Annotated in this window: 43 protein-coding genes and 2 pseudogenes; 23 read left to right on the top strand and 22 right to left on the bottom strand. The window is 60.1% G+C overall.

All coding sequences use genetic code 11. The features are described 5' to 3' along the window. Positions 1-100 precede the first annotated feature (100 nt). Entirely contained in the window at positions 101-1,771 is a 1,671-nt protein-coding gene (gene ettA, locus ACKTSJ_RS01685; RefSeq protein ID WP_407896757.1) for an energy-dependent translational throttle protein EttA, read from the top strand. A 337-nt stretch (positions 1,772-2,108) separates the two neighbouring features. Here ettA and ACKTSJ_RS01680 read toward each other — a convergent pair whose 3' ends face one another. The 8 genes from ACKTSJ_RS01680 to ACKTSJ_RS01645 form a co-directional block, all read right to left on the bottom strand. After that, positions 2,109-3,422, bottom strand: a complete 1,314-nt coding sequence (locus tag ACKTSJ_RS01680) for an adenylosuccinate synthase (RefSeq protein WP_407896755.1) — start codon at positions 3,420-3,422, stop codon at positions 2,109-2,111. A gap of 17 nt (positions 3,423-3,439) precedes the next feature. Then, positions 3,440-4,600, bottom strand: a complete 1,161-nt coding sequence (locus ACKTSJ_RS01675; RefSeq protein WP_407896753.1) for an ATP phosphoribosyltransferase regulatory subunit — start codon at positions 4,598-4,600, stop codon at positions 3,440-3,442. Then, positions 4,597-4,782, bottom strand: a complete 186-nt coding sequence (locus tag ACKTSJ_RS01670) for a DUF2065 domain-containing protein (protein ID WP_407896751.1) — start codon at positions 4,780-4,782, stop codon at positions 4,597-4,599. The genes ACKTSJ_RS01675 and ACKTSJ_RS01670 overlap by 4 nt, the downstream gene beginning before the upstream one ends. 6 nt (positions 4,783-4,788) lie before the next feature. Next, positions 4,789-5,667, bottom strand: coding sequence for a protease modulator HflC (gene hflC, locus ACKTSJ_RS01665; RefSeq protein ID WP_407896749.1), 879 nt, complete (start codon positions 5,665-5,667; stop codon positions 4,789-4,791). Next, positions 5,668-6,855 (bottom strand): FtsH protease activity modulator HflK, encoded by a 1,188-nt coding sequence (gene hflK, locus ACKTSJ_RS01660; protein WP_407896747.1) that lies wholly within the window; start codon positions 6,853-6,855, stop codon positions 5,668-5,670. A gap of 18 nt (positions 6,856-6,873) precedes the next feature. After that, entirely contained in the window at positions 6,874-8,013 is a 1,140-nt protein-coding gene (gene hflX / locus ACKTSJ_RS01655; RefSeq protein ID WP_407896745.1) for a GTPase HflX, read from the bottom strand. Further along, positions 8,013-8,243, bottom strand: a complete 231-nt coding sequence (hfq, locus tag ACKTSJ_RS01650; RefSeq protein ID WP_407896743.1) for an RNA chaperone Hfq — start codon at positions 8,241-8,243, stop codon at positions 8,013-8,015. Before hfq ends, hflX begins: the two co-directional genes overlap by 1 nt. Positions 8,244-8,566: 323 nt before the next feature. After that, positions 8,567-8,911: a DUF4372 domain-containing protein gene (locus ACKTSJ_RS01645; protein WP_407896741.1), complete on the bottom strand. Its 345-nt coding sequence runs from the start codon at positions 8,909-8,911 to the stop codon at positions 8,567-8,569. Positions 8,912-9,085: 174 nt separating this feature from the next. On the opposite strand from ACKTSJ_RS01645, the gene ACKTSJ_RS01640 reads away from it, so the two are divergent. Beyond that, the gene (locus tag ACKTSJ_RS01640; protein ID WP_407896739.1) at positions 9,086-12,121 is read left to right on the top strand and encodes an AsmA family protein; all 3,036 of its coding nucleotides are present in this window, start codon (positions 9,086-9,088) and stop codon (positions 12,119-12,121) included. 6 nt (positions 12,122-12,127) lie between these two features. Here the strand turns inward: ACKTSJ_RS01640 and ACKTSJ_RS01635 are convergent, their stop codons facing one another. The 3 genes from ACKTSJ_RS01635 to ACKTSJ_RS01625 all read right to left on the bottom strand — a co-directional run bounded on the left by ACKTSJ_RS01635 (position 12,128) and on the right by ACKTSJ_RS01625 (position 16,677). Further along, entirely contained in the window at positions 12,128-13,084 is a 957-nt protein-coding gene (locus tag ACKTSJ_RS01635; protein WP_407896737.1) for an HDOD domain-containing protein, read from the bottom strand. A 4-nt stretch (positions 13,085-13,088) separates the two neighbouring features. Next, the gene (locus ACKTSJ_RS01630) at positions 13,089-14,282 is read right to left on the bottom strand and encodes a pyridoxal phosphate-dependent aminotransferase (RefSeq protein ID WP_407896735.1); all 1,194 of its coding nucleotides are present in this window, start codon (positions 14,280-14,282) and stop codon (positions 13,089-13,091) included. Positions 14,283-14,346: 64 nt separating this feature from the next. After that, positions 14,347-16,677, bottom strand: a complete 2,331-nt coding sequence (locus tag ACKTSJ_RS01625; RefSeq protein WP_407896734.1) for a DNA internalization-related competence protein ComEC/Rec2 — start codon at positions 16,675-16,677, stop codon at positions 14,347-14,349. A gap of 33 nt (positions 16,678-16,710) precedes the next feature. On the opposite strand from ACKTSJ_RS01625, the gene ACKTSJ_RS01620 reads away from it, so the two are divergent. Continuing rightward, positions 16,711-17,244 carry a DUF2062 domain-containing protein gene (locus ACKTSJ_RS01620; protein WP_407896733.1) on the top strand — a complete coding sequence of 178 codons (534 nt, stop codon included), beginning with the start codon at positions 16,711-16,713 and terminating at the stop codon, positions 17,242-17,244. A 17-nt stretch (positions 17,245-17,261) separates the two neighbouring features. On the opposite strand, the gene lolD is transcribed toward ACKTSJ_RS01620, so the two are convergent. Both lolD and ACKTSJ_RS01610 read right to left on the bottom strand, forming a co-directional pair. Next, complete coding sequence (gene lolD, locus ACKTSJ_RS01615) at positions 17,262-17,942, bottom strand: lipoprotein-releasing ABC transporter ATP-binding protein LolD (protein ID WP_407896731.1); 681 nt, start codon at positions 17,940-17,942, stop codon at positions 17,262-17,264. Beyond that, the gene (locus tag ACKTSJ_RS01610; RefSeq protein ID WP_407896729.1) at positions 17,935-19,185 is read right to left on the bottom strand and encodes a lipoprotein-releasing ABC transporter permease subunit; all 1,251 of its coding nucleotides are present in this window, start codon (positions 19,183-19,185) and stop codon (positions 17,935-17,937) included. The genes lolD and ACKTSJ_RS01610 overlap by 8 nt, the downstream gene beginning before the upstream one ends. Positions 19,186-19,233: 48 nt before the next feature. On the opposite strand from ACKTSJ_RS01610, the gene ACKTSJ_RS01605 reads away from it, so the two are divergent. The 8 genes from ACKTSJ_RS01605 (at position 19,234) to uvrB (ending at position 29,335) form a co-directional block, all read left to right on the top strand. Next, on the top strand, positions 19,234-20,247 hold the full coding sequence (locus ACKTSJ_RS01605; RefSeq protein WP_407896727.1) for a hypothetical protein: 1,014 nt from the start codon (positions 19,234-19,236) through the stop codon (positions 20,245-20,247). Between the two features lie 29 nt (positions 20,248-20,276). After that, positions 20,277-21,815: a cyclic nucleotide-binding domain-containing protein gene (locus tag ACKTSJ_RS01600; protein ID WP_407896725.1), complete on the top strand. Its 1,539-nt coding sequence runs from the start codon at positions 20,277-20,279 to the stop codon at positions 21,813-21,815. A gap of 107 nt (positions 21,816-21,922) precedes the next feature. Continuing rightward, positions 21,923-22,891 (top strand): acetyl-CoA carboxylase carboxyltransferase subunit alpha, encoded by a 969-nt coding sequence (locus tag ACKTSJ_RS01595; protein ID WP_407896723.1) that lies wholly within the window; start codon positions 21,923-21,925, stop codon positions 22,889-22,891. Between the two features lie 34 nt (positions 22,892-22,925). Further along, complete coding sequence (gene tilS, locus ACKTSJ_RS01590) at positions 22,926-24,248, top strand: tRNA lysidine(34) synthetase TilS (RefSeq protein ID WP_407896721.1); 1,323 nt, start codon at positions 22,926-22,928, stop codon at positions 24,246-24,248. 71 nt (positions 24,249-24,319) lie between these two features. After that, positions 24,320-25,348: a TRAP transporter substrate-binding protein gene (locus ACKTSJ_RS01585; RefSeq protein ID WP_407896719.1), complete on the top strand. Its 1,029-nt coding sequence runs from the start codon at positions 24,320-24,322 to the stop codon at positions 25,346-25,348. A 57-nt stretch (positions 25,349-25,405) separates the two neighbouring features. Further along, on the top strand, positions 25,406-25,933 hold the full coding sequence (locus ACKTSJ_RS01580) for a TRAP transporter small permease (protein ID WP_407896717.1): 528 nt from the start codon (positions 25,406-25,408) through the stop codon (positions 25,931-25,933). Next, positions 25,930-27,210 (top strand): TRAP transporter large permease, encoded by a 1,281-nt coding sequence (locus tag ACKTSJ_RS01575; RefSeq protein ID WP_407896715.1) that lies wholly within the window; start codon positions 25,930-25,932, stop codon positions 27,208-27,210. Before ACKTSJ_RS01580 ends, ACKTSJ_RS01575 begins: the two co-directional genes overlap by 4 nt. Positions 27,211-27,307: 97 nt before the next feature. Next, a complete protein-coding gene (uvrB, locus tag ACKTSJ_RS01570) occupies positions 27,308-29,335 on the top strand; it encodes an excinuclease ABC subunit UvrB (RefSeq protein WP_407896713.1) in 2,028 nt (675 codons plus the stop codon). A 69-nt stretch (positions 29,336-29,404) separates the two neighbouring features. Here uvrB and ACKTSJ_RS01565 read toward each other — a convergent pair whose 3' ends face one another. The 3 genes from ACKTSJ_RS01565 to ACKTSJ_RS01555 are packed head-to-tail and all read right to left on the bottom strand — an operon-like array spanning position 29,405 to position 34,159. Continuing rightward, positions 29,405-30,229 (bottom strand): hypothetical protein, encoded by an 825-nt coding sequence (locus ACKTSJ_RS01565; protein WP_407896711.1) that lies wholly within the window; start codon positions 30,227-30,229, stop codon positions 29,405-29,407. Positions 30,230-30,231: 2 nt separating this feature from the next. After that, entirely contained in the window at positions 30,232-32,382 is a 2,151-nt protein-coding gene (locus ACKTSJ_RS01560) for a tetratricopeptide repeat-containing sulfotransferase family protein (RefSeq protein WP_407896709.1), read from the bottom strand. A gap of 7 nt (positions 32,383-32,389) precedes the next feature. After that, positions 32,390-34,159, bottom strand: a complete 1,770-nt coding sequence (locus tag ACKTSJ_RS01555) for a tetratricopeptide repeat-containing sulfotransferase family protein (protein ID WP_407896707.1) — start codon at positions 34,157-34,159, stop codon at positions 32,390-32,392. A gap of 276 nt (positions 34,160-34,435) precedes the next feature. Here ACKTSJ_RS01555 and ACKTSJ_RS01550 point away from each other — a divergent pair, with 276 nt between their 5' ends. From ACKTSJ_RS01550 to ACKTSJ_RS01530, 5 genes and pseudogenes are all read left to right on the top strand, one after another. Beyond that, on the top strand, positions 34,436-37,213 hold the full coding sequence (locus ACKTSJ_RS01550) for an autotransporter domain-containing protein (RefSeq protein WP_407896705.1): 2,778 nt from the start codon (positions 34,436-34,438) through the stop codon (positions 37,211-37,213). Positions 37,214-37,267: 54 nt separating this feature from the next. Next, positions 37,268-37,888, top strand: a pseudogene (cysC, locus tag ACKTSJ_RS01545) (adenylyl-sulfate kinase). Between the two features lie 139 nt (positions 37,889-38,027). Beyond that, positions 38,028-38,369 (top strand): annotated as a pseudogene (locus tag ACKTSJ_RS01540) (transposase); the annotation flags it as partial. Positions 38,370-38,412: 43 nt separating this feature from the next. Beyond that, the gene (locus tag ACKTSJ_RS01535) at positions 38,413-38,904 is read left to right on the top strand and encodes a low molecular weight protein-tyrosine-phosphatase (protein ID WP_407896703.1); all 492 of its coding nucleotides are present in this window, start codon (positions 38,413-38,415) and stop codon (positions 38,902-38,904) included. 121 nt (positions 38,905-39,025) lie between these two features. Beyond that, positions 39,026-40,369: an adenylate/guanylate cyclase domain-containing protein gene (locus tag ACKTSJ_RS01530; protein WP_407896701.1), complete on the top strand. Its 1,344-nt coding sequence runs from the start codon at positions 39,026-39,028 to the stop codon at positions 40,367-40,369. A 1-nt stretch (position 40,370) separates the two neighbouring features. Here ACKTSJ_RS01530 and glnE read toward each other — a convergent pair whose 3' ends face one another. Continuing rightward, a complete protein-coding gene (gene glnE, locus ACKTSJ_RS01525; RefSeq protein ID WP_407896699.1) occupies positions 40,371-43,091 on the bottom strand; it encodes a bifunctional [glutamate--ammonia ligase]-adenylyl-L-tyrosine phosphorylase/[glutamate--ammonia-ligase] adenylyltransferase in 2,721 nt (906 codons plus the stop codon). Between the two features lie 76 nt (positions 43,092-43,167). Between glnE and ACKTSJ_RS01520 the strand changes: the two genes are divergently transcribed. The 5 genes from ACKTSJ_RS01520 to ACKTSJ_RS01500 are packed head-to-tail and all read left to right on the top strand — an operon-like array spanning position 43,168 to position 50,064. Further along, entirely contained in the window at positions 43,168-47,004 is a 3,837-nt protein-coding gene (locus ACKTSJ_RS01520) for a YhdP family protein (protein WP_407896697.1), read from the top strand. 36 nt (positions 47,005-47,040) lie between these two features. After that, the gene (locus tag ACKTSJ_RS01515) at positions 47,041-47,913 is read left to right on the top strand and encodes a carbon-nitrogen hydrolase family protein (protein WP_407896695.1); all 873 of its coding nucleotides are present in this window, start codon (positions 47,041-47,043) and stop codon (positions 47,911-47,913) included. Beyond that, entirely contained in the window at positions 47,910-49,352 is a 1,443-nt protein-coding gene (gene tldD / locus ACKTSJ_RS01510; RefSeq protein ID WP_407896693.1) for a metalloprotease TldD, read from the top strand. Before ACKTSJ_RS01515 ends, tldD begins: the two co-directional genes overlap by 4 nt. 9 nt (positions 49,353-49,361) lie before the next feature. Further along, positions 49,362-49,751 (top strand): fluoride efflux transporter CrcB, encoded by a 390-nt coding sequence (crcB, locus tag ACKTSJ_RS01505; protein ID WP_407896691.1) that lies wholly within the window; start codon positions 49,362-49,364, stop codon positions 49,749-49,751. 1 nt (position 49,752) lies between these two features. Then, positions 49,753-50,064 (top strand): DUF190 domain-containing protein, encoded by a 312-nt coding sequence (locus ACKTSJ_RS01500; RefSeq protein WP_407896689.1) that lies wholly within the window; start codon positions 49,753-49,755, stop codon positions 50,062-50,064. 25 nt (positions 50,065-50,089) lie between these two features. On the opposite strand, the gene ACKTSJ_RS01495 is transcribed toward ACKTSJ_RS01500, so the two are convergent. The 4 genes from ACKTSJ_RS01495 to ACKTSJ_RS01480 form a co-directional block, all read right to left on the bottom strand. Continuing rightward, positions 50,090-50,422 (bottom strand): DUF2934 domain-containing protein, encoded by a 333-nt coding sequence (locus ACKTSJ_RS01495; RefSeq protein ID WP_407896687.1) that lies wholly within the window; start codon positions 50,420-50,422, stop codon positions 50,090-50,092. 119 nt (positions 50,423-50,541) lie between these two features. After that, the gene (locus ACKTSJ_RS01490) at positions 50,542-51,297 is read right to left on the bottom strand and encodes a fused MFS/spermidine synthase (RefSeq protein WP_407896685.1); all 756 of its coding nucleotides are present in this window, start codon (positions 51,295-51,297) and stop codon (positions 50,542-50,544) included. After that, positions 51,294-51,875 carry a DUF2937 family protein gene (locus ACKTSJ_RS01485; protein WP_407896683.1) on the bottom strand — a complete coding sequence of 194 codons (582 nt, stop codon included), beginning with the start codon at positions 51,873-51,875 and terminating at the stop codon, positions 51,294-51,296. The genes ACKTSJ_RS01490 and ACKTSJ_RS01485 overlap by 4 nt, the downstream gene beginning before the upstream one ends. Further along, entirely contained in the window at positions 51,836-52,744 is a 909-nt protein-coding gene (locus ACKTSJ_RS01480; protein WP_407896681.1) for an NAD(P)H-hydrate dehydratase, read from the bottom strand. The genes ACKTSJ_RS01485 and ACKTSJ_RS01480 overlap by 40 nt, the downstream gene beginning before the upstream one ends. 76 nt (positions 52,745-52,820) lie before the next feature. On the opposite strand from ACKTSJ_RS01480, the gene purL reads away from it, so the two are divergent. Further along, positions 52,821-56,702, top strand: a complete 3,882-nt coding sequence (purL, locus tag ACKTSJ_RS01475; protein ID WP_407896679.1) for a phosphoribosylformylglycinamidine synthase — start codon at positions 52,821-52,823, stop codon at positions 56,700-56,702. A 2-nt stretch (positions 56,703-56,704) separates the two neighbouring features. Beyond that, on the top strand, positions 56,705-57,361 hold the full coding sequence (locus tag ACKTSJ_RS01470; RefSeq protein WP_407896677.1) for a thiopurine S-methyltransferase: 657 nt from the start codon (positions 56,705-56,707) through the stop codon (positions 57,359-57,361). Between the two features lie 34 nt (positions 57,362-57,395). On the opposite strand, the gene ACKTSJ_RS01465 is transcribed toward ACKTSJ_RS01470, so the two are convergent. After that, entirely contained in the window at positions 57,396-57,554 is a 159-nt protein-coding gene (locus ACKTSJ_RS01465) for a hypothetical protein (RefSeq protein WP_407896675.1), read from the bottom strand. Positions 57,555-57,671 lie beyond the last annotated feature (117 nt).

Below are 57,671 nucleotides of genomic sequence, written 5' to 3'. Positions count from 1 at the left end.
TAAAGCCAGGAAAAACGCAGCGGGTTGCAATGGAGTGGGCGATGGGCACGCCATGCGGTAAGCTACGCGCCTTTCCAAAGCAACCCAGAGAAATCTCAAAATGGTACAAGGCCAATACGTAATGTCCATGCTCCGCGTGAGCAAGATCGTCCCCCCCAAGCGTCAGATCATCAAGGACATCTCCTTGAGCTTCTTCCCCGGCGCGAAGATCGGCCTTCTAGGTCTGAACGGCTCGGGCAAATCCACCGTGCTGCGCATCATGGCCAAGCAGGACACCGAATACGACGGCGAGGTGCAATGGCTGCCCAACATGAAGATCGGCTACCTGCCGCAGGAGCCGGTGCTCGACCCGGCCAAGACCGTACGCCAGGAAGTCGAGTCGTCGCTGGGCGAAGTCATGCAGGCACAACAGAAACTGGAAGAGGTGTATGCCGCCTATGCCGAGCCGGATGCCGACTTCGACGCGCTCGCCGCCGAGCAGGCGCGGCTGGAGAACATCATCGCGGCCAGCGGCAGCGATGCCGCACACCAGATGGAGATTGCCGCCGATGCGCTGCGCCTGCCCGAGTGGGATGCGGTCATCAAGAACCTTTCCGGCGGCGAGAAGCGCCGCGTGGCGCTGTGCAAGCTGCTGCTGGAAAAGCCCGACATGCTGCTGCTGGACGAACCGACCAACCACCTGGATGCCGAATCGGTGGAATGGCTGGAACAGTTCCTGGTGCGCTTTCCTGGCACCGTGGTTGCGGTCACCCATGACCGCTACTTCCTCGACAACGCCGCCGAATGGATCCTCGAACTCGACCGCGGCCATGGCATCCCCTGGAAAGGTAATTATTCCAGCTGGCTCGACCAGAAGGGTGAGCGTCTGGCGCAGGAGCAGAAGCAACTCGACGCGCATTCAAAAGCGATGAAGCAAGAATTGGAATGGGTACGCCAGAATCCGAAAGCGCGTCAGGCTAAATCCAAGGCGCGTATCGCCCGTTTCGAAGAACTGAACTCGCAAGAGCACCAAGCACGTAACGAGACACAGGAGATATTCATCCCCGTGGGCGAACGTCTGGGTAATGAAGTGATTGAGTTCGACGGCGTGAGCAAAGCCTATGGCGACCGCCTGCTGATCGACAACCTCAGCTTCAAGATCCCGCCCGGCGCCATCGTCGGCATCATCGGCCCCAACGGTGCGGGTAAATCCACGCTGTTCCGCATGATCACCGGTAAGGAACAACCGGACAGCGGCGAAGTGAAGATCGGCCAGACCGTCAAGATCGCCTTCGTCGATCAATCGCGCGAAGGGCTGGAGAACGACAAGACCGTGTTCGACGCCATCTCCGGCGGCAACGACATTTTGACCGTGGGCAAATACGAAACTTCGGCGCGCGCCTACATCGGTCGCTTCAACTTCAAGGGCGCAGACCAGGCCAAGATCGTCGGCCAACTCTCCGGCGGCGAGCGCGGACGCCTGCATCTGGCGCAGACCCTTATCTCCGGCGGCAACGTGCTGCTGCTCGACGAACCGACCAACGACCTCGATGTGGAAACCTTGCGCGCGCTGGAAGATGCGCTGCTCGAATTCGCCGGCTGCGTCGCCGTCATCTCCCACGACCGCTGGTTCCTCGACCGCATCGCCACCCACATCCTCGCCTGCGAAGGCGATTCCAAGTGGACGTTCTTTGATGGCAACTATCAGGAATATGAAGCGGACAAGCGGAAGCGTTTAGGTGAGGAAGGCGCGAAGCCTAAGAGGATTCGGTATAAGCCGATTAGTCGGTAGGCCGTCATTCCGGCGAAAGCCGAAATCCAGTACTCCCCTCGCCCGCAAGCGGGAGAGGGGCTGGGGGAGCGGTTGGTGAGACAGGGCAAGCGTAGCTAATTTCGAAGCGCATGAACGGTCGCACGCCGCAAGGCCTTCAAAGACAAATTTTCGGTCTTGGCCGAGCGGTGTGTCGAGAGCAAGGAACTGGGCCGCGACCTGCTTTGGCAGGGGTTCCGGAATAAGCCGGTGAACATTCAAAATGGCTTACGAATGCAGGCCGTTTTTTTGGCTTCCCAGCATGAAAAACGCACCGCTGCCGCGCTGCGTGTTCTCTTTTTCAATCCGCCTCACCCGTTCAGGCCTCGAACGGGTGGCGCAACACGATGGTTTCGTCGCGGTCCGGGCCGGTTGAAACCATGTCCACCGGCACTTCGCAGATCTCGGCAATGCGTTGCAGATAGTTGCGCGCCGCCTGCGGCAGGTCTTCGTAGCGCTTCACGCCGACCGTGCTGCCGCTCCAGCCCGGCATGTCCTCGTACACCGGTTCGCACCCGACCAACGAGTCCGCCCCGACCGGCAGAATGTCGCTGAACTGGCCATCAATTTTGTAGCCGATGCCGATGCGCACGGTTTCCATGCCATCCATCACGTCCAGCTTGGTCACGCACAGTCCCGATACGCCGTTGATCTGGATCGAACGCTTGAGCGCCGCCGCGTCGAACCAGCCGCAACGCCGGGCGCGGCCGGTGGTGGAACCGAACTCGTGCCCTTTCTCGGCCAGCATCTTGCCGATCGGATCCTGCTTCGATTCGGCGTCGTACAGCTCGGTCGGGAACGGTCCGGAGCCGACGCGCGTGGTGTACGCCTTGGTGATGCCCAGCACATAGTGCAGCGCCTGCGGGCCGATCCCCGCGCCCGCGCAGACCGCGCCGGAAATGCAGTTGCTCGAGGTGACGAATGGATAGGTGCCGTGGTCGATGTCGAGCAGGGCGCCCTGTGCGCCTTCGAACAACAGGTTCTGTCCGGCCTTGTTTGCCTCATACAAGGCGCGCGGCACGTCAAGCACCAAAGGCCGGATGCGCTCCGCCAGGAGCAGTGCGGCGTCCATGGTCTGGTTGAAATCGACCGTCTCGGCCTTGAAATAATTTTTCAGCACGAAGTTGTGGTAGTCGAGAACCTCGCCCAGCTTGGCGGCAAAACGTTTGCGGTGAAACAGGTCCTGCAGCCGGATGGCGCGGCGCGCCACCTTGTCTTCGTAGGCGGGGCCGATGCCGCGCCCGGTGGTGCCGATCTTGCCCGCGCCTTTGGCCGCTTCGCGCGCGCGGTCAAGCGCCTCGTGGTAGGGCAGAATCAGGGGACAGGCTTCCGAAATGCGCAGGCGCTCGTACACCCTGACGCCGGCCGCTTCCAGCGTGTCCATTTCCTTGAGCAGCGCCGAAGGCGACAGCACCACGCCGTTGCCGATGAAGCACTTCACCTGCTCGCGCAGAATGCCCGAAGGGATCAGGTGCAACACGGTCTTCTCGCCGTTGATCACGAGCGTATGGCCGGCATTGTGGCCGCCCTGGAAACGTACCACCCCCTGGGCATGATCGGTCAGCCAATCGACCACCTTGCCTTTGCCTTCATCGCCCCACTGGGTTCCGATCACGACCACGTTCTTGGACATTTTCGTTCCTGCCTCTGTTAGTTTTTGACTGCAACGACAATCCACTTGCCGTCACGCAATACCAGCTCACGGTCACAATTCAATTCGGACCGGTATTCGGTTTTCCCCAGCAGATCGACCAGCACGATCTCGCCTTGCCCGCGCAGTTCGGCCACGGCCCGATCCAGCGCGGGATCAGCACAATACGGGGCCAGAATCGCGCGGGCGGGTTGCGCCGGCGGCAGCAGGGAAGAAATCTGGCGCAGGTCCATGCTGAAACCGGTGGCCGGACGCGCCCGGCCGAAACGCTTGCCGACATTGTCATAGCGGCCGCCGAGGGCGATGGCATCATGGCTGCGCGGGTGATACACGGCAAACACCATCCCGCTGTGGTAGTGATAGCCGCGCAGTTCCGCCAGATCGATCCCGATACTGCCGACCAGCGGCTGCAATTCCTGCACGGCCTGTTCCAGTTGCCACAGTGCCGCGCTGATGCGAGTTCCCTGCGGCAACAGGCTGCGTGCCCGCGCCAGCACTTCCACCCCGCCGTGCAGTTGCGGCAACGCCAGCAACGACGCTTGCAGGGCAGCCGGGAGTCCGCGCACCAGATCGCGCAAAACCGGCACATCCTTGTGTTGCAGGGCGATGAACAGCGCCCGCTCCAGTTCGCTCGCCACCGCCGTATCCCCAAGCAGGGCCTGGAACACATCCACATGCCCAAGATCGAGATGAATATCGCGGATACCAAGCAGGGACAGGGAATGCAGCATCAGGCGCTGTATCTCGAGGTCGCTTTCGATCCCGGTATGGCCGTAAAGCTCGGCGCCGATCTGCAACGGCTCGCGCGTGCTCATCAATCCGGCCGGATGGGTATGCACCACGCTGCCCGCGTAACATAGCCGCGCGACCCCCTGGCGGTTGAGCAGATGCGCATCGATCCGCGCCACCTGCGGCGTGATGTCGGCACGCAAGGCCAGCGTGCGGCCGCTCAACTGATCCACCAGTTTGAACGTGCGCAGGTCCATATCCGCACTATCCCGGATCAGCAGCGACTCGGCGTATTCGATCAGCGGCGGGGACACCAGCTGATACCCGGACAGGTGCAACAGTTGCAACACATCGCGCCGCATCCCCTCGATGCGCCACGCCTCTTCCGGCAGTATGTCCTGGATATATTCAGGCAATAACCAATTCATCATCGAATCCAGTAAATCAGCAACAAGCCACTCAACATCAGGGTCAGGCCCAGAAAGCGCACCTGCCCGTCCTGAAACTGCGCAATGTTTTTCAGGGTTTGGCGCCAGAGCCCGGGAAACATGAAAGGCATCAGTCCTTCCAGCACCAGCATCAGTCCCAGCGCCGCCAGCCAGAAATCAAGCATCGCAACTCAATGGCCGCCCCTGATGGGGGTTTTCAGGTATTTGAAGAAGGACGAGCTCGGATCCAGCACCATCACATCGCTCTTGTCCTTGAAGGTCTGTTTGTAGGCTTCCAGACTGCGGTAAAAGGCAAAGAATTCCGGATTGCGCCCGAAGGCGGAGGCATAGAGGGCGGTTGCCCTGGCATCGCCCTCGCCCTTGATTTTTTGCGCGTCGCGGTAGGCCTGCGACAGGATCACCTGGCGTTGCCGGTCCGCATCGGCGCGAATTTTTTCGCTCTCCGCATTACCGGTGGCGCGCAGTTCGTTCGCCACGCGCTTGCGCTCCGCTTCCATGCGGCGATACACCGAATCGCTGATCTCGACCGGGAAATCGACGCGCTTCAAGCGCACATCCAGCACTTCGACCCCGATCCTGCGCGCATCACTGTCGGTCTTTTCCTGCACCACGCGCATCAGTTCGTCACGCTTGCCGGAGACCACGTCGTGGATGGTCAGCTTGCCGAATTCCTCGCGCAGGGCGGAATTGACCGTTTGCAGCAGGCGCGTCTGCGCCCGCGCCTCGTCGCCGCCCACGCTGACGTAGTACTGCTTGACGTCGAAGATGCGCCACTTGACGTAGGAGTCGACCAGGACATTCTTCTTCTCGGCCGTGATGAAGCGCTCCGGATCAACGGTGTCGAGGGTCAGGATACGCGAATCAAAAAAGCGCACGTTCTGCACCAGCGGCAATTTGAAATTGAGCCCCGGTGCGGTTTCCACGCGCATCACCTCGCCCAGCTGGAAGACAATCGCGGACTGGCGCTGATCGACCACAAAGGTGCTCATGCTGAATAAAATCAGGGCAACAATTGCACCGACCAACACGTTTCTGATACTGGTTTTCATTTAACGAGCCTCCCGTTCACGGCCAAGGATCAGTTCGCGCGCGCGCGTTGCCGGCGCGAACTCGCTGGCGGGCAAACCGGCCTGCTCGGCGGGTTTCACGGCCTGTGCGGTCGGGGCGGAATCCACACCTCCCTGTTGCAACAATTTATCCAGCGGCAGATAAAGCAGGCTGCCATTCGAGCTCTTCTGATCGATCATCACCTTGCTGCTGCTGCTCATGACCTGCTGCATCATGTCGATATACATGCGTTCGCGCGTAACTTGTGGCGCTTTTTCGTATTCAGCCAGGATTTGCTTGAAGCGGCTGGCATCCCCTTCCGCATTGGCGATCACGCTCTGCTTGTAACCGGCTGCCTCTTCCATCAGGCGCGCTGCCGCGCCCTTGGCTTTCGGCACCACATCGTTGGCATAAGACTGTCCTTCATTCTTCTGCCGCTCGCGATCCTGTCCCGCCTTGACCGCGTCGTCGAATGCGGCCTGCACCTGCTCCGGCGGCTGCGCATTCTGCATGGTGAGCTTGCTCACCAGAATGCCGGATTGGTAACGGTCGAGAATATCCTGCATCAACTTGGTCGTTTCCGCCGCGACCTGCTCGCGCCCTTCGTACAGCACGAAGTCCATCTTGCTGCGGCCGACCACTTCGCGGATCGCGGTTTCCGCCGACTGGCGCACGTTCTCGTCCGGGGCGCGGTTGTTGAACAGGTAAGCACCCGGATCCTTGAGGAAGTACTGCACCGCGAACTGGATATCGATGATGTTCTCATCGTCGGTCAGCATCAGCGATTCCTTCAGCATCTTGTTCTTGACGTTGTCGCGGTACCCCACCTCGACCGTGCGCACCTGGCTGAGATTGACGATCTCCACGGTTTCGATCGGGTACGGCAGGTGCCAGCGCGGACCGGCCTCGGTCGTTTCAATCTGCTTGCCGAAGCGCAACACCACCCCGCGTTGACTGGCATCGACGATATAGAAGCCGCTCGCCAGCCAGATCAAGGCCACCACCAGGATCACCAGGCCAAGGCTGATCCCGAAACCGCCGCCACTGCCACCACCCGGCTGTTTGCCCGAACCGCCGCCAAAACGGCCGAACAGGGACTCTATCCTGCGGTTAAGATTGCGCACCACCTCTTCCAGGTCCGGCGGGCCGCTACTGTTGTTCTTACCCCATTGCGGGTCATTCAATCCCATGTCTTTTCAGCCTTTTAGTTAACGGTCGTTCAGTGGATGCCATGCTGCCGATGCCGCCTGCTGCTGCGGTGCATCACGCACCTCGACCAGCGTCGCCCGCAACAGATCGATACCTGCACCCGTTTTGGCACTCAAATGAATGGCGGCGATATTACCATACTCATCCCGCCGCACGCCCGGCGCGACCCCCTGCAGATCAATCTTGTTATAGACCACGATCTGCGGAATCGGCCGGGCGCCGACCTCGGCCAGCACCTTGTTCACTTCAGCCACCTGATCGTTGCGTTCCGGGCTGTTCACATCCACCACATGCAGCAACAGATCCGCCTGTGCGGTCTCTTCCAGCGTACTGCGAAAAGCCGCCACCAGCCCGTGCGGCAGATGGCGGATGAAACCCACGGTGTCGGACAGCACCACCTGGCGGCTGTCGCCGGGCAAAAACAGCTTGCGCGCGGTGGTATCCAGCGTGGCAAACAACTGGTTGGCGACATAGGTGTCGGCATGGGTCAGGCGGTTGAACAAGGTGGACTTGCCGGCGTTGGTGTAGCCCACGATGGACACCGACAAGACGTCGGAACGGTTGCGGGCGCGGCGCTGCAGCGCGCGCTGGCGCTTGATTTGTTTTAACCGGTCATTGAGCAGTTGCACGCGCCGGTCCAGCTTGCGCCGGTCCAGCTCCAGCTGGGTCTCGCCCGGTCCGCGCGCGCCCACCGCGAATTTCTGCTGTCCCATATCCATGTTCATGCCCGCCAGCCGGCTGGAAAGATATTTCAACTGGGCCAGTTCGACCTGCACCTTGCCCTCGTGGCTTTGCGCACGCAGGGCAAAAATATCCAGAATGAGCATGGTGCGGTCGATCACGCGCGCCCGGATTTTGGCAGTGAGGTTGCGCATCTGCGCGGGGGACAGGTCATGATTGAAAATGACCAGTGGCACTTCCAGTTCTTCGACCCGCGCGGCGATCTCGTCCACTTTGCCGCTCCCCGCAAACAAGGCGGGATCGGGTCGCTGGCGCCGCCCCTCGATCAGGGCAACCGTCTGCACACCGGCACTCTCCGCCAGCAAGCGCAGTTCTTCCAGACTTTCCGCGTAATCCGGCGCGCCAAAATCAAGACTGACCAATACTGCCGTATTGGGGGCAGTCGTTGCTTCAGGCATCACTCTGCATCAACAGGGATAGTAACCGCGCGCGCCGGAACGATGGTCGAGATGGCGTGCTTGTACACCATCTGGGTAACGGTATTCTTCAGCAGCACCACATACTGATCGAAAGAGTCGATCTGGCCTTGCAGCTTGATGCCGTTGACCAGATAGATGGCGACCTGGACATGCTCCTTGCGCAGTGTGTTCAGGAACGGGTCTTGTAGTTGTTGCCCTTTGTTAGTCATTTTGTCGGCTCGCGAGGTGGTTTGAACGCCGCCACTGTAATGGAAAACGGCGTATTGCGATAGTCCTTGCCGGCGCTCTGTCTTGCCATTTCATCTGGATAACAGAGCCTTGACTGACTGCCAAAGTGTACATTCTGGAACACTGCTGTCCAAGGCAGCGTAAATCAGTTGGGTGATGCCTTGATCTGATACGCGTTCTGGACGGGTAGCCGTTGTGATCGAGAATCAGATGCGGCGTGACCGCCCCCTTGGCGCGGCGGAATTTCGTCCAGGCATACATCGACAGGCACAGGTCGATCAACGTCGAGTCGAGTCGGACCCGCTTATTCTTGAAGCGGAACTTCTTTTTTTGCCGACGGCTTTTGCTGCGACAGTGCCGTAAAGGCCGTAGAAGACTTTCTCGAACAGCTCCCAAGGGCGGTGACTGTTGGCGTAGGACAGGGCGGAACGGGCGGGGGCTTCGATGCCGAGGTGAGTGAACTTGCCCTCGCAGCTTTTGAGTCCGCCTTCGATTCCGCGCAAGGAATGCGCCCGACCGGGCTGGCAGAACACATGGCGACGAACTGGCTCCAGCTCGATAGCCTTTTGCTGCGGTGCGCAGCCTTGGTCTCTTTGACGAAACGCCCGGAGTCGGTACGCGGAATTAGCTTGAGTATCTGGCTGAACATGCTGCATGATGCTTTTACGTTGAGTCTCCTGTGCTCAAGGTATGGCGGGTTTGGTGATTCACCTATACCCTACGCCCTTGGATGACCCGGCGTCAGAATCTGTTTTGGACAAGAGTGATTCTGGAATGTATTTATCCAAATCGATTGACTAACTATCCGCTTACAATAAACAGCATGGATAAAAAAACAATCTTCATCAAGACCAGCAAGGGCGAGAGCGAGGTCTCCAGCATGTCGGGAGATATGAAGCGCGTGCTGTTGCTGATTGACGGCAATTCATCCCTGGACAATGTAATCAAGCGTGCACCGCCAAGTTTGCGCGGCGATATTCCGGAAATCATACAGCGCTTGCTGGATGGAGAGTTGATCGTTGACAAAGCGAAAGCGAATGCCGGATTAAAGATCGTCAGTCCCAAAATTATCGCGCCGAAAACAGAGCAAGCGGGTGAAGAGCTGGATTTCACCAGTATGTTCAGAGCGCCCAGCCAGGCTGCCATGGCAGCAGAAGCGGCAAAGCAAAGCGCCGGTGCGGATGCGCAGGAAGCAATCAAACGAAAAGAGGCGGAGGCTGCACGCCTGAAAGCGGAAGCAGAAGTCCGGGCCATCGCCGAGGCAAAACGACAGGCGGAGGAAGCTGCACGGGCCAAGGCCGAAGCCGATGCATTAGCCAAACGCGAGGCAGCCGTGAGGCAGGCTGCGGAAGACAGGGCCAGGGCTGAAGCCGAATTGCGCCAAAAAGCGGAACAAGAGGCCGCACGCATCAAAGCGGAAATGCAGGCGGCAGCCAAGGCACAACATGAAGCCGAAGAACGGGCAAAGCGTGAGGCAGAAGCGGCTCGAATCAAGGCCGAACAGGAGGCCGCCCGTATCAAGGCCGAGCTTGAGGCAGCGGCCAGAGCCCGCCGCGAAGCCGAAGAAAAGGCACAGCGCGAAGCTGAAGCTGCCGCCAGGGCAAGAGCTGAAGCGGAAGCGGCTCGCCTTAAAGCAGAGCAGGAAGCCGCACGGATAAAAGCAGAACTTGAAGCAGCCAAGGCGCGCGCGGAAGCTGAAGCTCGCGCGCTGGCTGAAGAGCGTGCCCGAATAGAGGCCGAGGAACGCCGGCGCCACGAAGAGGCGGAGGCAGCCCGGATCAAGGCGGAAGAAGAAGCGGCCGCACGTGCCAAGGCGGAGGCCGAGGAACGTCAGCGTCGGGAAGAGGCGGAAGCGGCCCGGATCAAGGCGGAAGAAGAAGCGGCCGCACGTGCCAAGGCGGAGGCCGAGGAACGCCAGCGTCGGGAAGAGGCGGAAGCGGCCCGGATCAAGGCGGAAGAAGAAGCGGCCGCACGTGCCAAGGCGGAGGCCGAGGAACGCCAGCGTCGGGAAGAGGCGGAAGCAGCCCGGATCAAGGCGGAAGAAGAAGCGGCCGCACGCGCCAAGGCAGAGGCCGAGGAATGCCAGCGTCGGGAAGAGGCGGAAGCGGCCCGGATCAAGGCCGAAGAAGAAGCGGCCGCACGCGCCAAGGCGGAGGCCGAGGAACGCCAGAGTCGGGAAGAGGCGGAGGCAGCCCGGATCAAGGCGGAAGAAGAACAGAAGCGGCAGGAAGCGGCAACAAGTTCTGCTGCCGCTTCGCCGTTCAAGATCGATCTTGATGCCCTGAAGGAAGTGGAATCTGCTCCGGTCATGGTGCAGCAGGCAGAGCGTATATCTTCTGCAGTACCAGATCGCACAGCCGAACCCGTACCTGAAATCAAAATCGAGGCAAAAAAGGAAGAAACCAGACAAGCTGACATTGCTGCCGAGATGGCGCGCCAGAAAGCCGAGCAGGAAGCGAAGCAGAAAGCAGAACAACTGCAAATGGAGCGCGAAGCCCAAGAGCGCGTGGAGTCGCAGCGACTGGCTGCCGAGCAGGCGGCGGCGTGGGCTGAAGCGGAGCGACGTGCTACCCAGCAGAGCAAGCTGGAATCTGAACAGGCGGCATTGCAAACCTTATTGGCGCAGGCAAAAGAAAATCAGATGTCATCCGCTCCCCGGAGGCGAAAACCAGTGTCACTGGGGAAACTCATGGCTGCCATCATCGGTTTTGCAGTTGTTCTAGTCTGGACACTTCCTATGTTCTGGCCGATGGAAGAATACATCGGCCCGGTTGAACAACAGCTATCCACGCGTCTTGGACAGCCGGTGAAGATTGGGGACCTCAAGGGTTCCCTGTTGCCTTGGCCCAAAGTGGAAATCACTCAAATGACAATCGGCGCCCAACAGGAATTGTCCGTGGCGAGCGCGATTTTGAGCGTAAATCCCTTCAGTTTGTTCTCGAACGACTGGATCATCGACAAGGCCGAACTGGACGGCATCACGGTTGAAGGGGATCAGCTTGAGCCCCTGTTTGGGTGGCTTCGCGGTTTAAATGGCCAATCGGGATTTTCCATGCGGTCATTCAATTTGCGCGATGTGCAGATCAAGACGGCGCCGAATAATCTACCGTTGCTTCAAGGAGTCGCCTCGTTTGATGAGGGTGAATTTGCACGTCTGGCGTTGCACGACGCCACAGACAAGCTGCATCTTGATTTCAGGCCATTGCCCGGACGGTTGCACGTCGAATTCAGGATCAAGGAAAGCGCACTGCCATTTTTACCGCAAGTCGTATTTGGCGATTTCAAAGCCAATGGTGAGATTGGGGCAGAGGGGATGGTTTTATCCGAGCTGGATGTCTACGCTTACGGGGGTATCGGGTCGGGTAGCGGAAAACTGGACTGGCACAAGGGATGGCGATTGGAAGTGACGTGGGATGCGAAAACGATGGAGTTGGCGCAAATCTTCCCGCAATACGGATTAGCTGGCGAACTGTTTGCAAATGGTGTTGCCACTGCACGTAGTCAGACTTTGTCCGGCTTGGCCGACGCGGTGCGCCTTGATGCTAATTTTGAAATCAAGCGGGGGGTGATCAATGGCATCGATATCGTAGAGACGGCACGGCTGTTGAGCCGGGAACATTTGCCCGGCGGCCGCACCCACTTTGACCAGTTGACCGGATCGGCCCTGCTGGAAAACCATGTCCTGCGTTTGCGCCAGCTCAAAATCTCTTCCGGGATGTTGAATGCTTCCGGCGCCATCGATGTGGCGGAGGGGGGGCAACTGTCCGGCAGTCTGAACTCCGAGATCAAGATGCGCGCGGGCAATAATCCCCTGGTCTTGTCCGGAACCTTGCAGGAACCCAGATTGCAGGCGCGCTGATAAACCTTACCGGAAAAGATTGAAGAATCCGCCCAGCATTCCGGGTTTTTGCCGGGATACAGTCTGTTGTGTGTCTTGCGGCTGTTGTGGCGGCATCTGTTGTTCGCGGTGTTCTGTTGCTTGAGGTTGAGATTTGGGCAGGCCGAGCATTTCACGCGCGATATCCAGTTGTTCCGCATGATCCTCGATGAAGCGGGTGCATTGTCCCGGTTCGCACCCTATTCTGGTGATGGCGCTGACGTTTTGCCAGGCAACGAATTTTGCTTTGCCCGGTATTTGCAGGTTGGCGATCGTCACCACATCGGTGTAATCGGCTGTCCCGGATGCATTGCTCCGCTGCAGGTTTTCATAACCGGCCACGACATTGATGATTTCCTGCGGGAAATGCCAGTTGTTCAGCAATGCAACGCCCACGCGGGTTGAAAAGCGGCGTATCAATTCTTCCAGAGCGTCCTGTTCAAGCCGTGGATGAAAGCGGTCGGCATAGAGGCATAAGGGTAATGCGCCGAGGTTGTGCACCATGCCCGCCAGCATCGCCTGCTCCGGCTTCAAATGTCTTTGCTTGAGCGCCAGCACGAAACTGGTGGCGGCAACCATCCGGCTGTGCTCCCACATTCTTTTCAGGTATTGGTCGATGACCGGGCTACTGGCCTTGAACAAATTGTTCACGGTCACGCTGATCACCAGATTGCGCAGCATGCGATAGCCCAGACGCGCGATGGCGGCGCGCAGGGTGTCCACACGCATGCCGCCGGCAGCGCTGTTGGCAGCCTTGATGATGTGGGCGGAAATGACCGGGTCGGCCGAAAGCAGATTCACCAATTGATCGGCCGAAACGTTCGGATCATCGATCAGTTCCCTGATCTTGAGTGCGACGTCCGGTAAGGTCGGCAACTCGAGTTTGCCGGATTCAATAGCGGACAGGACTTCATCCGCGATCGCCTGCTGTTGCGTATCGCTCATGATTTCAGGCCAAGGCTTGGGCGATACGCGCCAGTGCCTTTTGCAGATTTTCCATCGAAGTGGCGAAGGATAAACGAATGTAGCCCTCGCTGCCAAAGGCGGAGCCGGGCACCACGGCCACGCCGGCTTGTACCAGCAGATATTCGGAGAAGGCGAGATCGGTCGCTTCCTTGAGGGTGCCCTTTGCGTGCAGTTTGGCGATGGCCTGCCGCGCATCAGGGAAGGCATAAAACGCACCGCCGGCCTTGAGGCAGCTTAATCCGGGGATTTTATTCAACTCGTTGACCACGAATTCATGGCGTTCACGGAAAGCCTTTACCATCGGCGTGATGCAGCCCTGGTCGCCGTTCAAGGCGGCTTCCGCCGCCACTTGCGAGATCGAAGTCGGGTTGGAGGTGCTCTGCGATTGCACGTTTTCCATCGCGGTGATGATGTTTTCCGGTCCCGCGGCATAGCCAATGCGCCAGCCGGTCATGGCATATGCCTTCGACACGCCGTTCAGCACCATGGTGCGCGGTTTCAGGTCGGGACACGCATCCAGGATGTTGACGAATTTGCCATCGACCAGTGAGATGTGTTCATACATGTCATCGGTGGCGATGAGGATGTTGGGATGTTTGCGCAGCACCTCTCCCAGTGCTTTCAAGTCTGCCAGCGAATAGACCGCACCGGACGGATTGCTCGGGCTGTTGATCACCACCATTCTGGTTTTTGCCGTGATCGCTGCGGCCAGTTGCGCCGGCGTCATCTTGAAACCCTGCTCGATACCGGCCTGCACGATCACCGGCTTGCCTTCGGCGATAAGCACGATGTCCGGATACGACACCCAGTACGGCGCGGGAATGATCACCTCATCACCGGGGTTGACAACGGCGAGAGCAAGGTTGAAGAAACTTTGTTTGCCGCCGCAGGAAACCAGAATCTGTTTTGCGCTGTAATCGAGCCCGTTGTCGCGCTTGAATTTGGCGATGATCGCCGCTTTCAGCGAGGGTGTTCCGCCGACGGCGGTGTATTTGGTGAAACCCTTGTTGATTGCCACGATGGCGGCATCCTTGATGTGCTGCGGCGTATCGAAATCCGGCTCGCCCGCCCCCAGTCCGATGATGTCCTTGCCTTCGGATTTCAGTTTGGCGGCACGGGCGGTGACGGCGAGAGTGGGGGACGGTTTGATGGCTTGCACACGACGGGAGAGTGACACGATTTTTCCTCTGTGGTTGATGGTTGGCGCGGATTATACGCGCCCCTTCTGGCGCGGTGAAACGCTATTCGGGGTCATGCGTCCAGTAGCGGCGGTGGGTTCTGCGGTAGGGTTCGAGACGGAGTTCACCCGCATTCATTTCAACCAGGATGGCGCCATCCCGGTCCGAGCGCAAAAGTTCGGTGCCGCTTTGGGCGTATCGCCTGACCACGGTCGGATGGGGATGATGAAAACGGTTGCGATAACCCGAGGTGAACACGACCTGGTGGGGTGCAACTGCGGCCACAAAATCCGGCGAGGAAGACGACTTGCTGCCGTGATGGGGGGCGACCAGCAGGGTGGCGGGCAACCGGTCCGGATGCCGTGCGAGCAAGCTCGCCTCGGCTGGACTTTCGATGTCGCCCGTGAGCAGCACATGCTGGGTGCCAATACTGATGCGAAGCACGCAGCTTTCGTTGTTGTCGTGTTTTTTGCGTTTTTTGGAGAGCGGGCCGGGATGCAAGATCTCAAAGTTGACGCCGTCCCAGTTCCAGGCATCGCCGTCGCGGCAGGGCAGCACGCTGGAGGTTCCCGCCAGCAAGGGATGAGCGGCGGGCATCGACGTCCTGATCCAGCCCGGTGCCAATACTTCGCGCACCGAAGTCGTGCCGCCGACATGGTCGAGATCGCTGTGACTCAGGATCAGGCCGTCCAGCCGAGCGATTCCGAGTGCGCGCAGGGAAGGCACGAGGATGCGATTGCCGCTGTCCGCCTCCCCGGAAAAATCCGGCCCGGTATCGAACAGCAGGGTGTGCTGCGCGGTTTGCACCGCCACGGCCAGTCCCTGCCCGACGTCGAAAATCAGGATGCGCGCTGTATTCGGCTCGGGCGCGTTCGGTGCAACCAGGAACATGGGCAGGATCAGAATGATTCCCAATGCGCGCAACGGGAATCCGCGCGGGGCGAGGATCCAGGCCGCGCCCAGTACCCCCAGCGCGATGCTCCAGGGCGGCGGCGCATGTTGAACCCACACGGCAACGGGCAGCCGGTCCAGCCATTGCAAATAGGCCATGCACCCGGCGAGCACCTGATGGGCCAGCGGGAGCAGCCAATCCAGCAGCGGCAGGGCGCCGAGCAGCGTCAGCGGCACCACCACGAAACTGACCAGAGGGATGGCGAGCGCATTGGCGAGGGGAGACACGAGGGAAAGTTGCTGGAACAGGGCGAGCAGCGGCGGAATCAGCCCCACCATCATCGCCCATTGCACCACGCCGTAAGCCTTGAACCCGTGCGGTTGCCGCAGCCGGTTCGCGGTCACGTAAAAGATCAGCGTCACCGCGCCGAACGACAGCCAAAAGCCGGGTGCCAGCACCGCCCAAGGATCGGCGAGCAGCACAATCATGAGCGCAGCCGCCAGCATCTGGCCGGGGGCGACGTTGCGCGACAGCAATAGCATGGCGGCAAAGGCGGATAGCATGTACAGCGTGCGCTGTGCCGGAATCTCGAAGCCGGAGATCAGCGCATAGCCCAGGGCGGCGATGATGCCGACTACTGCCGCCGCCTTGCGTGCCGGGAAATACAGGGTCAGGCGCGCACTGCGCCGCCACAGCCAATAGGTCAGGGCGAAGAACAGCCCGGACAGCATGGTGATGTGCAGACCGGAGATACTCATCAGATGGTTGATGCCGGTGCGCGTGAACAACTGCCATTGCGCGGACGAGATGCTGGCCTGATCGCCGACCGCGAGCGCCACCAGAATGCCGGTATAAGGTGCATCCTGCAGCGTGTGCAGAAAATGGTCGCGCACGTTTTCGCGCAGTTGCTCGATCCGGTATCCCCCGGCGGTTTCCGCCAGGCGCTCTCGGTTGCCCTTGGGGTGCACATAGCCGGAGGCACCCAGCCTGCGCTCCAGCATCCACGCCTCGAAATCGTGGCCGTACGGGTTGCTCGTGCCATGCGGCTGTTTCAGGCGCACGGTGAAACGCCAGCGTTCTGCCGCATGCACGTTGAGGGTCTCCTGCCGTTTTGCCGCATAAGTGGCAAGGAGAATCCTGTTCGGGACCTGCGCGCCGGGCGTTTCCACTGTTTCGACATCGAACATGAAACGCTGCCCGCGCTCGTGCGGGCGCGGCATCTCCGCCACGACTCCGGTCAGCGTGATGTCACGGCCCTGCCACGCGTTCGGCAACGTATCGGACAAGCGCGCTTCGGCGACCCATGCCGCATAGGCAAAGCCGAGCAGGGCGGCGGCAAACAACATCACGGCGCGGCGTGCCAGTCGCCATGCCGAGTGTTTCCCCCTTGGCAGGAACAGGCAGCCCGCTGCCAGCGGCCAGTAAAACGGCAGGGTCGGCAGGAAGGCCAGCTGCTGCAGGCACCACACACCGAGGGTAAAAAAGAGGGCGAAAGAAACCATGTCCCTAGCCTAACCGACCATTACAATTCCGTCATGCGCAAACTTCTTCGACGATATCTGCCCAGCCGCGAAAGCATCCAGCAGAATCGCTGGCTACAACCCGTGCGGCAGTGGTTGCACCATCCGAACCTGTGGCACCTGAATCGCCGCTCGACTGCGGGCGGTGTGGCGCTTGGCCTGCTTTGCGGGCTGGTGCCTGGGCCCTTGCAGATGCTTTCCGCCGCATTGCTGGCAATCTGGTTGCGGGTCAACTTGCCGGTGGCGGTTTTCGCTACGCTGTACACCAACCCGTTCACCATCGTCCCGCTGTATCTGTTGGCCCATCAAATCGGAGTAGGGGTGAGCGGGGCACCGAACGGCACTTCCGTTCCCATTTTCCCGGAAGTGCATTGGCACGACGGGTTTTCTGCCGTGTGGGGATGGCTGCTGGCGCTGGGCAAGCCTTTGCTCGTCGGGCTGCCGCTCCTGGCCATCGGCTTGGCGGTGCTGGGATATGGTGTCGTGCGACTGGGCTGGCGGCTGATGGTGATCTGGCGCTGGCGCAGTCGTGCTGCCCGCCGCCCGTGATTTCATCGTGCGCAGTGTCAGGCTGTCTGCAACAGACCATCCACCAGACGCAACTGACGCTGCATCTTGCCCGCCAGATCGAGGTCATGGGTGACCACGATGAAGCTGGTAGCCCATTGCGCGTTGAGCGACTGCATCAGGTCGAACAGGGCCGACGCGCTGCTGCGGTCGAGATTGCCGGTCGGCTCGTCGGCCAGCACGCAGGCGGGCCGGGTAACCAGCGCCCGCGCCACGGCCACGCGCTGGCGCTCGCCGCCCGAGAGTTCGGCCGGCAAATGGCGCACGCGCTGTGCCAGGCCGACCTGTTCCAGCATGGCTGCAGCTTGCGGGTGTGCCTCGGCGGGTTTCATGCCGCGAATCAGCAGCGGCATGGCGACGTTCTCCAGTGCGGTGAATTCCGGCAGCAAATGGTGGAACTGATAGACGAATCCAAGTGATCGGTTTCTCAACGCGCCGCGCTGCGTCTCGTCCATCTTCGTGACGTCCTGTCCGAGAATGTTCACGCTGCCGCTGGTGAGCGTGTCCAGTCCGCCCAGCAGATGGAGTAGCGTGCTCTTGCCGGAACCGGAGGCGCCGACGATGGCGATGCGTTCACCTTGGGCCACCTCAAGGTTGACGCCTTTTAACACCGCCACGCTCAAATCGCCCTGCGCGTAGGTTTTCGTCAGCTTGCGGCAGGAAATGACGGGTTCATTCATATCGCAATGCCTCTGCCGGTTGCACCCTGGAGGCTCGCCAGCTCGGATAGAGCGTGGCGAGCAGGCTGATGAGGAACGACATGCCCGCGACCACGAGCACATCCGATTGGTGCAGATCGGAGGGCAGTTCGCTGATGTAGTAAAACTCCTTGGACAGGAACTGCACACCGAACAGGTGTTCGATGAAGGGCACGAGGGTGCCGATGTTGAGCGCGAGCAATACCCCGCCAAGCACGCCCAGGCCCATGCCGATCAGGCCGATCAGCGTGCCCTGTACCATGAAAATCTGCATGATGCTTTTCGGTGATGCGCCCAGCGTGCGCAGGATGGCGATGTCGGCCTGCTTGTCCGTCACGGCCATCACCAGAGTGGAGACGATGTTGAACGCGGCGACCAGCACGATCAGCGAGAGAATGATGAACATCATTTTCTTCTCCATCGCCACCACCGCGAAATAATTGGCGTTCTGGCGGGTCCAGTCGGTGACCCAGGTGCCGGCGGGAAGCATGCCTTCCAATTCTGCCGCGACCTGCGGGGCGCGGTCGAGATCGTGCAGGCTGCCGCTGATGCCGCTGACCGATTCGCCCATGCGGAAAAGTTTTTGCGCGTCGTTGAGATGAATCAGCGCCAGGGCATTATCGTACGGCGCCATGCCGATTTCAAAGATGCCCGCGACGCGAAACTGTTTCAGACGCGGCAGCATTCCGGCCGGGGTGATTTGCCCTTGCGGGGTGATGAGCAGCACGCTGTCGCCGACCCGTGCACCCAGTGCGCGCGCCAGGTCGGAGCCCAGCACGATGTTGAAACGGCCCGCCTGCAAATCGTGCAGGGTGCCGTGCTGCATTTTGTCGCCGAGCCCGATCAGGCGCTGCTCCGCCTCGGGCAGGAAGCCGCGCACCATCACGCCTTCCACACGGCCGTCGAAAGACAGCATGCCCTGGCCGCTGACGAAGGGGGCGGCGGCGCGCACGGCCGGATGGGCGGCAACCGTCTCCAGCGTGCGCTGCCATTCGCTCAATCCGTCGGCGCCCCCCATCACCTGCAAATGCGGGGTGATGCCGAGGATGCGTCCACGGATTTCTTTCTGGAAGCCATTCATCACCGACAGCACCACGATCAGCGCCATTACGCCCAGGCCGATGCCCAGCATGGAAATCAGCGAGATGAACGAGATGAAATGGTTGCGGCGCTTGGCGCGGGTATAACGCAGGCCGACAAATAATTCGTAAGGTTGCAAGGACATGTGGCTCGATGGGTTGACGGGCGCTAGTGTGCCACAAGGCGCGCGGATTTGAATGCTAAACTGCCGCGCATGAATCATCTCCATCTCATCGTTCCCGTCCTGTTTCTGCCGGCCCAAGCCTCTTCTGCGGCGTTGGCCGGATTACGCCTGCCCCACTGGGAGCAATTGCTGGCGCGCAGCGCGCATTCGATCTTGCCGCCGGCTGCGCTCGAAGCGCGTTTGTCCGATGTTTTCGGGGTGAAGGGCTTGGCGCCGTTGCGCGCGCGTGCGGACGGTCTGGCGGTGTGCGAAGGATACTGGCTGTGTGCCGATCCGGTCGAACTGCAAATGCAACCTTCACAGGTCATGCTGCAACCAGAGGTGGCAGGTACGGAGGCCGAAGCGCAGGCGCTGTGCGCGACGCTGAATGCGCATTTTGTTCAGGAAGGACTTCGTTTTTTCGCCCCGCATCCGCAGCGCTGGTATGTGCAGGCGCAAACGCCGGGTGAGGCCGTTATGACGCCTTTGCGTGCTGCCGCCTGGCGTGATGTGAAAGCGCTGATGCCGCAAGGCAATGATGCACGGCGCTGGTGGCGCCTGGGCAACGAGATACAAATGCTGTTGCACCAGCATCCGGTCAATGTGGCGCGCCAGCAAGACGGGAAACCCGTGATCAACAGCCTCTGGCTCTGGGGCGGAGGTAGCGCAAGCGTGCCCCAGCCGGCGTGCGATGCGGTGGGCGGACTTGACGCGCTCACGCTGCGCTGCGCCCAGGCAAGCGGGGTGGCGTTGCCGGGGGATCTTCACGCCCTGCTGTCGAGCGCGCGCGAACGCGGGTTGTGGGTGGATGCGGGATTGCAGGACGCGTGGCAGCGCGGCGATCTTTTTGCCCATCGAACGGGGCTGGAGCAACTTGAAAATGAAATCGCGGCGCCGGTGTGGCAGTCCCTGCGGAAGGGTCGGCTGAACACCCTCACCCTGGAGGTGCCGACTGAAACGGCGCTCCATCGTTTCGAGCTGACGCGCGCGGACTGCTGGAAAATCTGGCGCCGGCGTCGGCCGTTGACGGTTTATCCCGAGTAGAATCAGGGCAGTCTTAAAGGGGGTGCAAGATGACTTTCTGGAGCAGGGCGGTGGACTTTTTCTGGGGGACGGAATCGCTATCGCTGTTGCTGATGGTGTTGGTGATTTTCGTCCTGCTGCATTTTTTCCTGTGCGAAGATCGGCAGAGCCTGTTCAACACCATCGGTTTCTATCTGGTTTGCCTGTTTGGACAATTTATGGCGGGGGTGCTGCATGCCTCCGAGCTGTTGCGTGCGGCCGAAATCACGCGCGAAGTATTCGTGATCGGCGCAGGCATCGCGGTGATCCGCCTGTGGGGGCTGCTGATATTCAGGAAAGTTCTGCCTGCGGTCAAACTGACTTTGCCGCGCATCACCGAAGACATCTTCGTCATCATTGCCTATATCGCCTGGTTCATGGTGCGCCTGCGCTATGCGGGCCTGGATTTGAGCAGCATCCTCGCCACGTCGGCAGTGATCACGGCGGTGATTGCCTTCGCCATGCAGGACACCCTGGGAAACATCCTCGGCGGCCTTGCCCTGCAACTGGACAATTCCATCGAGGTGGGCGACTGGATCAAGGTGGATGACGTTGCCGGCAAAGTGGTGGACATCCGCTGGCGCTCCACGCTGGTGGAGACGCGCAACTGGGAAACCGTGGTGTTTCCCAATTCGCAACTGATGAAGAACAAATTCGTCGTGCTGGGACGGCGCACCGACCAGCCGGTGCAGTGGCGGCGCTGGGTGTGGTTCAACGTCGGGCTGGACACGCCGCCGCCCAAGGTGATCAGCGTGGTGGAAGCGGCCCTCCAGCAAACGAATATCCTTAATGTGGCCAAGTCGCCATTGCCGAATTGCGTGCTGATGGACATCAACGACAAGGGCTACGGCCGCTATGCCCTGCGTTACTGGCTGACCGATCTGATGCCGGACGACCCCACCGACAGCGCAATCCGCTGGCACATCATGGCCGCCCTGCAGCGGGCGGGATTGAAGTTGGCGCTGGAAGAGCACAGCATCCATCTGACCAAGGAAAACGAAAAATACGAAGAGGCGCAGCATCAACGCAAAATCCGGTTGCGCCTGAAGACGCTGCGTCGGGTAGAGCTGTTCTCGAGCATGACCGAAGATGAATTGGAGGCGTTGGCAGAGCGCCTGCATTTCACGCCATTTGCGCGTGGCAACCCGATTACCCGCCAGGGTGATCTGCAATCGCACGGCCTGTACATCCTCATCCGGGGCGAGGCGGAAGTCTTCCTTACTTCAAGCAGCGGCGAGCAGCGCACGGTCAATGTGTTGCACAAGGGAGATTTTTTCGGCGAAATGGCGCTGTTGACCGGGGCGCCGCGTCGCGCCTCGGTGATCGCCCGCACTGATGTCGAATGTTACCGTCTGGACAAGGAGGCTTTCGAGGAGGTGTTGCAGGCGCGCCCCGCCATCGCGGAGGAGTTGTCGCACATCCTCGCCGTGCGTACGGCGCAACTGGATAGCGCGATGCAGGATATCGATGCCAGCGCCAACCGCCGCGACATTGCGAAAAGTCGCAGCGAGATATTGGAGACCATCCGCCGTTTCTTCTCGCTCAAGTAGGAGACCGTCCAATGGAATTGCGTTCCAGCCTATCCCGTCTGGTTGCGCCCGGCATGTTGTATCATGCCGGCCTGTGATTGACCCTTTGAAATATTGAGACAGCAACCATGAAACTTACTTTTCTGGATTTTGAACAGCAGGTCGCCGAACTCGAGAACAAGATCGAGCAACTGCGTTATGTGCAGGACGATTCCGCACTGGACATCTCGGACGAGATCAGCCGCCTGCAAAAGAAGAGCCAGTCCCTGACCAAGGACATCTATGCCAAACTGACCTCCTGGCAGATCTCGCAAGTGTCGCGCCACCCGCAGCGCCCCTACACCCTGGATTACATCGAGCATCTGTTCACCGATTTCGAGGAGCTGCACGGCGACCGCGCCTATGCGGATGACGCGGCGATTGTGGGGGGGCTGGCACGCTTCAACGGACAGAGCGTGATGGTGATCGGCCATCAAAAAGGGCGCGACACCAAGGAGCGCCAGTACCGCAATTTTGGCATGCCGCGTCCGGAAGGCTACCGCAAGGCGTTGCGCCTGATGCGGCTGGCCGAGAAATTCGGCATCCCGATCATGACTTTCATCGACACGCCGGGCGCCTATCCCGGTGTCGGCGCGGAAGAACGCGGCCAGTCGGAAGCGATTGGCAAGAATCTGTATGTGATGGCCGAGCTGCGCGTTCCCATGATTTGCACCATCATCGGCGAGGGCGGATCCGGCGGTGCGCTGGCGATCGCGATCGGTGATGCCTTGCTCATGCTGCAATACGCCACTTACGCGGTGATCTCGCCCGAAGGTTGCGCTTCCATCCTGTGGAAGAGCGCCAGCAAAGCGGAGGAGGCGGCGGAGACGCTGGCCATCACCGCCACGCGCCTGAAGGCGCTCGGTTTGATCGACAAGATCGTGACTGAACCGCTGGGCGGGGCGCACCGCGATTACGCGGCAACCATGCAGAACGTCAAGAAAGCCCTGGCCGAAGCATTGAAGCAGGCGCAGGCGAAATCCCAGAGCGAGCTGCTGCAGACACGCTTCAATCGCATCATGGCCTATGGCAAGTTCAAGGAAATCGAACTCCAGTAAGTCCAGACGGTCAGATTCCCGCGGTTTTGCGCGCGTGGCCGACCATCCTGTGTTTTTCGAATCCCTGAAGCAGCGGACAGCGGCGCGCCTTGCGCCACTGTTGCCGCCGCAGGCCCGGGTGCTGCTGGGTTTGAGCGGTGGCGTGGATTCGGTCGTGCTGTTGCACCTGCTGCACTCCCTTGCGCCCCACCTGAATTTCCGCTTTTCCGTATTGCATGTGCATCACGGCATCAGTCCGCACGCCGATGCATGGGCACAGTTTTGCACGGAATTATGCCGGGAATACCGTATTCCACTGCACCTCGAACAGGTTGATATTACCGCTTTGCGCGCGGTGCATGGGGTCGAGGCGGCGGCGCGCAAACTGCGCCACGCCGCGTTGGCGCGGCAGGATTGCGATGTCATTGCGCTGGCGCATCATGCCGACGACCAGGCGGAGACCCTGGTGTTGCAGTTGTTGCGCGGCGCGGGCGTGCGCGGCGCGGCAGCGATGCCGTTCGCGCGAGCGCAGGAAGGACGGGTCTGGCTGCGCCCGCTGCTGGACTGCAGCCGCGCAGAGTTGCTCGAATATGCGCGTGCGCAGGGACTGCACTGGATCGAGGATGAAAGCAACGCGGATGAACGCTATCCGCGCAACTTTTTGCGCCATCGTCTGCTGCCGCTGCTGGAACAGCGTTTTCCCGCCTGGCGCCGGACCTTGGGCCGCAGTGCACAGCATTTCGCCGAAGCGAGCGAACTGCTGGACGAAATCGCGCGCGCGGATGCGCCGGCATCGGGCCGGCTGGATGTGGCGACTTTGCAGACATTGACGTCGCCGCGCGCCAAAAACCTGTTGCGCCATTTTCTGCACGAGCAGGGTGCGCCGATGCCGCAAGCGACCCAATTGGACGATCTGTTGCACCAGCTGTGCAACGCGCGCGAGGGTGCCGCAGTGTGCGTGAATTTCGGCGATTGGCAGGTGCGCCGCTATCGTGGGGATGTCTATGCCGGCCCCGCATTGCCGGCCTGTGACCCGGCACTGCAAAGGGTGTGGCAGGGCGAGTCCAGCCTGTACTGGCCACCGCAAGGCCGGGATGTCACCTTTACCCCGAGCGTCGGGCAGGGCATCAGCCGCGCCCGCCTGGAACGGGGCGAGGTCGGCCTGCGCCTGCGCAGAGGCGGGGAGACCTTGCGGCCTCAGCCGCGGGCGGCGCGGCGCAGTCTGAAAAATCTGTTGCAGGAACATCGGGTACCGCCGTGGCAGCGCGAAAGCCTGCCCCTGCTGTATTGCGGCGAAGCGTTGGTCTGTGTGGTGGGCGTGGCGGTCGCCGCAGAATTCCAGGCGGAACAGGACGAACCGTCTGTAATGGTGGCGTAAGCTGAATGGGCCTATTATGCGAACCGTAGTCGTTGTTCGAAATTCCTTCATCAACCATCAGGGAGAAGAATATGAAAATCTTGAGTGTGTTGTTCAGTGCCGTGTTGTTCAGTCTGTCCCTTTCCGCGCAAGCGGGTCCCCTCATTATCAAATACAGCCACGTGGTGGCCGATTCCACCCCTAAAGGGCAAGCTGCGCTGAAGTTCAAGGAAGTGGCCGAACGACTGTTGCCGGGCAAGGTGGAAGTGCAGGTGTTTCCCAACAGTCAGTTGTTCGGCGATGGCAAGGAAATGGAAGCGCTGTTGCTGGGCGACGTGCAGATTCTGGCGCCTTCGCTCGCCAAGTTTGGCAAGTACACCAAGAAAGTACAGATCTTCGATCTGCCTTTCCTGTTCGACGACATCGATGCGGTCGGTCGCTTCCAGAACAGCGACAAAGGTCGCGAACTGCTGACCTCGATGGCGGACAAGGGCATTATCGGCTTCGGCTATATTCACAACGGCATGAAGCAGTTTTCTGCCAACAAGCCGTTGCGCACGCCGGCAGACGCCAAAGGGTTGAAATTCCGCATCCAGGCTTCCGATGTGCTGGAAGCGCAATTCAAGGCGGTTGATGCCAATCCGCAAAAAATCGCGTTTGCCGAAGTCTATCAAGCGCTGCAGTCCGGCGTGGTGGATGGCGCGGAAAATCCCTGGGCCAACATCTACACCAAGAAATTCCACGAAGTGCAGAAATACATCACCGAGAGTGGTCATGGCGTGCTCGACTACATGGTGATCGCCAACGACCAATGGTGGAACGGCTTGCCGGATGATGTGAAAAAAGGTCTATCCGAGGCCATGACAGAATCGATCGCTTACGGCAACAAGGTCGCGCAGGATGAAGACATGGCTTTCCGGCAGAAGGTGATTGACGACAAGAAAGCCAAGCTCATCAAGCTGACCAAAAAAGAACGCGCGCAATGGCGTGATGCCATGAAGCCGGTGTGGACCAAGTTTGAAGCCGATATCGGCAAAGATCTGATCGACGCGGCGGTGGCAGCCAATGACAAACCCGCGAAGCACAAGAAATCAGAACACAAACATTCGGAAAAGAAGTAAGTCGAGTCTCGGGTGTTGCGCCCCCGATCATGCGCGGGGGCGTTTTCGGGAGGATGGATGAAATATCTGAAATGCTTGGATGAATGGCTGATCGCCATTCTGCTGGCGGCGATGACGTTGCTCACTTTTTCGCAAGTGGTCATGCGCTACGTCTTTAACTCGGGCTTTACCTGGGCGGTCGAGCTGACCACCATCCTGTTTGCGTTCATGATCTTCGTCGGCATTTCCTACGGGGTGCGGGTCGGGGCGCATATCGGAGTGGATGCACTGGTCAAGCTGTTCCCGCCCGGCATCCGCCGTGTCGTCTCCTCTGTCGCCGTATTGTTGTGCCTCCTCTATGCCGGGATGGTGATTTACGGTTCGATGGAATATGTGCTGAAAATGAAGAAAGTGGGTATCGAGCTCGAGGATATGGCAATCCCGATGTGGGTCGTGCGCGCGATCCTGCCGATTGGCTTTGCCTTGCTGGTGCTGCGTTTTTTGCCGATTTTGTACAACCTGGTGACCGGAAAATCGGATCGGCTACATCTGGCGGATGAAGTGGAAGAGGCGCTCAAACTGAAGGCGATGGAGAGCAAACAATGAATACGCTGTTCCTGTTCTCTTGTCTGTTTTTCTTCATGGCGATCGGCATGCCGGTCGCCATTTGTTTGGGCTTGTCCAGTTTGCTGACTATCGCTTTTTTTGCCCAGGATTCGCTGGCCTCGCTATCGATCAAGCTGTACGAGACCAGCGAGCATTACACCTTGCTGGCGATCCCGTTCTTTATTCTGGCCGGCGCGCTGATGTCCACCGGCGGCGTGGCGCGGCGCATGGTCGATTTTGCCATTGCGGCGGTCGGCCATCTGCGCGGCGGCCTGGCCATCGCGTCCATTCTCGCCTGTATGTTATTTGCGGCAGTATCCGGTTCCAGCCCTGCGACCGTGGTGGCCGTCGGTTCCATCGTCATTGCCGGCATGGTGCGCAGCGGTTACCCGCAACCCTTCGCCGCCGGCGTGATTTGCAATTCCGGTACGCTGGGTATTCTGATCCCGCCCTCCATCGTAATGGTGGTGTATGCCGCCGTGACCGAGGTGTCGGTCGGGCGCATGTTCATGGCGGGAGTCATTCCCGGGCTGTTGTTGGGACTGATGCTGATGGTCGCGGTGCATTGGCGAGTACGCAAGTTGAACATCGAGCCTACCTCGCGCGCGCCCATCGGCGAGGTGTTGCGCAAGTTTCGCGAATCGATGTGGGGGCTGGCGCTGCTCGTCATCATCATGGGCGGCATCTACGGCGGCGTATTTACCCCCACCGAAGCCGCAGCCGTGTCGGCTGTTTATGCGCTATTCGTAGCCATGTTCATCTACCGCGATCTGAAGTTCAAGGAGCTGCCAAAGGTGTTCGTGGATGCCAGCCGCACCACGGTGATGCTGATGTTCATTGTCGCCAATGCCATGCTGTTCGCCCACGTGCTCACCACCGAACGCATCCCGCAGACCATCGCCGAGCATATTGTGGCCTTTGGCATGGCGCCGTGGATGTTCCTGCTGGTAGTCAATATCATCCTGCTGGTGGCGGGCAACTTCATGGAGCCGACCGGCATCATACTGATCCTGGCGCCGATCTTCTTTCCCATCGCCACTCAATTGGGCATCGACCCCATCCACCTCGGCATCATCATGGTGGTGAACATGGAGATCGGCATGGTCACGCCGCCGGTGGGGCTGAACCTGTTCGTCACCAGTGGCATCACCCACATGAGCATCATGGAAGTCACCCACGCCGCCTTGCCCTGGCTGCTGGTGTTGCTCGCCTTTCTGGGCTTGGTGACCTACATCCCCGAGATCAGCCTGTTCCTGCCGGATCTGTTGTTCAATTGATGTGTCGTCAATAGAAAACAGGCGCGCCCTCGGGCAACGTCGGCCGGGGTGACGGGTTGGGTATTTCTTCTCCTGCCCGTACAATGCGCAGTTGACCATGAACACCATCACCTTCCCCGACAGCCCCTACAAACTGTATCTGCCGTTCGACCCTGCAGGCGATCAGCCCACGGCCATCGCGCAGCTGGTGGAGGGCATCGAGGACGGCCTCGCCTATCAGACCCTGCTGGGCGTGACCGGCTCCGGCAAGACCTTCACCATCGCCAACGTGATCGCGCGCACCGGGCGGCCGGCCATCGTGATGGCGCCGAACAAGACGCTGGCGGCACAGTTGTATTCCGAGTTGCGCGATTTCTTTCCCGACAACGCCGTCGAGTATTTCGTTTCCTATTACGACTACTACCAGCCCGAGGCCTATGTGCCGTCGCGCGACGTGTACATCGAGAAGGATTCCAGCATCAACGAGCAGATCGAACAGATGCGATTGTCGGCCACCAAGTCCATGCTGGAACGGCAGGACTGCATCATCGTCGCCACGGTGTCGGCCATCTACGGTATCGGCGACCCGGTGGATTACCACGGCATGATCCTGCACCTGCGCGAGCACGAGAAGATGGCGCAGCGCGACATCATTCAGCGCCTGGTGGCGATGCAGTACGAGCGCAACGATGTGGAATTCAGCCGCGGCCATTTCCGGGTGCGCGGCGATGTGATCGACATTTTCCCGGCGGAAAGCAGCGAGAACGCGTTGCGCGTGACGTTGTTCGACGACGAGGTGGAAGCGCTGGCGCTGTTCGATCCGCTCACCGGCCACATCCAGACGCGCGTGCCGCGCTACACCGTGTATCCCTCCAGCCACTACGTGACGCCGCGCGAGACGACGCTGGCCGCCATCGAGACCATCAAGGTGGAACTGGCCGAGCGCATCGCGTTCTTTCAGAAGGAGAACAAGCTGGTGGAGGCGCAGCGCATCGAACAGCGCACGCGCCACGATCTGGAAATGCTGGCCGAGATCGGCTTCACCAAGGGCATCGAGAACTATTCGCGCCACCTTTCCGGGCGCGCCGCGGGTGAAGCACCGCCGACGCTGATGGACTATCTGCCGCCCAACGCGCTGATGGTTATCGACGAGAGCCACGTCACCATCCCGCAGATCGGCGGCATGTACAAGGGTGACCGCGCGAGAAAAGAAAATCTGGTCAATTACGGTTTCCGCCTGCCGTCCGCGCTGGACAATCGTCCGCTGCGTTTTGACGAGTTCGAACAGATCATGCGCCAGACCCTCTTCGTCTCCGCCACGCCATCCACTTACGAGGCCGAGCATCAAGGACAAGTCGTGGAGCAGGTGGTGCGCCCGACCGGCTTGATCGACCCGATGATCGAGGTGCGTCCGGCCACCCATCAGGTGGACGACCTGATGTCGGAAGTGACTTTGCGCACCAACGCGGGGGAACGCGTGCTGGTCACCACGCTGACCAAGCGCATGGCGGAAGACCTCACCGAATATTTTTCCGAGCACGGCATCAAGGTGCGCTACCTGCACTCGGACATCGAAACCGTGGAGCGCGTGGAAATCATCCGCGATTTGCGCCTGGGCATGTTCGACGTGCTGGTCGGCATCAACCTGCTGCGCGAGGGACTGGACATACCCGAGGTGTCATTGGTCGCCATTCTGGATGCGGACAAGGAAGGCTTCCTGCGTTCCGAGCGTTCGCTGATTCAGACCATTGGCCGCGCCGCACGCCACCTGCACGGCACCGCGATTCTGTATGCCGACCGCATCACCGATTCGATGAAGAAGGCGATCGGCGAGACCGACCGCCGCCGCGCAAAACAGATTGCCTATAACGAGGCGAACGGCATCACGCCGCAGTCCGTGGTCAAGCGCATCAAGGACATCATCGATACCGAATACGACATGGATGCCGAGCGCAAGTCGTTGCAGGCGGCGCAGACCCAGGCCAAATATCTGGCGATGAGCGAAAAGGAAGTCTCGAAAGAGATCGCGCGACTGGAAAAAGAAATGCTGCAGGCGGCGAAAAACCTGGAGTTCGAGAAAGCCGCGCAACTGCGCGACCAGTTGAAAAGACTGCGCGAGAGCGTTTTCCTGTCACCCTGCGGCTGAAAATACTCACGTCCATGCTCCCGAGACGCTAAAAAACATGAAATTTACCCACACTCTTTCACGATGGCCCTATTTTTTAGCACTTGACCAGAGCGTATTCCACTGCGCTACCCAACAACAAACATGGTCGAATTTGGGCACTGTAATAACGCTGGGTTTCTGCGCCGCAGGGAAGCGTGCGCTATAGGCATCGGCAACAGAACGACTGACAACCTCATCGTGTTCACCGACGAAATGGCGTTGTGATATCTCTGCCAACGATTGCCATTCGTCTGCGGGATTCAAAGAGCCTTGAAGTGCTGGAACTTGATGGTTTCGAGTCCATTCACGATGATCCAAATTCCCTGCCACGGTCACCAGCTCGATAACATCGTTGCGCCGAGCTGCCACCAATGCGGCAACTGCCCCACCTCCCGAATAACCGACCAATACGAGCTTGTTGGCACCTACGCGTTGTTTCAGAAAACTGACAGCCTGACTGCTGGACTCTATGACCGAAGGTGCGAAACGCCCACCCGTCCAATAAGTTGCAGAACAATTTTTTGTATCGTTTGATTCGACGTACTGACAAGGTCTCGCCAAATAAGCGGCAACCCCTTGTGGCTGACGCAAGGCCAATTGCAATCCGATCGGATTGAGGGGAGTCGGATCATCGGATGCTTGAGAGCGACTTAACCATGCCAGCCCATCGCCTTCGATGTACACGGTTAAAGTATCGGTCGGCACGGCGTTTTGAGGGACGTAGGCAGACAGCACAAACGCATCCGTGGGAATACGTATTTTTTGCCAACCAGACTGAGCGGCAAGCGCAGCCGCATGTTGCCAGCGGACTTTGGGTGATATATCTGTGCAAGCTGATAGCAACAACAGAACCAGCAGTGTAAGGAATCTCAATCTCAACTCCGCGCAGATGCGGCGATACCGAGTGCCTCCAGTAACGGCCCCAGATGCTTCTCGTAACAACGCCAGCGTTCCACTGACGAGCTGTAAATCGGCTGGCGCACCTGCGTCACGCTGGCGGTGCGGATCGAGCGTTTGTGCTTGTGGAAATCGAGACAGGCATCGTTCCATTCCAATCCGCAATACTCGATCATGCGGCGCGCTTGTGCTTCCTGGTTGGCCACGATTTCTTCGTATTGCACATCGAGGAATGACCCGGCGGGTAGCACTTTGCGCCAGTGTTCCATCAGCCGCGCATAATCAACGTAGTAGCGCCCCAGTTCCGCCAGATCATAGGTCTGCTCCTGCTTGCGGTTGAACAGCCGGGTGAAACAGGACAGGCAGGTGTCCACCGGATTGCGGTTGACGTGGATGATCTTCGCGTTGGGCAGCATCAGGTGGATCAGCCCGACCGCGAAGAAGTTCGCCGGCATCTTGTCGGTGATATGTCTCGCCGCTGGTGCGCGCTGGCGCAGGCTGGCGACATAATCAGCCCCCCATGCGGCAAGTTGGGTGCGCTCGATGCTGCGGATGTTGTCGGGATAGCCTGCGCCATTCAACGGACGCTGTGCGATGGCAAGCAGGTCGGGCAACTCGCCCGCACCATGCACCTCGGGGTGGCTGGCGATGATCTGTTCGGTCAGCGTTGTGCCCGAGCGCGGCATACCCAGCACAAAGATCGGCACGGTAGAAGGATCGCCCGCACCACGCAGACGTTCCAGTGTTTGCTGGTTGAATACCCGCATGGTGGCATCGAAGTGCCGCGCCACCTCGTCGGCATCATAGCGGTAGGTGGCACGCTTCAGGCGACAACCTTCGAGGAAATGCGGGAAGGCCTTGTCGTATTGCTTGCTGTCGTCGTAGCACTTGCCCAGCGCGAAATGCAGCGATATTGCCTTCTTGGGCGGCAACGGTTTATCCGATTCACGTGCCAGCCTCTCCAGCACCTCCAGTGCCGCCAGATTCTCGTCGCCAGCCTTCACTTTCTTCACCTGCGCCAGATGAAAACGGGCGGGCAGATTATCTGCCTTGAGTGCCAGTGCTTGACGGAACAGTGCTTCAGCTTGCTCCATATCGCCGCCCTCCATCTCCAGATGACCGAGACCGAGCAGCGCCGTATTGTTCTCGGCATCAATCTCCAGCGCGCGCTGAAACATTTTTTTTGCTTCGTCGCTGCGCGCCAGCTCGGTATAAATGCCCGCCAGCTCGCTGCACATCTCGGCCTTTTCTGGTGCCAGATCAACTGCGCGTTGGGCGCAGCGTTCCGCTTCCTCCAGGTTTTCTTTTTCATGGAACACCTGCGCCAGTCCAACGAACGCTTCCGCGTAGTTTGGCCTAAGCTGGAGCGCGCGTTGCAACAGCGGCAATGCCGCATCGTGCTGTTCCAGCGCGTTACGCGCCATGCCCAAATTGCACAAGGCCTCGGCGTAATTCGGATTGATTTGCAACGCCTGCTCCAGCGGCGCAATCGCCTCGTCCGCGAACTCTTCCTCAGTCAGCACCGCGCCGAGATTACTCAACGATTCCAGATAATCTGGATGAGCGGCAATCGCCTTGCGATACCAATCGAGTGCGGCCGATTTATCCTTGCGAGCGCGGCAGATGCTGCCCATATTGTTCAGCGCGGGCGCGAAATTCGCATCCAGTGCCAGCGCGCGGCACTGGCATGCTGCGGCGCGCTCGTAATCCTTCTTGTCGAAATAAGCGATGCCCAGATTGCTGTGCGCCGCAGGCAACGACGCATCCAGTACGACGGCGCGTTCGCCGTGCGCCACCGCCTCATTGAGCTTGCCCAGTTGTCGATACATCTCGCCCGCATTGGCATGAAACAAGGCCACATCGCCATTGCTTGAGATTGCCTGTTCAATCAATTCCAGAGCCAATTCTGGCTTGCCCGCCTGGTGCGCGATGATGCCCAGCAGGTGCAGGGCGTAAGCGTGTTGCGGCTGCACCTGCAATATCTGGCGCAGCAACAGTTCGGCCTGTGGCAAATTGCCTTGTGATTGAGATTGCGTTGCCAGCAGCATCGCCTGTTCGATAGACAGTTGCGGGGGCCGAGGTGTCTCCACGATGGGTATCGTCAGCAGATCTAAAGGGGATTTATTCATCTTCATCTCAAAGGTTTCGATAAGGCTGCACAATCCGCAGCAGCGGTTGCAACTGTTTTTCAAAGTGCTGCCAGCGCGCCACCGAAGTTTTATAAATGGGTTTGCGCACCTGCGCCACACTGGCAGTTTTTACATGCCGCTTGTTCTGGTGGAAAGCGAGGCAGTTGTCGTCCCACGGCAAATCCACGTAATCGAGGATGCGCCGCGCCTGGCCTTCGGTGTCAGCTACCATATCTTCGTAACGCAAGTCGAGAATGCTGCCCTGTGGCAGCACCGCACGCCAGTGCTGCATCAACGTGATGTAGCGTGCGTAGTAACGTCCCAGCGTGCCGAGGTCATAAGTGAACTCCATGGTGTCGTTGAACAGGCGCGCATAGTTCGAGAAACACGAATCCATCGGGTCGCGCATCGCGTGGATGATCTTCGCGTTGGGCAGCGCCAGACGGATCATGCCGATGTAGAAGAAATTGGCCGGCATCTTGTCGGTGATGCGCAGCGCATCGGGGGCCAGTTTCCATAGCCGTTCCGCATAGGTCTTACCCAGTTGCGCGAAATCCTCCGCCGCCAGGCCGGGCACGAAGTCGGGGAATCGTTCTCCCGAGCCGCCGGGTAAGTCCATGATGGCTTCGTTCAGATACGTCAACTCGCCTGCGCCATACACCGCCGGATGGCTGGATAAAATCTGCTCCAGCAGCGTGGTGCCGGAGCGCGGCATGCCAACGATAAAGATCGGCGCTTTACTCTCCTCGCCCGCAAGCGGGAGAGGGGCTGGGGGAGAGGGCATGCGTGCCTCAAAAAACGCGCGGTCGAACACCGTCATCACCCGTTCCAGCATCTCGTCGGCACGCGCCTCGTCGCAAGGCAAGATCTCGTGCTGCAGGCGGTTGCCGGCTTCGTAGGCGGCGAACGCATCGTCATAGCGCCCGACATCCTCGCGCGCCTTGCCCAGCGCGAACCAGTAGCGGATGCGCGCCGCCACGGGCATGGCAGCGGCGTTATCGAGAATCCGTTCCAGATAAATCAGGTGCGGATCGTCTGCGCGATAAGTCTTGAGTGTGGATAGATTGAAATGCGCCTCGGAAAAATCCGGATTCGCCTCGATCGCCGCATCGAAACAATGGCTGGCCTCGTCCAGTTTGCCCTGCTCACTGTAGATCGCCCCCAGATTGTTCTGCGCCTCGTGGTGGGCAGGATTCAGGATCACCGCCTTGGCATAGGCTAATTCCGCTGCGCGCTTGTCGCCCTGTTTTTCCAGTGCCGCGCCCAGGTTATTCCAAGCGAGCCCATGCTGCGGATTGAGCGCCAACGCGCGCTGGTAGGAACGGATGGCACTGTCCCATTCGCATTTATCGGTGAGCGCGAGGCCGAGATTGTAATGCGCATCCACATCGTTGGGGGCAAGTGCGCAGGCACGCTGACCTGCTGCGACCGCCTCCTCCAGTCGCCCCAGTCGGCGGCACATCTCGCCGAGGTTGCGGTGATACAGCGCAGGATTAAACGAAGATCCGCAAAGCGGCGGTTGCCCCCTCTCCCCCCGGGGGAGGGTTGGGGTGGGGGAGAGCGCAATCGCTTTTTGTATCAGCTTGATCGCCAGTTCCAGCTTGCCCACCTCGTAAGCGATCAACCCCAACGTGTGCCAAGCGGGATGATAATTCGGCGCGGTAGCCAATAGCTGTTTCAGGAGGGTTTCCGCTGCGCCGAGACGGCCTGCGGCCTTATGCTGTTCCGCCAACTGCAAGGCGTTGGCAGGAGGGATGGGTTGTGCGGTGGATACCAAGCGATGGCCTCTTTGAGAAATCTCGAAATTCGAGCGGAAATTCTATCAGCAATCCGCCGTCAGCAGGCTTCAACTGCCGTGCTTCATGGCACGAACGCGATGGGTATGCCCATCGCTTGACACACACCCCCCTCGCGCAATTAAAATTGCGCCTGCGTTAAAAAAACACACTGCAACACACTGCAAATTCAAGAAAATTTAAGGCTGGCCACATCGGCGCAACCAGCCGAAAGTAAATATAAATCACTTTAAAAAATCTTTAAAAGGGAACCATCAATGAACCATACCCACCGCGTCATCTGGAGTGAATCACGTCAGGCCTTCATCGTCACCGACGAAAAAGCCAAAACCCAAGGCAAACCGTGTTCCACTGTAAAGGCGGTGGCTTCAGCCGTGGTGGTTGCGCTGGCCGCGATGGCGGCGGAACCGGCGCTGGCGGCGACCAGTTGTCTTAATGCCGGCACGAACATTACAATTTCGGGGTCAGAAACCTCAACCTGCAATCTCGTGACCGGCGACGCGCTCACCGTCACCAACACCGGCTCGATCAACGCAATCCCTCAGGCGGTAACGGTGTTCGGCGCTGCCGCCACCAGCATCACCAACAGCGGCATGATCTCCAGCGGCAACCATGGCATCTTATTCGGCGGCAGCAGCATCGGCAGCCTCACCAACAACGCGGGCGGCACGATTTCGGGGAGCATCGCTGGCATCTTACTCACCAGCAGTAGCATCACTGGCAGCCTCACCAACAGTGGCACGATTTTGGGGAGCACCGATGGCATCGTACTCGCCAGCAGTAGCAGCCTCGGCAGCCTCACCAACAGCGGTACGATTTCGGCGGTGTTCAACAATGGCATCTTACTCGTCGGCAATAGCAGCATCACCGGCACCCTCACCAACAGTGGCACGATTTCGGGGGGGGGCTTTGGCTTTGGCATCCTACTCAACAGCAGCAGCAGCGTTGGCAGCATCATCAACAGCGGCGCGATTTCTGGCAGGACTGGCATCCGTGTCATCAACAACGGCAGTATCACTGGCAGCCTCACCAACAGCGGCACGATTTCGGGGGTCAACACTGGCATCTCCTTCAGTACTGCCAGCAGCATCGGCAGCCTCACCAACAACGGCACGATTTCGGGGGGATTCAGCGGCATCTTTCTCAACAGCACCAGCAGCATCGGCAGCCTCACCAACAACGGCACGATTTCGGGGGGATTCAGCGGCATCTTTCTCAGCAGCGGCAGCAGCATCGGCAGCCTCACCAACAGCGGCACCATCTCTGGTGGAAAGAATGCAATCAACGTGGTGAGTGGGACTATCGGCAGCATTGACATCGGCGGTGCCGATACAGCGCACTTTGTCGGCGCAGTCCTTGCCTCGGCGACCCCCATGACCATTTTGTCGGGGGCTACCTACACCCTGCAAACTGCCGACGCTTTCACTGTCGCCAGCTTCACCAACAACGGCACGGCTCTTTTCGCCACGGGGGCGAACAGCTTCAATCTGGCCAACGTAACGGGAACAACCTTCACCAACAACGGCGTGCTGACAGTGGCGGCGGGCGGCACGGGTACGCTCACGGGCAGCTACACCCAGACGGCGACTGGCACCTTGCGCACTGACGTAACCAACGACACCACCTACGGCAAACTGGTGGTAACGGGTACTGCCACCTTACCTGCCAACGCCAAGATTGATGTCAACGTCGCCGACCCCAACTTCGCCTTCACTACCGCCAGCATGGCCGGCATCTTGAGTGCCACCACCCTGACTTGGGACGGCACTTCCGTCGTCACCGACAACTCCGCCCTGTTCAACTTCAGTGCGGTTAAAAACGGCACTGCGATTGACTTGGTCCTTGCCAGTGCAGGGGGTGGCGCAGGCGGTGGCGGTGGTGCAGGGGGTGGTGCAGGCGGTGGTGCAGGCACAATCCTCTCTGCGGTCAATAACGCGGGCAACACGCCCGCCATTGGTGTGGCAGGTGTGCTCGACAACCTGGCGGCTGCCTTCGTAGGCGGCGGCACGGGTAACGCCGACATGGATACCATCATCGGTAATCTCGGCGCACTCACCACCAACCAACAACTCTCTGACGCATCCAGCCAAACCCTGCCCCTGATGACGGGAGGCTTGACTCAAGCCGCGACCTACCTCCTGCACGACGTGAATCGTGTGGTGCAAGCACAGTCTGGAGGCAACCTGGGACTCTCGGCGGGCGACGGCTACGTAAGCGACGGCAAATTCTGGTTCAAACCCTTGGGGTCTTGGTCCAACCAGAACAATAACAACGCTGCCTTCGGCTACAAAGCCAACACTTACGGCCTCGTGCTCGGTGCGGATGGCGACCTTTCTTCGACCAATCGCCTCGGAGCAGCTTTTGCCTATGCCCGTAGCAATGTCGACAGCAACTCAAATGTTCAACAAGCGGACGTAGACAGCTACCAATTCATTCTCTATGGTTCAAAAAACCTCATAGCTGACAGCGAATTCAACTGGCAGGCGGATTACGGAAACAACCGAAACAAAGGCAGCCGTTACATCGCCTTCGCCAACCGTAGCGCGTTCGCCCACTACACCAGCAACAGCTTCCACCTTGGCGCGGGGGTTGGGCGCACATATGCGATGAACGAACAAACCAGCCTGACCCCTTCGTTCCGTGCGGACTACACCACCCTTCACGACAAGGGCTACAGTGAAACGGGCGCAGGCGCACTGAATCTCATCGTCAACGGCAAAACCACTGACGAATTCATCCTCGCGGTGGATGGCAAAGTCGCACACAACGTAAATGAACGCGCCAAGCTCACCGCCAACCTGGGGTTGGGTTACGATGCCAATGCCAAGCAAAACAGCCTCACCGCGTCCTTTGCGGGGGGCGGAGCCGCCTTTACCACCAACGGTGTCAACCCCTCATCCACCTTGGTGCGTGGCGGACTGGGTTACGTCGTCAACACCGCCAGCGGCATGGAGCTCACCGCCCGCTACGATGTGGAAGCGCGCAGTCATTACACGGGACAAACCGCGAGCGTGAAAGCACGTTGGTCGTTTTAGAAAATTAGAGAGTTGGCTTCAAGGATAGAGCCCAGCCAAGCTGGGCTTTATTACATGGGGGATCGCGTGAAAACAATGACAACGCAGCTTGTTTGGCAGGAGGGGCAGGTATCAATTCAAGAGCGTGCTGCGCTACTTGGTCAGCAACCCGTTACGCTGTGGCTCACGGGGCTTAGCGGTGCTGGAAAATCAACCCTGGCTTTTGCCTTGGAAAGGCGTTTGATCGGGGCGGGACGGGCGTGTTATGTGTTGGATGGGGACAATGTACGGCATGGCTTGAACCGTGATTTGAGTTTCGCGGCCGAGCATCGCACGGAAAATATCCGTCGCGTTGCGGAGGTGGCAAAGTTGATGAACGAAGCCTGACTCATTGTAATCACCGCCTTTATTTCTCCACGTCGTTCAGATCGGGCAATGGCTCAAAAAATTATTGGCACAGATAAGTTTTTTGAGGTTTATGTGGCAACCCCGATCACGGTATGTGAGTCACGCGATGTGAAATGGATGTACCAGAAGGCACGCGCTGGGGAGATTACTAACTTCACTGGAGTCAGTGCGCCTTACGAGTCACCCGATAATCCGATCGCACGCATTGATACGAGCAAAGTTTCTGTTGAGGATGCGCTGCTGCAACTTTGCGCAATGCTCAATTTGGGATGGGTTGAACCAAAATAAAACGATAGTCATGGGAGTGGCTGAGTGGCGGATGTTTCATCAGTCTCGGTAGGGTGTGGCGATGTCGATTCGTCTGTCGCGCAGAGCCTGTCATAAATTTTGTGTTTGAGGCATAACATGCAACCTGAAAGGAACATGTATGCCAGGCAAAACGAGCAAGAAGCAAGCTGCGGTTCTGCCGCCCATTCCGAAGGAACGCATTGACCAGATGGTCAGCGGACCGATGACCGCCGAGGCGGTGAATGCCGCTTCCACGGCGTTTAAAAAGGCGCTGATCGAGCGAGCACTGGGTGCCGAACTCGGCTATCACCTGGGTTATGCGCATGGATCCGAGCCGGAAGGCGCCGACAATCAGCGCAACGGCGTCAGTGGCAAAACGGTACTGACGGAAGATGGCCCGTTGCGGATCGACGTTCCGCGCGACCGGCAGGGCCGCTTCGAACCCCTCCTCATTCCCAGGCACGAACGGCGCTTCACCGGGTGAGAGGTTGCGGATTTACTTGGACAATAACAATTGCAACCACATGAAAAACAGAGAAAAAATTAGTGTAATTTTTATCTGCATGGGCAATATCTGCAGATCACCCACGGCGGAAGCGGTATTTCGGCACTGCGTCCAGGAGGCTGGGCTCCAGGACAGAATCGACATCGATTCCGCTGGAACGCATGACTATCACGTCGGCGAGGCACCTGATGCGCGTGCGCAGCGGGCTGCGAAGCAGCGCGGTTATGACATGAGCCAATTGCGGGGGCGTCAAGTCGAAGCAAAGGATTTCTTGCATTTCGATTATGTACTGGCGATGGACAACGCCAACCTTTCCCGCCTGCAGCACGTGCGCCCGCACGCAGCGCAAAGCCACCTCGGGCTGTTTCTGGCATTCGCCGAGCGGCACGATGAACGCGAAGTGCCGGATCCTTATTTTGGCGGCGCGGTGGGTTTTGAACGGGTGCTCGACATGGTCGAGGATGCGGCGGTGGGTCTGCTCAAACATTTGCGCACGCAGCATCGGCTCTGATGCTCCCTCGCAGATAAGCCCGGATCATCTATTGCGTGCGAACCGGAGCGCTTCGACGACATACAGAATTCCAGCAATCATTCGGTTCTGCATATTCCATTTACTGCGTCTTCATGTAATCATGCCAAGCGTAACCAAGGGAGGTTGTGTGGCGCACCATATCAGTTCGCAGGACATCAGGCCGGATGTGATGGATACGCAGGAAGACAAGCTGCACAAGAGTCTGCTCATCTTCGCCGCGGCTTTCATGACGTTTGCCGTCATGCTGTGGCTGGCAATCTACTGGGCGATGGGGGTCAACTTCTCCAGCAATGTGCCGCTCTGTTATCAGGTGATATCAGTGGGTTCGCTGGTGTACTACATGAAGACCCGCAATTTCGCCGTCCTGCGCTTTATCCAGCTTGCCCTGTTCCTGTTCGCCCCCTTCATCATGCAGTGGAGCATGGGCAGTTCGGTGACTTCCAGCGGCGTGACGCTGTGGGCCTTGCTGGCTCCGATCGGGGCCCTGGTGGTGTCGGGCTGGCGCGAGTCCATCCCCTGGTTTTTTGCCTACATGGTTTTGACCGTGCTGTCCGGTTTCTTTGACTACGTACTTGGAGCCGGCGGTTCTGGCGGCATCCCGATGAATACCATCGGCCTGTTTTTCGCCCTGAATTTCGCGGCGATGTCTTCGATCCTGTATTTCCTGGTGCGCTACTTTGTGGTCGAGACGGAAAAGATCAAACAACAGCTCGACCAGCAGCATGCGCTGTTGGCGGAAGAGCAGAAACGCTCGGAGCGGGTGTTGTTCAATGTGCTGCCGGCAAACATCGCCGAACGCCTGAAAAGCAGGGAAGGGCTGATTGCGGACGGCTATGCCGATGTCACGGTGATGTTTGCCGATCTGGTCAACTTCACCCAGCTGACCGAGCAGATGTCGCCGGAACAGATGGTTGGCCTGTTGAACAACCTGTTTTCCGAATTCGACGAATTAACCGAAAAACATGGCCTGGAAAAGATCAAGACCATCGGCGACGCCTACATGGTGGTGGGCGGGTTGACGCGCGAGCGCCAGGACTATACGCACGATGTGGTGAACATGGCCCTGGAAATGATGGATTTCGTGGCCAGGCATCCGCTTGCTGCAAAACTCGAACTCGGCGTGCATGTGGGGATCGCCACCGGCCCCGTGGTGGCCGGGGTGATCGGCACCAAACGTTTCATTTACGATTTGTGGGGCGATACAGTGAACATTGCCAGCCGCCTGACGGATGATGCCCGTTCAGGCCACATTCTGGCCGACAAGCTGACCTACAACCGTCTGCGCCATGACTTCCTGTTCGAGCCGCCGAACGTGCTGAACATCAAGGGCAAGGGCGAGATGGTTTCGTATCGCCTGGTCGGCCGGGTGGATGCCTCGGGCAGTTCCGGCAAGAACAATGTCTATCGCCTGCCGCCGCAGGACGGCGCACCCGCCGTCGCCTGAATCAGGTGCCCAGCAGTTGTCGCCACAATCCGGATACGGCACGCGTGTCCAGCAGGCCTTGTTCGATGCGGCAGGGTGACTGGTTGTTCAGGCGCATCCGGTGTTGCAGCCGGCGCAATTCACGATAGAGATCGCGCAGCCTTCCGCTGTTTTCCCGGTCGATCAGCCCCAGTTCCGCTGCGGTCTGCAGCAGCGCCAGGTTGCCGCTGTTTGCCGTCAGTTGGGGATGGCGCGCGGCATGCGCCAGCACCAGGAACTGCACCATGAATTCGATATCGACCATGCCGCCGCTGTCGTGCTTGATGTCGAACAGGTCGCTGTGGTTCGGGTGTCCGTCGTGCATCTTGCGCCGCATCTCCAGCACTTCGCGTTGCAGCTGCGCCGTGTCGCGCGGCAGACACAGGATCTCCCGGCGAATCCGCTCGAAACGTTCCCCGACCGCTTGATCGCCGGCGCAGAAACGGGCGCGGGTCAGCGCCTGGTGCTCCCACACCCAGGCATGCTCGCGCTGGTAGGTCTCGAAGGCCTCGACCGAGCTGACCAGCAGTCCGCTCTCGCCGTTCGGGCGCAGGCGCAGATCGACCTCATACAAGCGCCCGGCCGCAGTATGACTGGAGATCAGCGTATTGATGCGCTGCGCCAGACGCCCGTAGATCTGTCCGGCATCGGGCTGGTCATCGTCGTACAGAAAAACCAGATCAAGGTCGGAGGCGTAGCCCAGTTCCCGCCCGCCGAGCTTGCCGTAGGCGATGATGGCAAAGCGCGGCTGCGCGCGGTGCTTCTGTCGCAAATCGCGCCAGCACAGGCGCAGAACGTGGCGCAAGATCAGGTCGGCGAGGTCGCTCAAGTGGTCGCTCAATTTTTCCAGCGGCAATACTCCCTGCAAATCCATGACCAGCAGATGGAACGTTTGAGCCTGCTGGAACTGGCGCAGCACGTCCATTTCGCGTTCGGTGTCGCCGCTGTGCGCTTCCAGTTGCGCGCCGAGTTGCGCATCGAGTTGCGGCCAGTCGGGCGCGATGTACAGTTCGCGCGTGTCGAGCAGTTCGTCCAGCAGCATGGGATGCTGCGCCAGGTAGTCGCCGGCCCAGGCGCTGGCCGCCAGGATATGAATCAGCCCGGGCAGGGCCTGCGGATATTCGGCGAGAAAGGCGAGATAGGAAGCGCGGCGCGCAATGGTTTCCAGCAGCGTCAGTGCACGGCGCAGGGCGTTGTCGCAATTTTGCGCTTCCGCGCATAAGCGAATGAAGCGGGGAACCAGACTGTCCATGCGCTGGCGGCTGTTTTCGGGCAACTGTTGATAGCGGTTGCTGCCGCGAAACTGAACCAGCAGCCCGGCCAGCGCGGGCGCCTCGGCATAGCCCAGTTCGGCCAAAGCCGCCGTCAGCGTTTCGCAGTCGCCGCCTTCCTGCCACAGGGATTCGTTGCCGGTCTCCTGCTTGCTGCCAAACACGGTCTCGAATTGTGCGCTGACGAAGGCGCGCAAGGGGTCGAGCACCGCAAGCAGGGCGGCGTAGTCGGCATAGCCCATCGCCTGTGCGACGATTGCCCGCTGTTCGGCGCTTTCCGGCAGCATCTGCGTCTGCTGGTCTTCCAGATATTGCAGGCGATGTTCCAGATTGCGCAGGAAGACGTAGCTGTCGTCCAGACGTTGCACCACGGCGGGCTGCAACTCTCCGGTTTGGGCCAGCAGGCGCAGCACCTCGCGCGTCGGCCGGATACGCAGTTGCGGGTCGCGCCCGCCGCGGATCAACTGGAACACCTGGGCGATGAATTCGATCTCGCGAATGCCGCCGGCGCCCAGTTTGATGTTTTGCTGGCGTTCCCGCCGCACCACTTCGGCGCGAATCTGCGCATGCAGTTTCCGCATTGAATCGAACGCGCCGAAATCGAGATATTTGCGATAAATGAAGGGTTGCACCAACTGCTCCAGCTCGGCGAGACGCGCATTCTGCACCGGCGAAATCACGCGCGCCTTGATCCAGGCATAGCGTTCCCATTCGCGCCCCTGCGCGACCAGATACGCCTCCAGTCCCGCGAAGCTCATGACCAGCGGCCCGCTGTCGCCGTAAGGACGCAGCCGCATGTCGACGCGAAACACATACCCGTCGGCGGTCAGGTCGTTGATCAGGGCGATGATGCGGCGCCCGAGGCGGCCGAAGAATTCGTGATTGGACAGGCTGCGTGCGCCGTCCGACTCGCCTTCCTCGGGATAGACGAAGATCAGATCGATATCGGAGGAGACGTTCAGTTCGCCGCCGCCCAGCTTGCCCATGCCGATGACCAGCATTTGCTGTGCGGTCCCGCTGTCCGCGCCGCGCGGCTGGCCGAATTGGGCGGTCAGGGCGTCCATGCAAAGTCCCTGCGCGCGTTGCACGGCGAGTTCGGCCAGCGCGGTCATCGCCCCGGTCACTTCGGCCAAATCACCCAGACCGCCCAGGTCGCGCAGGATCAGGTGCAGCATCACCCGCTTGCGCAGGGTGCGCAAGGCGCGCGCAAGCTCGGCTTCGTTGCCGGCGGGCAATTCATCCAGCCAGCGCGCGATCAGCGCAGGGGCGACGGTCTGCCGGTAGTCGCTGCGCAAGCGGTCAAGCCACGCCGGTTCGGCGTCGAGCAGGCGCGCGAAATAATGGCTGCACTGCCGGGCGCGGGCGAGCAAGGCATCGAAATCGGTAATTGGCAAGGTGGGGTGCATCGGTTCGGTTAGAATGCACGGGTTCATTTATTGTTGAAGCATTATAGCTTTTCATGTTGCCCTGTTATGTAACCTTGCGCGCGATGTCGGACGCCATCAAACCATGCTGAAAATCATGCTGCGCCATACGGCGATCAGTGTCTGGTATGCGGCGCGCATCCTGCTTTTGTTCGTGCTGGTGCTGGGCATCAGTACGGCGCTGATGTTGCAGTACTGGGTGATGCCGAACATCGAACGATTCCATGGCGATATCGAAGCTGCAGCCACTGCGGCGCTGGGTCGTCCGCTGACGATCGCGCGCATCGAAGCGGGCTGGGATGGGCTGCATCCCAGTTTATTGTTGTCCGAGGTCAACCTCCGTGACGATCACAACAAGGTGGCGTTGCAATTGCCCGCGATGCGCAATACGGTGGCCTGGAGCAGCCTGCTGTTTGGCGAATTGCGTTTCCACAGCCTGCAACTGGATCGCCCGCAGATCATGATCCGGCGCGATGTTTCCGGCCGACTGTATGTGGCCGGCATCCAGTCCGAGGCGCAGGCTTCTGCCGCCTTCGATCCCGGCACGGCAGACTGGCTGCTGCGGCAGAGACAGATCGTGATCCGCAATGGCCGTGCCATCTGGCAGGATGAAATGCGCGGCGCGCCGGCACTGGCTTTCGAACGCGTCGAATTAACGATAACTAATTTTCTCGATCATCATCAGTTCATATTCCGTGCCGAGCCGTCTTCGATATTGGCTGCGGCGGTCGAAGTGCAAGGTGATCTGCACGGGGATGACTTTACTGCACGCCAAAGTTGGCATGGCGAAATGCGGGCCGACCTGACTCGCCTGCATGTCGCTGCCGGGCGCGCGTGGCTGGACTTGCCGCCCAGCCTGCAGCAGGGCAATGGCGACTTGACGGTGTCGCTGCAATTGGCGCAAGGCGAGGTTGCCGCGATGGACGCCCAGATGAATCTGCAGGATGTGCAGGCCAGGCTGGGAAGCGAATTGCCTGAACTTTCGGTGCGCCGGATGAAGGGGCGTTTGGGCTGGCGGCGTCTGAACCGCGGATTCGAGATCTCCGCGACCGCTTTTTCCCTGCGGCTGAAGGACGGGTTTTCCTTGCCGCCAACCAATTTTTTGCTCATGTGGAATGACAAACACGGCTATCGCTCGGCCTCGGGTGAGGTGAGTGCAAATGCCATTGATCTTTCCCATATCGGGCTGTTGTTTGACTATCTGCCGCTTGGAGAGTCCGTCAAAAAACGGGTGGCCGAATGGGCGCCGCAAGGCCGGGTGCGTAATCTGCATGCAAGCTGGCAGGGTGATATCGAAAAATTGATGCGCTATGAGGTGCAGGGACAGTTTGAGCAAGTCGCCATGCGCCAGGTCGGCAATTTGCCCGGATTTTCCGGATTGAGCGGAAGTGTCGATGGCAATGAAAACGATGGGGTGCTGGTGCTGGATAGCCGTGATTTCAACATCCAGGCGCCGGGTTTTCTGGCCGAACCGCTCCAGTTCGATCGCGTATCGGGCCAGCTTGACTGGCAACGAATTTCCGGGCAGAGCTGGGCGCTCAAGCTGAACAATATGCGCGTTGCCAACGCGGACCTGGCCGGGACACTCGTTGGTGGTTATCAGCTGGACAGGGAAGGTCCGGGTGTATCTGACCTAACTGTCAATCTCACGCGGGTAGCGGTATCCCATGCCGCGCGCTACATTCCGCCGCATGCTTTCGGCGATGCGACTTACCGCTGGTTGCAGACCGGCCTGCAAGGCGGTCTGGCCGATGCGTTTCAACTTCGTGTGCGCGGTGATTTGCGCGATTTTCCGTTTGCGGATGGCAAAACCGGTTTGTTCAGAATCACGGCCAGGGCCAAAGATGTTGCGATCGAATTTGTGCCGGGTTGGCCGCGCATCGAGCAGGCACAGGCGGATTTGTTGATTCAAGGGAAGGTGCTGGAAGTCAAATCCGTGCGCGCCATGACAGCCGGAGTCGCCCTGCAAAATGTGCGTGTCGCCATACCGGATACGCTTGCGCGGGAGGGGCTCTTGATGGAGGTGGACGGCGCGGCGGCGGGCGATACACAGCAAGCCATCGATTACATCCACCACAGTCCGGTCGGCGCGTATCTGGGCGAGTACACCGATCGATTCCAGGCGCGCGGGAAGGGTGCGCTCAGCTTGCATCTGTCGATTCCATTGGGCCAGAGTCGTCCGGCCAGCGTGCGGGGCAGCTATCGCATCGACGACAACGAGCTGGATCTGGGGCCGCACCTTCCCCTGTTGGAAGGTGTGCAAGGTGAATTTTCGTTCAGCAATGAAACGCTTCAGGCACAGAACATTACGGCCCGTGTGTTGGGCGGTCCGGCGCGTCTATCCTTGAGCAAAGAAGGGGGGACGCTCCTGATTGATGCGGACGGCACTCTGGATGCCGACAGTCTGCATGCCCGATACAGCTACCCGCTGTTGCGCAAGCTGCATGGGAAGACCGACTGGCAGGCAAAAATTCGCGTGCGCGACAAACGGGTCGATGTGCAGGTGAAATCCGATTTGCGCGGATTGGCCTCCGGTTTGCCTGTCCCTTTCAATAAATCGGCGGAGCAAAAAAGCGATTTAACCTTCGAGCTCAAGGATATCGATGCCCTTCAAGACAGCCTGCGACTCCGTTATGGTGAGATATTCGAGGCTGAGTTGCTGCGAACCGGGACCGCCGAAGGCGAGTGGGAGATTCGACGCGGTAACATCGTGTTGGGCCAACTGATCAAACCGGATGCCCGTGAGGGGATCTGGATTTCGGGCCACCTGCCGCGCCTTGAGTTGCAGGGCTGGAGTGGCTGGTCGGACTTGCCGCAGCGCGAAGGCGTGCTGCCCAACATCGCCGGTATCGACGTAACCCTGGATCAAGTGACCGGGTTCGACAGCCAATTCAATGACCTCTCGATACGCGGCAGCGGCCGTAATGGCCTGGTCAGCACGCGACTGGCATCGCCTGAAGTCAACGGCGACCTGATCTGGCAGCCCCAGGATCAGGGCAAACTTCTGGTGCGTTTAAAACAATTGAAACTGGGCGAGGGCGGGGCGGTTGACGCGGCGCCACCTCAGCCAATCGGCGCGCGGACCGTGGGGCCTGTTTCAATACCGGTCATCGACATGGCTGTCGAGAATCTGCACTGGAAGGGGAAACATCTGGGCAATCTGGAAGTGACGCTGGAAGGAGACGCGGGTGATGTCGTGCTGAACTCGTTACGTCTGACCAACCCCGATGCGCTGGTCGAGGCCAATGGGCGCTGGCGTACGGGCAAGGACGAAACACAGGTCAATATAAAGATCGAAATTATCGATGCCGGGAAATTACTCGGGCGCTCCGGTTATCCGGACAGTGTGACGGGCGCCAAGGGCGTATTCGAGACGGTGTTGACCTGGCAGGGGGCGCCGGATGCGTTTAATTATCCCAGTCTCTTTGGGTCAATTCGGGTCAACGTGGGCAAGGGGCGTTTTTTGAAACTGAACCCCGGGGCAGGAAAATTACTGGGGGTGCTCAGTTTGCAGTCCTTGCCCAAACGCGTCTCGCTCGATTTCACCGATGTGTTCAGTCCGGGTTTTCAGTTCGATAAAATTTCCGGGTTGGCGCTGATCGAGAGTGGAATGCTGAAAACCGAGGACTTCACGATGATGGGGAGTTCGGCCAGGGTCACCTTGCGCGGTGAGGTGGATATTACACGCGAGACCCAAAAACTTCGGGTGCGTGTATTTCCCGCAGTGAGTGACAATGTTTCGCTGCTGTCCTTCGCGGCCGGGCCGGTGGTGGGCGTTGGGGTGTTGCTGGCCAACAAATTATTGCGCAACCCGCTCGATAAGCTGGTGGCATTTGACTACAATATAAGCGGTAGTTGGGCTGACCCGGTGGTCGAGCGTAAGGGTTCGAGCAAACCGACGCCAGACAATCCGGATGAATAATCATCGACCGCATTAAACGGGAAAGAAACAAATATCATGTCATCAAGCTCGCTCGATTCAACCCAGTTGCGCATTGCCGCGCAGCAAAAAGCATTCAAGGTTGCCGCCATCCAGATGGCATCCGGACCCAAGGTGGAAGGTAATCTGAATGAAGCGCGCCGCCTGATTGCCGATGCCGCCGCCAAGGGCGCGAAACTGGTGGTGCTGCCGGAATTTTTCGCCATCATGGGGATGTCCGAACTGGACAAGGTGAAGGTGCGCGAGGCGCAGGGGCAGGGGCCGATTCAGCAATTCATGCGTGAACAGGCGCGCCAGCACAAGATCTGGCTGCTGGGTTCGCTGCCGCTGGTGGCGGAGGCCTCGGACAAGGTGCGCAACAGCCTGCTGGTCTTTGACGAATCCGGCGCGCAGGTGGCGCGCTATGACAAGATTCACCTGTTCAATCTGACCCTGGGCAATGAAAGCTACAACGAAGCGCAGACCATCGAACCGGGCGACCAGGTGGTGGTGGTGGACAGCCCGTTCGGGCGCATCGGTCTGGCCGTGTGCTACGACCTGCGCTTTCCGGAACTTTTCCGCGCCATGCAGAATGCGGACATCCTTGTGCTGCCCTCCGCTTTCACGGCGACGACCGGCAAGGTGCACTGGGAGCCGCTGGTGCGCGCCCGCGCCATCGAGAATCTGGCGTATGTCATCGCCGCCGGGCAGGGCGGTTATCACGTGAGCGGGCGCGAGACGCACGGCCACAGCATGGTGGTTGACCCGTGGGGGCGCATCCTTGACGAGTTGCCGCGCGGTTCCGGTGTGGTGATCGCCGAAGTGAATCCCTCGTATCAAAAGAGTCTGCGTACCAGCCTGCCTGCCCTGTCCCATCGCAACCTCTCTTGCGCCTACAGCGACCGGGCATGAGCGGTCGCACGGCATTGCAACGGGCACAGCACACCCTGCTTGACGCGCACGGACTCGGCATGCGCGATCTGCAACAGGTGTTCGGCCGGATGCTGGCGCACCGTGTCGATTACGCCGATCTTTATTTTCAGTACAGCCGGGCCGAAAGCTGGTCGCTGGAAGAGGGCATCGTCAAATCGGGCAGTTTCCATATCGACCAGGGCGTCGGCGTGCGCGCGGTGAGCGGCGACAAGACCGCGTTTGCCTATTCCGACGACATCACCTTGAGCGCACTGGAAGAAGCGGCGCTGGCAACACGCGCCATCGCGCGCCAGGGCGGCAAACAGCAAGCGGCCCATCTGCATCCGGCGCGGGCCCACCGCCTGTACCTGCCGCACGATCCGATTGCCACGCTGGAGGCGGCGCAAAAGGTCGCGCTGCTGGAAAAACTGGAAAAAATGGCGCGCGCACTCGATCCGCGCGTCACCCAGGTGATGGCGAATCTCTCCGGCGAATACGAGGAGGTGCTGGTGGCGCGCGGCGACGGCTTGCTGAATGGCGATGTTCGCCCGCTGGTGCGCCTTTCGCTGCAAGTCATCGTCGAAAGCGGCGGCCGGCGCGAGCAGGGTTCGGCCGGCGGCGGCGGTCGTTTTTCCTATGCCTACTTCAGCGATGAAGTGCTGCAGCGCTACGCGCACGAGGCGGTACACCAGGCAACGGTGGCGCTGGACGCGCGCCCCGCGCCGGCCGGCAACATGACGGTGGTACTGGGTTCGGGCTGGCCCGGTATCCTGCTGCACGAAGCGGTCGGACATGGCCTCGAAGGCGATTTTAACCGCAAGGGCAGCTCGGCTTTTTCCGGCCGGGTCGGCCAGCGCGTGGCAGCGCAAGGCGTGACGGTGGTGGACGATGGCACGATTGGCGACCGGCGCGGCTCGCTCAACATGGACGACGAGGGCAATCCGACCCAGCGCACGGTGCTGATCGAAGACGGCATCCTGCGCGGCTACCTGCAGGATAGTTTGAACGCGCGTCTGATGGGGGTGCCGGTCACCGGCAATGCGCGGCGCGAATCCTTCGCCCATCTGCCGATTCCGCGCATGACCAACACCATGATGCTGAACGGCAACAAGACGCCGGAAGAAATCATCGCCTCGGTGAAACACGGTCTGTACGCAGCCAATTTCGGCGGCGGCCAGGTGGATATCACCAGCGGCAAATTCGTGTTCTCGACGACCGAGGCCTACCTGATCGAGAACGGCAAGATCAGTTACCCGGTCAAGGGCGCGACCCTGATCGGCAACGGCCCCGAAGCGCTGACCCGGGTCAGCATGATCGGCAACGACATGGCGCTCGATCCCGGGGTCGGCACTTGCGGCAAGGAAGGGCAGAGCGTGCCGGTCGGCGTCGGCCAGCCGACGGTGCGCATCGATGGTCTGACGGTGGGCGGAACCGCCTAGGATAGGGCGATGGGCGCTTACGCTTTTCTCGCTGTCGGACTCGGGGCTGCCTGCGGCGCCTGGCTGCGCTGGGGCCTCGGCTTGTGGCTCAATCCAGCCTTGCCGGAACTGCCGCCGGGCACGCTGGTCGCCAATCTGATCGGGGGTTACCTGATCGGCATCGCGGTCGCCTTCTTCATGCAGCATCCCGGGCTTTCTCCGGAATGGCGGTTGTTCGTCATCACCGGTTGCCTCGGTGGACTGACCACCTTCTCCACCTTCTCCGCCGAGACCGTCACCTTGCTGCTGCGCGGACAATATGCCTGGGGCATGGGCATCATCGCGGCCCATCTGGGCGGCTCGTTGCTGATGACGGTATTCGGGATGCAGACGTTCAAATGGTTACAAGCCGGAGGCTGATATGCAAAGCGTCTATCTCAAGTTTTACCTGACCGAGAAGCAGCACCACCAGGGCAAGCAGTTGTATGAATGGGTACTGGAGCACGCCAGGGCACAGGGTGTGCCGGGCGGGTCGGTGTTCCGTGCGGTCGCCGGTTTTGGCCGGCACGGCCATCTGCACGAAGAAACCTTCTTCGAACTGGGCGGTGAACTGCCGCTGCAGGTGGAATTCGTGCTCGACAGCGCACAGGCAGAAAGCCTTCTCGCCACTTTGCGGGCGGAGAAGATCAAGCTGCCTTATGTGCGTTATGCCGTGGAGACTGGACTGACCTGAACGGGGCAGCCCTCATTGGAGAGGCTTATTTGCCGGACAACAATACGGTGATTTGCGCTTCTGCCTCAATCCAGTAATCCATCGCGCCACCCTTGAATCCGTTCTTCTCCGCCAGATAGTAGGCGGCATCCTGCACCATGCGATAGCGCTCCTGTGCCGCAGGGGCGGCTGCCTTGCGGGGCGCTGCAGCTTTGGCGGCCGCAGGCGCGGCCGTTTTTGCTGCTGCAGCCTTGGGGGCGGGGACCTTGGCGGCCGGTTTGGCAGCGGTTTTCTTGACCGCTACTTTTTCTGTGGCGGTCTTGCTGCTCGCGGCTTTTTTGGTGGTCGTTGCTGCGCTTGCTTTCTTGCTCGTTGCCATGATGTATTTCCTTAAAGATTAAATTGCTCGATGCCGGGGAGTGTCATCAACCCTGTTCGATGGGCGTGATTATACCGGGATTCCTCCCGAAGCCTTGTGATATCTGCGTTACAGGGCCGTTACAGTTGGAGCAGGCCGCCGGCACACGTGGTCGATTGTTCGAGCCGGGTGATGGTCGGCAACAGATTGAGCCCGCTGTTTGCCTTCAATTCGGCGGCGCGCTCGCGCAGGTCTTCCAGCGCGATTTCGATGGCATCGCCGGCGCTGGCGAAGGCGATGACGTTGCCGCTGTCGCAGGAAGGAAACATCAGCGTGCGGTCGTCGAAGGCGGCGGCAATCCGGGCAAAGCTATCCTGTACGCCGCGCGCCATGCCGATCAGATTGACCGCCAGGATGCCTTGCGCGGTCAGGCGGGCGCGGCACGCCTGATAGAACGGCAGGGTGTTCAATTCGCCCGGGCGCGCCTTTTCGTTGAAGCCATCGACCAGGATCAGGTCGAATTTCTTGTCCGAGCCCAGGATGTATTGCGCGCCATCCGCAATCACCAAATGGATGCGTTTGTCGTCCTCCGGCAGTTTGAAATACTGTTTGGCTGCCGTCACCACGCGCGGTTCGATCTCGACGATGGTCAGATGCGCCAGCGGCAGATTGCGATAGATGAATTTGGTCAGCGAGGCGGCGCCCAGGCCGATGAGCAGCACCTTGCGCGGGAATCGCCGCTCGTCGCGCAGCAGCAGTGGCGCCATCATCTCCTTGGTGTAGTCGAGTTCCAGATTCCAGGGGCGCGCGATGCGCATCGCGCCCTGGATCCAGGGCGAGCCGAAATGCAGATAGCGGACACCCGCCTCTTCGCTGATGTCGATGGGGAAACTCATGGCGCTTTGGCGGCGGCGGAGCCCGTACCAACGATCCTGGCGAGAACGGTTCGCGCCAGCGCGAGCGCCAGTTCCACCAACAGCAGCATGGCGAGCGCGCTGCCGGCGCCGAAGGTGAGCGCATCCCGGTCCAGCGGCACGGCATAACTGTATTGGCCCAGCACCTCATCCATCATTTCTTGGTCGGCATGAAAGATCACATGCAGCGCTTTCAGCGGCAGGCTGACCTGCAGCGCCGCCCGTTCCTGCGTGAAACGCAGTTTTCGCTGCATCATTTTTTCAAGTGCCGCGCCTTCTTCCCGGAACGATGCCTGGTCACTGTTGCGATGCAACGCCAGCAACCCGTTCAAGTCGCCGCCAAAGTATTTGTTCGATATCTCCTGAAAGGGCTGCAGATTGGCCGTCACTTCGCGCAGGTGCGCATCCACGCGCTTCTCGTATTGATCGACCAGATTTGGAATTTGCAAACCGGCCAGCAGCGCGACGCAGGCGACAATGACCAGCAGATAGCGGTGGAGGATGTTCCGCATCGTGATGTTCAGCGCGGCGCGATCCGGTTCAGCAGCCAGCGCGCCCATTCCGTTACTTCGGTCGCGCTCATGCCGAGGGTGGCGACTTGTTCGGCCAGCGCATCGCCCGCGGCACCGTGCAAATGCACCGCCAGCAGCAGCGCCTCGTCGCCGCTCAGCCCTTGCGCGATGAAGGCGGCGATCATGCCGGCCAGTACATCCCCCATGCCGGCGGCGCCCATGCCGGGATTGCCGGTCTGGTTGAGATACAGCTTGCCGTTTTGCGTGGCGCAGAGGCTGCCCGCACCCTTCAGCACCACGCTTCCCCCCAGTTTTTGCACCAGACTCAGCGCCGCTCTGGCGCGGTCGTTCTGGACCGCTTCGGTGCTGCAACCGAGCAGGCGTGCAGCCTCTCCGGGATGGGGCGTGAACACGGCGGGCGCTTTGCGGGGAGGCAGCATGCTGCGCAGGTCGGGGCGCAGTGCAAGGAGATTGAGCGCATCGGCATCCAGTACCAGCGGCACATCGAGCCGCAAGGCGTCATACAGCAGCTTTTGCGCCGCCAGGCTTTGTCCCAGACCGCAACCGATCACCAGCACAGGGGAGGCAACCGTGTTCTTCGTTTTTTCCCCCTCTCCACCCGTGGGAGGGTTGGGGAGGGAGAGGTGTTTAAGCGCATCACTGGCAGTTTGCAGCATCAGCTCCGGCTGCAACGAATCGACTGCCGGCGCGTTCTCCGCAAGCATGCCGACATGCACACAACCCGCGCCCATTTTGAGCGCCGCACGTCCCGCCAGCAGCGCGGCACCGACCATGCCGCTGGCGCCGCCGATGATGGTGACCGTGCCGAACATGCCCTTGTGGCTGTCGCGCGCGCGCGGTTTGAGGAAGGCGGCGACCTGCTTCCGGGTGATGGGTGTCTGACGTGTGCTGTCCATGTTGGATTCCTCGGGTTTCGCAAAGCGGCTGCATTATAATCACACCCCGTCGTCAACGCCCTAAAGTGACCGAATCATGTTCCGCACTTCGATTGGTAAATCCGCCCTTTCCGCCTTCCGTCTCGACAAGCTCCGCGCCGCCTTGGGCGCGACCGGTTGCGGCATCACGCTTGAAGCTACCCGCCATTTCTACTTCACCGAGTTGTCCGCTGAACTGGACGCGGCGCAGACCGCCCTGCTGGATCGCCTGCTGGGGCTGGATGAACAGGATGGTGCGCCCAAGGTCGAGGCTGGAACACAGTCCGTGCTGATCGTGCCGCGCCTCGGCACCCTCTCGCCCTGGTCGTCCAAGGCCACCGACATCGCCCGCCACTGCGCGCTGCCGCAGGTGATGCGCATCGAGCGCGGTGTGACTTACTACCTGAAGAGCAAGAGCGGCAAGGCATTGACCGCCGCCGAACAACAAGCCGTGTTGCCCTTGCTGCATGACCGCATGACCGAGTCCGTCGTGTTCGACATGGCCGGTATCGAAGAGAAGATATTCCAGCATGGCACGCCGCAACCGCTGACCACGGTGGACATCCTCGGGGGTGGCAAGGCCGAGCTGGAGACTGCGAACAAGGCCCTGGGCCTGGCGCTGTCGCCGGACGAGATCGACTATCTAGTGGAGAACTTCGGCAAGCTGGGCCGCAACCCCACCGACGTCGAACTGATGATGTTCGCGCAGGCCAACTCCGAACACTGCCGCCACAAGATCTTCAACGCCGACTGGATCATCGACGACGAGCATCAGGCCATCTCGCTGTTCGGCATGATCCGCAACACGCACAAGCTGCACCCCGAAGGCACGGTGATCGCCTATTCGGACAACTGTTCCGTCATCAAGGGCGGCGACTTCGAACGCTTCTATCCGCGTGCCGACGGCAGCTACGAATTCAGCAAGGAACGCACCCACATCCTGATGAAGGTGGAGACGCACAACCACCCGACCGCCATCGCCCCGTTCGCGGGTGCGGCCACCGGCAGCGGCGGCGAGATCCGCGACGAAGGCGCGACCGGCATCGGCTCCAAGCCCAAGGCGGGCCTCACCGGTTTCACCGTATCCAACCTCAACATCCCCGGCTTCGCGCAGCCATGGGAATCGGACGCCATCGGCAAGCCGGGCCGCATCGCTTCGCCCTTGCAGATCATGATCGACGGCCCGCTGGGCGGCGCCGCGTTCAACAACGAATTCGGCCGTCCCAACCTCACCGGTTATTTTCGTACCTTCGAAGAGAAGGTGAACGGCGAGGTACGCGGCTACCACAAGCCCATCATGCTGGCCGGCGGCGTGGGCAACATCAGCGACAAACACACTAGGAAATCCGACCTGCCCAAGGGGGCCTTGCTCATCCAGCTGGGCGGCCCCGGCATGCTGATCGGTCTGGGCGGCGGCGCGGCATCCAGCATGGACACTGGCGCCAATGCCGAGAACCTGGACTTCGATTCCGTGCAGCGCGGCAACCCCGAGATGGAGCGCCGTGCGCAGGAAGTCATCGACCGTTGCTGGCAGATGGGCGAGAACAACCCCATCCTGAGCATCCACGACGTGGGCGCGGGCGGCATCTCCAACGCCTTGCCCGAACTGGTGCATGGCGGCGGCATGGGCGCGCGTTTCGAACTGCGCGAAGTGCCGAGTGAAGAGCACGGCATGTCGCCGATGCAGATCTGGAGCAACGAAGCGCAGGAGCGTTACGTGCTCGCCATCCCGGCAGAGCGTCTGGAAGAATTCCAGGCCCTGTGCGAACGCGAACGCTGCCCATTCGCCGTGCTCGGCACCGCGGTCGACGAAGACCGTCTGGTGGTGCACGACAACGAGTTCGACAACAACGCGGTCGATATGCCGCTCTCCGTGCTGCTGGGCAAGCCGCCCAAGATGACGCGCGACGTGAAGCGCGAAAAAGTCGCGCTGAGCAAGTTCGACACCTCCGGCATCAGCATTAAGGACGCCGCCGAGCGCGTGCTGCGTCTGCCCTCTGTGGCCGACAAGACATTCCTCATTTCCATCGGTGACCGCACCGTGGGCGGCTACACCGCGCGCGACCAGATGGTCGGCCCGTGGCAGGTGCCGGTGGCCGACGTGGCCGTCACCACCTTCGGTTACAACACCTATGCGGGCGAGACCTTCGCCATGGGCGAACGCACCCCCATCGCAGTCATCGACGCACCGGCCTCCGGTCGCATGGCCATCGGCGAAGCCATCACCAACATCGCCGCTGCGCAGATCGCCAAGATCGGCGACATCAAACTCTCCGCCAACTGGATGGCCCCCGCCGGTCACCATGGCGAAGACGCCGCGCTGTACGACACCGTGAAAGCGGTCGGCATGGAGCTGTGCCCGCAACTCGGCATCAGCATCCCGGTGGGCAAAGACTCGATGTCGATGAAGACCGCATGGGAAGAGGGCGGCGAGAAGAAGACCGTCACCGCACCGCTGTCGCTGATCATCTCCGCTTTCGCACCCACACCGGACGTGCGCAAGACACTCACCCCGCAACTGGTGGCCGACACTGACACCGTGGTGCTGCTGTTCGATCTGGGCTGCGGCCAGAACCGCCTCGGCGGTTCCGCACTCGCGCAGGTGTACAAACAAGTGGGCGACATCGCACCGGACGTGGACGATGCAAACACGCTGAAAGCCTTCTTCAACCTGATCCAGCGCTTCAACCGCGAAGGCAAGCTGCTCGCCTATCACGACCGTTCCGACGGCGGACTGTTTGTCGCACTGGCCGAGATGAGTTTCGCCTCGCATGTTGGTCTCGACATCCGTCTGGACGACCTCAAGGGTGATGACCTCGCCGTGCTGTTCAACGAAGAACTGGGCGCACTGGTGCAAGTGCGCCGCTCCGACCTGGCCGACATCTTCGTGCTGTGCGAAGAAGCCGGCTTGGTCAACGTGCACGAAGTGGCCTGGCTCAACACCGGCGGCACGCTCAACGTGATGCGCGCCAAGGACAAGCTGTACAGCGAGAACGCCATCGTGCTGCGCCGCATGTGGTCCGAGACCACTTGGCAGATGCAGAAGCTGCGCGACAACCCGGCCTGCGCGCAACAGGAATACGACCGCATCCTCGACGCGAAAGACCCCGGCCTGCATGTGAAGCTGAGCTACGACGTGAACGAGAACGTTGCCCCGGCGCTGCTCACTTCGCGTCCCAGGATGGCCATCCTGCGCGAGCAGGGCGTGAACGGCCATGTCGAGATGGCGGCTGCGTTCGACCGCGCCGGATTCCAGGCGGTGGACGTGCACATGAGCGACATCATCGCGGGCCGTGTGAAACTGGACGACTTCAAGGGTGTGGTCGCCTGCGGCGGCTTCTCCTACGGCGACGTGCTGGGTGCGGGCGAGGGCTGGGCGAAATCCATCCTGTTCAACCCGCGTGCGCGTGACGAGTTCGAAGCCTTCTTCAAGCGCAATGACACCTTCGCATTGGGCGTATGCAACGGTTGCCAGATGATGAGCAACCTGCACGAGATCATTCCCGGCGCAGCCCACTGGCCGCACTTCGCGCGCAACCAGTCGGAGCAATTCGAAGCCCGTTTCGTGATGGTGGAAGTGCAGGAATCTCCCTCCATCCTGTTTGACGGCATGGCTGGTAGCCGCATGCCCATCGTCGTCGCACACGGCGAAGGCTATGCCGACTTCACAAACACCAAGCGCCTGCACGCTGCACAGGATGTCGTTACCCTGCGTTACATCGACCACTACGGCAAAGCGACGACGACCTATCCGCTCAACCCGAACGGTTCACCGCAAGGCATCACCGGCCTCACCACACCGGACGGTCGCTTCAGCATCATGATGCCGCACCCCGAGCGCGTGTTTCGCGCTGTGCAGAATTCCTGGTATCCGAAAAAATGGCAGGAGAACGGCGCTTGGTTGCGCATGTTCCAGAATGCGCGGAAGTGGGTGGGCTAGCCATGAAAAAAGAATTCTGGCTGGAGCGTTGGGAGCGGGCGGAGATCGGTTTCCATCAGAACGAGATCAATCCGTATCTGTTGAAGTATTGGGGCGAGCTACATGCGGCGCAGGGCGGCGAGGTATTCGTGCCGTTGTGTGGCAAGAGCCAGGATATGGTGTGGCTGCGTCAGCAGGGGTACAAGGTGCTGGGGGTGGAGTTGAGTGCCATCGCGGTACGCGACTTTTTCAGCGAACAGGGTTTGGCACCGGCGCATTCGAACACGGACAGGTTCGCGTGCTGCGAGGCAGAGGGTATCCGCATCCTGTGCGGCGATTTCTTCGATCTGACCAAGGCCGATATGGCGCAGGTTGGCGCGGTGTATGACCGAGCCTCGCTGGTGGCCTTGCCGCCGGAGATGCGCGCACGCTATGCGCGCCATCTGGTGGAGATTTTGCCAAGCGGCACACGGATATTGCTGGTGACTTTTGACTATCCACAGGAAGAAATGCCGGGGCCACCGTTTGCGGTATCGGCGAACGAGGTTGAAGCGCTCTACGGCAAGCACGCGGAGATGCGGCTGCTGGCGCAGGAGAATGTGCTGGAGCAGAATCCGCGCTTCAAACAGCGCGGCATGACGCGGCTGCAGGAGAACATTTTTCAGCTGACGCTGAAGTAGGCCAGGCGATAGCTGCCCGGAGTCCCGCGCGTTTTCAACTGCCGGAGGATGTTTTTTCCTTGGCGCAGGCCGGGCAGACTTCGCCCGGCATGAACAGCGTGCCATGTTTTGGGCAGCGTTGCAGGATGACGGTCTTGCCGTCGTGGTCGCCCTCAGGCGGGGTTGCTTTCTGATCGTGGTCGGATGGACTCATGCTTGCCTTATATGGACGCCTCCCGGTTTAGCAAGAGATTTGTCGTGTTTTGGTAAAACCAGAAATCGGCTGCAGTCTTATATCCGGCCTTGTTGCAAGCTGGACTTCTGCCTGCGG

The organism is Ferrigenium sp. UT5, assembly GCF_045866295.1.
GTDB lineage: Bacteria > Pseudomonadota > Gammaproteobacteria > Burkholderiales > Gallionellaceae > Sideroxyarcus.
This window is presented reverse-complemented; position numbering and strand designations above follow the sequence as displayed.

Excerpts from the sequence above, each read along its gene's own strand:
- ettA (WP_407896757.1), top strand. The coding sequence starts at position 101 with ATGGTACAAGGCCAATACGTAATGTCCATGCTCCGCGTGAGCAAGATC.
- ACKTSJ_RS01680 (WP_407896755.1), bottom strand. The coding sequence starts at position 3,422 with ATGTCCAAGAACGTGGTCGTGATCGGAACCCAGTGGGGCGATGAAGGC.
- ACKTSJ_RS01675 (WP_407896753.1), bottom strand. The coding sequence starts at position 4,600 with ATGATGAATTGGTTATTGCCTGAATATATCCAGGACATACTGCCGGAA.
- ACKTSJ_RS01670 (WP_407896751.1), bottom strand. The coding sequence starts at position 4,782 with ATGCTTGATTTCTGGCTGGCGGCGCTGGGACTGATGCTGGTGCTGGAA.
- hflC (WP_407896749.1), bottom strand. The coding sequence starts at position 5,667 with ATGAAAACCAGTATCAGAAACGTGTTGGTCGGTGCAATTGTTGCCCTG.
- hflK (WP_407896747.1), bottom strand. The coding sequence starts at position 6,855 with ATGGGATTGAATGACCCGCAATGGGGTAAGAACAACAGTAGCGGCCCG.
- hflX (WP_407896745.1), bottom strand. The coding sequence starts at position 8,013 with ATGCCTGAAGCAACGACTGCCCCCAATACGGCAGTATTGGTCAGTCTT.
- hfq (WP_407896743.1), bottom strand. The coding sequence starts at position 8,243 with ATGACTAACAAAGGGCAACAACTACAAGACCCGTTCCTGAACACACTG.
- ACKTSJ_RS01645 (WP_407896741.1), bottom strand. The coding sequence starts at position 8,911 with ATGTTCAGCCAGATACTCAAGCTAATTCCGCGTACCGACTCCGGGCGT.
- ACKTSJ_RS01640 (WP_407896739.1), top strand. The coding sequence starts at position 9,086 with ATGGATAAAAAAACAATCTTCATCAAGACCAGCAAGGGCGAGAGCGAG.
- ACKTSJ_RS01635 (WP_407896737.1), bottom strand. The coding sequence starts at position 13,084 with ATGAGCGATACGCAACAGCAGGCGATCGCGGATGAAGTCCTGTCCGCT.
- ACKTSJ_RS01625 (WP_407896734.1), bottom strand. The coding sequence starts at position 16,677 with ATGGTTTCTTTCGCCCTCTTTTTTACCCTCGGTGTGTGGTGCCTGCAG.
- ACKTSJ_RS01620 (WP_407896733.1), top strand. The coding sequence starts at position 16,711 with ATGCGCAAACTTCTTCGACGATATCTGCCCAGCCGCGAAAGCATCCAG.
- lolD (WP_407896731.1), bottom strand. The coding sequence starts at position 17,942 with ATGAATGAACCCGTCATTTCCTGCCGCAAGCTGACGAAAACCTACGCG.
- ACKTSJ_RS01610 (WP_407896729.1), bottom strand. The coding sequence starts at position 19,185 with ATGTCCTTGCAACCTTACGAATTATTTGTCGGCCTGCGTTATACCCGC.
- ACKTSJ_RS01600 (WP_407896725.1), top strand. The coding sequence starts at position 20,277 with ATGACTTTCTGGAGCAGGGCGGTGGACTTTTTCTGGGGGACGGAATCG.
- ACKTSJ_RS01595 (WP_407896723.1), top strand. The coding sequence starts at position 21,923 with ATGAAACTTACTTTTCTGGATTTTGAACAGCAGGTCGCCGAACTCGAG.
- ACKTSJ_RS01585 (WP_407896719.1), top strand. The coding sequence starts at position 24,320 with ATGAAAATCTTGAGTGTGTTGTTCAGTGCCGTGTTGTTCAGTCTGTCC.
- ACKTSJ_RS01580 (WP_407896717.1), top strand. The coding sequence starts at position 25,406 with ATGAAATATCTGAAATGCTTGGATGAATGGCTGATCGCCATTCTGCTG.
- ACKTSJ_RS01575 (WP_407896715.1), top strand. The coding sequence starts at position 25,930 with ATGAATACGCTGTTCCTGTTCTCTTGTCTGTTTTTCTTCATGGCGATC.
- uvrB (WP_407896713.1), top strand. The coding sequence starts at position 27,308 with ATGAACACCATCACCTTCCCCGACAGCCCCTACAAACTGTATCTGCCG.
- ACKTSJ_RS01560 (WP_407896709.1), bottom strand. The coding sequence starts at position 32,382 with ATGAATAAATCCCCTTTAGATCTGCTGACGATACCCATCGTGGAGACA.
- ACKTSJ_RS01550 (WP_407896705.1), top strand. The coding sequence starts at position 34,436 with ATGAACCATACCCACCGCGTCATCTGGAGTGAATCACGTCAGGCCTTC.
- ACKTSJ_RS01535 (WP_407896703.1), top strand. The coding sequence starts at position 38,413 with ATGAAAAACAGAGAAAAAATTAGTGTAATTTTTATCTGCATGGGCAAT.
- ACKTSJ_RS01530 (WP_407896701.1), top strand. The coding sequence starts at position 39,026 with ATGCCAAGCGTAACCAAGGGAGGTTGTGTGGCGCACCATATCAGTTCG.
- glnE (WP_407896699.1), bottom strand. The coding sequence starts at position 43,091 with ATGAACCCGTGCATTCTAACCGAACCGATGCACCCCACCTTGCCAATT.
- ACKTSJ_RS01520 (WP_407896697.1), top strand. The coding sequence starts at position 43,168 with ATGCTGAAAATCATGCTGCGCCATACGGCGATCAGTGTCTGGTATGCG.
- ACKTSJ_RS01515 (WP_407896695.1), top strand. The coding sequence starts at position 47,041 with ATGTCATCAAGCTCGCTCGATTCAACCCAGTTGCGCATTGCCGCGCAG.
- tldD (WP_407896693.1), top strand. The coding sequence starts at position 47,910 with ATGAGCGGTCGCACGGCATTGCAACGGGCACAGCACACCCTGCTTGAC.
- crcB (WP_407896691.1), top strand. The coding sequence starts at position 49,362 with ATGGGCGCTTACGCTTTTCTCGCTGTCGGACTCGGGGCTGCCTGCGGC.
- ACKTSJ_RS01500 (WP_407896689.1), top strand. The coding sequence starts at position 49,753 with ATGCAAAGCGTCTATCTCAAGTTTTACCTGACCGAGAAGCAGCACCAC.
- ACKTSJ_RS01495 (WP_407896687.1), bottom strand. The coding sequence starts at position 50,422 with ATGGCAACGAGCAAGAAAGCAAGCGCAGCAACGACCACCAAAAAAGCC.
- ACKTSJ_RS01490 (WP_407896685.1), bottom strand. The coding sequence starts at position 51,297 with ATGAGTTTCCCCATCGACATCAGCGAAGAGGCGGGTGTCCGCTATCTG.
- ACKTSJ_RS01485 (WP_407896683.1), bottom strand. The coding sequence starts at position 51,875 with ATGGGCGCGCTGGCTGCTGAACCGGATCGCGCCGCGCTGAACATCACG.
- ACKTSJ_RS01480 (WP_407896681.1), bottom strand. The coding sequence starts at position 52,744 with ATGGACAGCACACGTCAGACACCCATCACCCGGAAGCAGGTCGCCGCC.
- purL (WP_407896679.1), top strand. The coding sequence starts at position 52,821 with ATGTTCCGCACTTCGATTGGTAAATCCGCCCTTTCCGCCTTCCGTCTC.
- ACKTSJ_RS01470 (WP_407896677.1), top strand. The coding sequence starts at position 56,705 with ATGAAAAAAGAATTCTGGCTGGAGCGTTGGGAGCGGGCGGAGATCGGT.
- ACKTSJ_RS01465 (WP_407896675.1), bottom strand. The coding sequence starts at position 57,554 with ATGAGTCCATCCGACCACGATCAGAAAGCAACCCCGCCTGAGGGCGAC.